49 protein-coding genes and 2 pseudogenes (2 of these 51 only partly in view) are annotated in these 57,671 nt (G+C 69.9%); 28 read left to right on the forward strand and 23 right to left on the reverse strand.

Annotated features, from left to right (window positions below):
• The 4 genes from J5226_RS10695 to galE form a co-directional block, all read left to right on the forward strand.
• Positions 1-84, forward strand: the end of a protein-coding gene (locus J5226_RS10695) for an ATP-binding cassette domain-containing protein (protein WP_215839886.1). Its footprint begins 1,047 nt before the window's first position; 84 of the gene's 1,131 nt are visible here — the last part of the coding sequence; its start codon lies beyond the left edge, outside the window; its stop codon occupies positions 82-84.
• 73 nt (positions 85-157) lie between these two features.
• On the forward strand, positions 158-2,962 hold the full coding sequence (locus J5226_RS10700) for a glycosyltransferase (RefSeq protein ID WP_255323107.1): 2,805 nt from the start codon (positions 158-160) through the stop codon (positions 2,960-2,962).
• A 17-nt stretch (positions 2,963-2,979) separates the two neighbouring features.
• A complete protein-coding gene (locus tag J5226_RS10705) occupies positions 2,980-4,275 on the forward strand; it encodes a polysaccharide pyruvyl transferase family protein (protein ID WP_215839888.1) in 1,296 nt (431 codons plus the stop codon).
• Positions 4,276-5,295 carry a UDP-glucose 4-epimerase GalE gene (gene galE, locus J5226_RS10710; protein ID WP_215839889.1) on the forward strand — a complete coding sequence of 340 codons (1,020 nt, stop codon included), beginning with the start codon at positions 4,276-4,278 and terminating at the stop codon, positions 5,293-5,295.
• Between the two features lie 5 nt (positions 5,296-5,300).
• On the opposite strand, the gene J5226_RS10715 is transcribed toward galE, so the two are convergent.
• The 3 genes from J5226_RS10715 to J5226_RS10725 form a co-directional block, all read right to left on the reverse strand.
• Positions 5,301-5,885, reverse strand: a complete 585-nt coding sequence (locus J5226_RS10715; RefSeq protein WP_215839890.1) for an NUDIX hydrolase — start codon at positions 5,883-5,885, stop codon at positions 5,301-5,303.
• Positions 5,886-6,018: 133 nt separating this feature from the next.
• A complete protein-coding gene (locus J5226_RS10720) occupies positions 6,019-6,957 on the reverse strand; it encodes a 5'-3' exonuclease H3TH domain-containing protein (protein WP_215839891.1) in 939 nt (312 codons plus the stop codon).
• 206 nt (positions 6,958-7,163) lie between these two features.
• Complete coding sequence (locus J5226_RS10725; RefSeq protein ID WP_215839892.1) at positions 7,164-7,745, reverse strand: nitroreductase; 582 nt, start codon at positions 7,743-7,745, stop codon at positions 7,164-7,166.
• A gap of 123 nt (positions 7,746-7,868) precedes the next feature.
• Here J5226_RS10725 and J5226_RS10730 point away from each other — a divergent pair, with 123 nt between their 5' ends.
• Together J5226_RS10730 and J5226_RS10735 are read left to right on the forward strand one after the other, a co-directional pair.
• Positions 7,869-10,163 carry a DUF1631 family protein gene (locus tag J5226_RS10730; protein WP_255323054.1) on the forward strand — a complete coding sequence of 765 codons (2,295 nt, stop codon included), beginning with the start codon at positions 7,869-7,871 and terminating at the stop codon, positions 10,161-10,163.
• A 140-nt stretch (positions 10,164-10,303) separates the two neighbouring features.
• On the forward strand, positions 10,304-11,422 hold the full coding sequence (locus J5226_RS10735) for an NAD(P) transhydrogenase subunit alpha (RefSeq protein ID WP_215839894.1): 1,119 nt from the start codon (positions 10,304-10,306) through the stop codon (positions 11,420-11,422).
• Positions 11,423-12,095: 673 nt separating this feature from the next.
• Here the strand turns inward: J5226_RS10735 and J5226_RS10740 are convergent.
• Genes J5226_RS10740 through J5226_RS10750 form a run of 3 tightly spaced genes read right to left on the reverse strand, consistent with a single transcriptional unit; the run spans position 12,096 to position 13,614 of the window.
• Positions 12,096-12,584: a DUF3106 domain-containing protein gene (locus tag J5226_RS10740; protein ID WP_215839895.1), complete on the reverse strand. Its 489-nt coding sequence runs from the start codon at positions 12,582-12,584 to the stop codon at positions 12,096-12,098.
• Between the two features lie 5 nt (positions 12,585-12,589).
• Positions 12,590-13,066 carry a hypothetical protein gene (locus J5226_RS10745; protein WP_215839896.1) on the reverse strand — a complete coding sequence of 159 codons (477 nt, stop codon included), beginning with the start codon at positions 13,064-13,066 and terminating at the stop codon, positions 12,590-12,592.
• Positions 13,063-13,614, reverse strand: a complete 552-nt coding sequence (locus J5226_RS10750) for an RNA polymerase sigma factor (RefSeq protein WP_215840391.1) — start codon at positions 13,612-13,614, stop codon at positions 13,063-13,065. The genes J5226_RS10745 and J5226_RS10750 overlap by 4 nt, the downstream gene beginning before the upstream one ends.
• Positions 13,615-14,013: 399 nt before the next feature.
• On the opposite strand from J5226_RS10750, the gene J5226_RS10755 reads away from it, so the two are divergent.
• From J5226_RS10755 to J5226_RS10765, 3 genes are all read left to right on the forward strand, one after another.
• Positions 14,014-14,319 (forward strand): NAD(P) transhydrogenase subunit alpha, encoded by a 306-nt coding sequence (locus tag J5226_RS10755; protein ID WP_074863095.1) that lies wholly within the window; start codon positions 14,014-14,016, stop codon positions 14,317-14,319.
• Between the two features lie 131 nt (positions 14,320-14,450).
• The gene (locus J5226_RS10760; RefSeq protein ID WP_215839897.1) at positions 14,451-15,887 is read left to right on the forward strand and encodes an NAD(P)(+) transhydrogenase (Re/Si-specific) subunit beta; all 1,437 of its coding nucleotides are present in this window, start codon (positions 14,451-14,453) and stop codon (positions 15,885-15,887) included.
• 44 nt (positions 15,888-15,931) lie between these two features.
• Positions 15,932-16,411: a hypothetical protein gene (locus J5226_RS10765; RefSeq protein ID WP_215839898.1), complete on the forward strand. Its 480-nt coding sequence runs from the start codon at positions 15,932-15,934 to the stop codon at positions 16,409-16,411.
• Between the two features lie 225 nt (positions 16,412-16,636).
• Here J5226_RS10765 and J5226_RS10770 read toward each other — a convergent pair whose 3' ends face one another.
• The 4 genes from J5226_RS10770 to J5226_RS10785 form a co-directional block, all read right to left on the reverse strand.
• Positions 16,637-17,110, reverse strand: a complete 474-nt coding sequence (locus J5226_RS10770) for a DUF1456 family protein (protein ID WP_215839899.1) — start codon at positions 17,108-17,110, stop codon at positions 16,637-16,639.
• A 242-nt stretch (positions 17,111-17,352) separates the two neighbouring features.
• Entirely contained in the window at positions 17,353-17,955 is a 603-nt protein-coding gene (locus tag J5226_RS10775; RefSeq protein ID WP_215839900.1) for a cytochrome P460 family protein, read from the reverse strand.
• Complete coding sequence (locus J5226_RS10780) at positions 17,955-18,458, reverse strand: hypothetical protein (RefSeq protein WP_215839901.1); 504 nt, start codon at positions 18,456-18,458, stop codon at positions 17,955-17,957. The genes J5226_RS10775 and J5226_RS10780 overlap by 1 nt, the downstream gene beginning before the upstream one ends.
• Positions 18,459-18,602: 144 nt before the next feature.
• The gene (locus J5226_RS10785) at positions 18,603-19,481 is read right to left on the reverse strand and encodes an AraC family transcriptional regulator (protein WP_215839902.1); all 879 of its coding nucleotides are present in this window, start codon (positions 19,479-19,481) and stop codon (positions 18,603-18,605) included.
• A gap of 271 nt (positions 19,482-19,752) precedes the next feature.
• Between J5226_RS10785 and J5226_RS10790 the strand changes: the two genes are divergently transcribed.
• Complete coding sequence (locus J5226_RS10790) at positions 19,753-21,207, forward strand: PLP-dependent aminotransferase family protein (RefSeq protein ID WP_215839903.1); 1,455 nt, start codon at positions 19,753-19,755, stop codon at positions 21,205-21,207.
• Between the two features lie 128 nt (positions 21,208-21,335).
• Here the strand turns inward: J5226_RS10790 and J5226_RS10795 are convergent, their stop codons facing one another.
• The gene (locus J5226_RS10795) at positions 21,336-21,797 is read right to left on the reverse strand and encodes a hypothetical protein (protein WP_215839904.1); all 462 of its coding nucleotides are present in this window, start codon (positions 21,795-21,797) and stop codon (positions 21,336-21,338) included.
• A gap of 101 nt (positions 21,798-21,898) precedes the next feature.
• Between J5226_RS10795 and sufT the strand changes: the two genes are divergently transcribed.
• On the forward strand, positions 21,899-22,450 hold the full coding sequence (sufT, locus tag J5226_RS10800) for a putative Fe-S cluster assembly protein SufT (protein ID WP_215839905.1): 552 nt from the start codon (positions 21,899-21,901) through the stop codon (positions 22,448-22,450).
• Between the two features lie 79 nt (positions 22,451-22,529).
• Here sufT and J5226_RS10805 read toward each other — a convergent pair whose 3' ends face one another.
• The gene (locus J5226_RS10805) at positions 22,530-22,760 is read right to left on the reverse strand and encodes a hypothetical protein (protein WP_215839906.1); all 231 of its coding nucleotides are present in this window, start codon (positions 22,758-22,760) and stop codon (positions 22,530-22,532) included.
• 197 nt (positions 22,761-22,957) lie between these two features.
• On the opposite strand from J5226_RS10805, the gene J5226_RS10810 reads away from it, so the two are divergent.
• The 12 genes and pseudogenes from J5226_RS10810 (at position 22,958) to J5226_RS10860 (ending at position 44,774) form a co-directional block, all read left to right on the forward strand.
• Positions 22,958-24,736 (forward strand): S8 family serine peptidase, encoded by a 1,779-nt coding sequence (locus tag J5226_RS10810; protein WP_215839907.1) that lies wholly within the window; start codon positions 22,958-22,960, stop codon positions 24,734-24,736.
• A 730-nt stretch (positions 24,737-25,466) separates the two neighbouring features.
• The gene (locus tag J5226_RS10815; protein WP_215839908.1) at positions 25,467-27,521 is read left to right on the forward strand and encodes a S8 family serine peptidase; all 2,055 of its coding nucleotides are present in this window, start codon (positions 25,467-25,469) and stop codon (positions 27,519-27,521) included.
• Positions 27,522-27,996: 475 nt separating this feature from the next.
• A complete protein-coding gene (locus J5226_RS10820; protein ID WP_215839909.1) occupies positions 27,997-29,418 on the forward strand; it encodes a S8 family serine peptidase in 1,422 nt (473 codons plus the stop codon).
• Positions 29,419-30,060: 642 nt separating this feature from the next.
• The gene (locus J5226_RS10825) at positions 30,061-30,435 is read left to right on the forward strand and encodes a hypothetical protein (RefSeq protein ID WP_215839910.1); all 375 of its coding nucleotides are present in this window, start codon (positions 30,061-30,063) and stop codon (positions 30,433-30,435) included.
• A gap of 467 nt (positions 30,436-30,902) precedes the next feature.
• Positions 30,903-32,231, forward strand: a pseudogene (locus J5226_RS10830) (M12 family metallo-peptidase); the annotation flags it as partial.
• On the forward strand, positions 32,217-32,846 hold the full coding sequence (locus tag J5226_RS25410; RefSeq protein WP_255323108.1) for a PKD domain-containing protein: 630 nt from the start codon (positions 32,217-32,219) through the stop codon (positions 32,844-32,846). The pseudogene J5226_RS10830 and the gene J5226_RS25410, both read left to right, overlap by 15 nt.
• A 644-nt stretch (positions 32,847-33,490) precedes the next feature.
• The gene (locus J5226_RS10835; protein ID WP_215839912.1) at positions 33,491-35,527 is read left to right on the forward strand and encodes a proprotein convertase P-domain-containing protein; all 2,037 of its coding nucleotides are present in this window, start codon (positions 33,491-33,493) and stop codon (positions 35,525-35,527) included.
• Positions 35,528-35,707: 180 nt separating this feature from the next.
• A complete protein-coding gene (locus J5226_RS10840) occupies positions 35,708-36,070 on the forward strand; it encodes a hypothetical protein (protein ID WP_215839913.1) in 363 nt (120 codons plus the stop codon).
• A 146-nt stretch (positions 36,071-36,216) separates the two neighbouring features.
• Entirely contained in the window at positions 36,217-38,229 is a 2,013-nt protein-coding gene (locus J5226_RS10845; protein ID WP_215839914.1) for a proprotein convertase P-domain-containing protein, read from the forward strand.
• Between the two features lie 526 nt (positions 38,230-38,755).
• Positions 38,756-41,038, forward strand: coding sequence for a M14 family zinc carboxypeptidase (locus tag J5226_RS10850; protein ID WP_215839915.1), 2,283 nt, complete (start codon positions 38,756-38,758; stop codon positions 41,036-41,038).
• 530 nt (positions 41,039-41,568) lie between these two features.
• Positions 41,569-43,239, forward strand: a complete 1,671-nt coding sequence (locus tag J5226_RS10855; protein WP_215839916.1) for a M20/M25/M40 family metallo-hydrolase — start codon at positions 41,569-41,571, stop codon at positions 43,237-43,239.
• Between the two features lie 284 nt (positions 43,240-43,523).
• Entirely contained in the window at positions 43,524-44,774 is a 1,251-nt protein-coding gene (locus tag J5226_RS10860; protein WP_215839917.1) for a M20/M25/M40 family metallo-hydrolase, read from the forward strand.
• A gap of 277 nt (positions 44,775-45,051) precedes the next feature.
• Here the strand turns inward: J5226_RS10860 and J5226_RS10865 are convergent, their stop codons facing one another.
• The 4 genes from J5226_RS10865 to wrbA form a co-directional block, all read right to left on the reverse strand.
• Entirely contained in the window at positions 45,052-45,723 is a 672-nt protein-coding gene (locus J5226_RS10865) for a hypothetical protein (protein ID WP_215839918.1), read from the reverse strand.
• A gap of 435 nt (positions 45,724-46,158) precedes the next feature.
• Positions 46,159-46,644 carry an asparaginase domain-containing protein gene (locus J5226_RS10870; protein ID WP_215839919.1) on the reverse strand — a complete coding sequence of 162 codons (486 nt, stop codon included), beginning with the start codon at positions 46,642-46,644 and terminating at the stop codon, positions 46,159-46,161.
• A gap of 133 nt (positions 46,645-46,777) precedes the next feature.
• Positions 46,778-47,146: a DUF2069 domain-containing protein gene (locus tag J5226_RS10875; RefSeq protein WP_215839920.1), complete on the reverse strand. Its 369-nt coding sequence runs from the start codon at positions 47,144-47,146 to the stop codon at positions 46,778-46,780.
• Positions 47,143-47,736, reverse strand: coding sequence for an NAD(P)H:quinone oxidoreductase (gene wrbA / locus J5226_RS10880; RefSeq protein ID WP_215839921.1), 594 nt, complete (start codon positions 47,734-47,736; stop codon positions 47,143-47,145). The genes J5226_RS10875 and wrbA overlap by 4 nt, the downstream gene beginning before the upstream one ends.
• Before the next feature lie 324 nt (positions 47,737-48,060).
• On the opposite strand from wrbA, the gene J5226_RS10885 reads away from it, so the two are divergent.
• From J5226_RS10885 to J5226_RS10900, 4 genes and pseudogenes are all read left to right on the forward strand, one after another.
• Positions 48,061-49,332 carry a YihY family inner membrane protein gene (locus J5226_RS10885; protein WP_215840392.1) on the forward strand — a complete coding sequence of 424 codons (1,272 nt, stop codon included), beginning with the start codon at positions 48,061-48,063 and terminating at the stop codon, positions 49,330-49,332.
• A pseudogene (locus tag J5226_RS10890) lies at positions 49,329-49,913 on the forward strand (TlpA disulfide reductase family protein); the annotation flags it as partial. The gene J5226_RS10885 and the pseudogene J5226_RS10890, both read left to right, overlap by 4 nt.
• Positions 49,914-50,001: 88 nt before the next feature.
• Positions 50,002-50,271 (forward strand): acylphosphatase, encoded by a 270-nt coding sequence (locus J5226_RS10895; protein ID WP_215839923.1) that lies wholly within the window; start codon positions 50,002-50,004, stop codon positions 50,269-50,271.
• A 359-nt stretch (positions 50,272-50,630) separates the two neighbouring features.
• On the forward strand, positions 50,631-51,722 hold the full coding sequence (locus J5226_RS10900) for an SRPBCC family protein (RefSeq protein WP_215839924.1): 1,092 nt from the start codon (positions 50,631-50,633) through the stop codon (positions 51,720-51,722).
• A gap of 242 nt (positions 51,723-51,964) precedes the next feature.
• Here J5226_RS10900 and J5226_RS10905 read toward each other — a convergent pair whose 3' ends face one another.
• On the reverse strand, positions 51,965-52,774 hold the full coding sequence (locus J5226_RS10905; RefSeq protein ID WP_215839925.1) for a DUF2145 domain-containing protein: 810 nt from the start codon (positions 52,772-52,774) through the stop codon (positions 51,965-51,967).
• 121 nt (positions 52,775-52,895) lie between these two features.
• A complete protein-coding gene (locus J5226_RS10910) occupies positions 52,896-53,300 on the reverse strand; it encodes a hypothetical protein (protein ID WP_215839926.1) in 405 nt (134 codons plus the stop codon).
• Positions 53,301-53,449: 149 nt separating this feature from the next.
• On the opposite strand from J5226_RS10910, the gene J5226_RS10915 reads away from it, so the two are divergent.
• Complete coding sequence (locus tag J5226_RS10915) at positions 53,450-54,190, forward strand: helix-turn-helix transcriptional regulator (protein ID WP_215839927.1); 741 nt, start codon at positions 53,450-53,452, stop codon at positions 54,188-54,190.
• Positions 54,191-54,407: 217 nt separating this feature from the next.
• Here J5226_RS10915 and J5226_RS10920 read toward each other — a convergent pair whose 3' ends face one another.
• The 5 genes in view from J5226_RS10920 to J5226_RS10940 are tightly spaced (at most 56 nt apart) and all read right to left on the reverse strand, a layout consistent with a single transcriptional unit that may run on beyond the window.
• Positions 54,408-54,701, reverse strand: coding sequence for a hypothetical protein (locus tag J5226_RS10920; protein ID WP_215839928.1), 294 nt, complete (start codon positions 54,699-54,701; stop codon positions 54,408-54,410).
• Between the two features lie 19 nt (positions 54,702-54,720).
• On the reverse strand, positions 54,721-55,506 hold the full coding sequence (ppk2, locus tag J5226_RS10925) for a polyphosphate kinase 2 (RefSeq protein ID WP_215839929.1): 786 nt from the start codon (positions 55,504-55,506) through the stop codon (positions 54,721-54,723).
• The gene (locus J5226_RS10930) at positions 55,503-55,898 is read right to left on the reverse strand and encodes a helix-turn-helix transcriptional regulator (protein ID WP_255323055.1); all 396 of its coding nucleotides are present in this window, start codon (positions 55,896-55,898) and stop codon (positions 55,503-55,505) included. Before J5226_RS10930 ends, ppk2 begins: the two co-directional genes overlap by 4 nt.
• A gap of 5 nt (positions 55,899-55,903) precedes the next feature.
• Positions 55,904-56,422, reverse strand: coding sequence for a molybdenum cofactor biosynthesis protein B (moaB, locus tag J5226_RS10935; protein ID WP_215839930.1), 519 nt, complete (start codon positions 56,420-56,422; stop codon positions 55,904-55,906).
• A gap of 56 nt (positions 56,423-56,478) precedes the next feature.
• On the reverse strand, positions 56,479-57,671 hold the 3' portion of the coding sequence (locus J5226_RS10940; protein ID WP_215839931.1) for a tetratricopeptide repeat protein. It continues 532 nt past the right edge of the window; only the last 1,193 of its 1,725 coding nucleotides appear in the window; its start codon lies beyond the right edge, outside the window — the gene reads right to left on this strand; its stop codon occupies positions 56,479-56,481.

Below are 57,671 nucleotides of genomic sequence, written 5' to 3' on the forward strand. Positions count from 1 at the left end.
CTGCACGTGTGCGTGGGCATGACCCGCGAGCGGCTCGGCGCGCCGTTGCGGATGGTCGCGGGCGGCACCGTGGAAGCGGCCTGAGCCGCCTCTGACCGCGTTCGGGCCCGCGCGGCGATGAGATGAGGGGTATATGAAAGGGGAGCGTATGAACGTGATGCAGAGAATCGACCTGCTATCGGAGCGGCCGAGCGTGTGCCTGGTGACCGAGGAGCTTCCCGGCGTCGGCGGCTGCGGGGGGATCGGCGCGGCGTTCTACGAACTGGCTTTGCTGCTGGCGGCGCGCGGCGCGCTGGTGGACGTGCTGTTTTGCCCCACCGCGCCGTTGGCCGCGGCCGAGGCCGAGCGGCTGAGGGCGCGGCTGCGCGAGCGCTCGATCAAGCTCGAACTGCTCGATGTGGAACGCCACGCCGACGGCCCGCCCTCGCACGAGCGGCGCGCCTATGCGGTGTACCGGCAGCTGCTCGCGCAGCGCCGCTACGACTTCGTCCATTTCCACGATTACAAAGGACTCGGGTTCTTCTGCGTCAACGCCAAGAAACAGGGGCTAGCGTTCGCCGCCACCGCCTTGGTGGTGCAGTTGCACGGGCCGACGCGCTGGACCATCGAGGCCAACAAGACCTTCTTCGTGCACGAGGACCAGCTCAAGATCGATCACCTGGAAAAGGTCTCGATCCGCCATGCCGATTACGCGGTGAGCCCGAGCGCCTACCTGGTCGACTGGCTGCGCGGAAACGGCTTCGAGCTGCCGCCGCCGGAGCGCACGCTGGTGCTCAAGAACGTGTGCTCGCAGATCGTGCGCGAGCTGCAGTCCGAGGGCCGCGATTTGCGCGAAGCCGGGCCGGCGACGGATCTGGTGCTGTTCGCCCGGCACGAGGACCGCAAGGGCTTCGCGGTGTTCTGCGACGCGCTGGACCGCGTCGGCGAGCATCTGGCCAAGCGCAATGTCCGGGTCGGGTTCATGGGCAAGTTCGGCGCGGTCGATTCCCAGCCCTCCGGCGCTTATCTGATCGACCGCGCCCAGCGCTGGCCGTTCCACTGCGCGATCCGCACCGGCTTCGACCGCTCCGCGGCGGCGGCGTATCTGAGCGGGCTGGCGTCGCCGCTGGTGGTGGTGCCGTCGCCGTTCGAGAACAGTCCTTACACCGTGCTGGAAGCGGCGGCGCTGGGAATGCCGCTGATTTGCTCGCGCGACGGCGGCGGCCCCGAGTTGCTGGAGCCGGACTATCCGGGCCTGTGCGAAATGGAGGCCGGCGCTTTGGCGGCCAAGATCGTTCAGGCCGTCGACCATGGCCTGGCGCCGGCGCGCGCCGCGCAATCGCTGGGCGCGATCGAGGACGCGTGGCTGGAGTTCCACCGCCAGCGCAGCGCCGCGCCGGTCGCCGCGCCGCGGCGGCGCCGGCCCAAGGTGGCGCTGGCGATCACCCACTTCGAACGGCCGGCCAAGCTCACCGACGCGCTGATCTCGGCGGCGCGCCAGACCTACCCGGACCTGGAAATCCTCGTCGTCGACGACGGTTCCTCCAGCGAAGCCGCGCAGCGAGCGCTGGCGCAGCTGGAGCCGTTTCTCGATCGGCTCGGCGGCCGCTTGATCCGGCGCGAGAACGGTTATCTCGGCGCCGCCCGCAACAGCGCCTTGGCGGCGACCGACGCCGACTACATCTGCTTTCTGGACGACGACGATTACGCCTTCCCGAATCTGATCGAGACCTTGGTCGAAGCCGCCTTGGCCACCGATGCCGATGCGGTGAACTGCCTCAACGTGTTCATGCCCGAGACCAGCCGCTCCGAGCTGATCGCCGGGCTCGGCGGCGCGCAGCCGAAAGTCTGCTACGTCCCGATCGGCGGCCCGTTGTCGGTGGCGACGTTCGAGAATTGCCTGGGCGCGGCGACCGCGCTGCTGAAAACCTCGTCGCTGCGCGCGCTGGGCGGATACACCGAGCTGCGCGGCGTCGGCCACGAGGACTACGAACTGTTCCTGCGCATGGCGCAGGCCGGCCTGCGCCTGGAAGTCGTCGCCGAGCCCCTGTACCTGTACGAGGTGGGGCGGCCGAGCATGCTTTCGCGCACCAGCCTGTCGCGCAATTTCCGCCGTTGTTTCGACGCGTGCGCGCTGCCGCCCGACGGCGAGGCCGCGCGCGATCTGTTGTCGCTGACCCTGGGCAAGAAGGTCGCGGTCGACGCGCACAACCGGTTGTGGTGGCAATACTCGTTGCTGCAGACCGCGGACCTGCGCCATCAGCTGATGAACCCGGCGCTGTCGCGCGAGGAGATGCTCGGATTGCTGGTGCGCTTGGCTTCGGCCGAGGGCGAGCCGCGGTTGGCGCTGGCGTTCGGCGAGGATTTGCGCGCGAGCGCGGGCGCGTCGCGCGAAAAAGGCGAGGACGACTGGGTCGCGCTGCATTCGGTGGTGGCGCCGCCGGCCGCGGCGTCCGGCGCCCCCTACGATCCGGGCTTGGCCGACATCAAGCTCGAGGCCGAGCTCGGGCGCGGCGAGGTCGCGCTGGACAAGCTGATCGCCTTCGTCCATGCCGCCGGCCCGCTCGCGGCGGAGTTCTACCCGGTGGCGTTCGGCGTGCTGCGCCGTTCGGACGTCAAGTTGCATCAGGCCCGCTATCGGCAACTCAGCGCCGCGCTGGCGCGCAAGCGCGTGTCCAGGCACCAGCTGACCGAGGGGCGCGTGCTCATGGCGACCTTGGAATACATGCTCGGGCGCGGTGCGCCGGTGGCGGCGCTGCGCGAGATCGCCGCGGCCGACGAAGCGGCGTACCTGTCGATGCATGCCGACGTCGCCCGCGCGGTGGAGACCGGGACCGTCGCGCGCGGCATCGAGCATTACGCCGCCTTCGGCCTGCGCGAGGGCCGCGGCGGCTTCAACGGCATCGAAAAAATCGCCTCGGTGCTGCGCGATTGCGACGTCGAGATCGAGGTCGAAGACCTCCTCGACGCGGTCCGCGGCTGAGCGCGGCGGGGGATGGCATGAGCACGTATTTTCTTCGCACCGTCGTCGACGCCGGCGCGCCCGACGCGCCCGCTCGCGACCGGCTCGCGAATCTGGTCCACAACACCGGCAACTTGTTCTTCGAGGAGGCGGTGTCCCGCCAGCTCTACGCTTACCGCACGGTGCACGACCTGGAGTTGCTGCCGCCCGACGCGCAGACCCTGGTGCTGTCGATGTCGAACTTCATCAGCCCGGCCACCGATCTGGGCTGGCTGGCGGACTTCATCGAAGCGCGGCGAATTCCGCAGGTGGTGATGATCGGCGCCGGCGCGCAGGCCGAATCGTTCTCGCACCCGGTCGAACTGAGCGAAGGCACGCGGCGCTTCGTCGCGACGCTGTCGCACCGTTGCGAAACCATCGGCGTGCGCGGCTACTTCACCGCCGAAGTGCTGCATCGGGCCGGCATCCGCAACGTGGACGTCATCGGCTGCCCGTCGCTTTTCTTCGCCAACGACCGCGGCTTCCAGGTGAGCAAGCCGGACCTGGGCGGCCGGCGGCCGCGCACCGTCGTGCATTGCACTCCCTACGGCAACTATCGCGACGCCGTCGCCCATTTGCTGAGCTTCGCGGTGCGCGAGTGCGAGGCCTATGTCGCCCAAAGCGAGACCCAATTGCTGTTCGACGCCGAATGCGACGAGCGGCGGCGCTTTTTCTTCCAGTACTACAACGACGGCGATTTCGCCGCGGCCGAACTGGACGCGTGGATGCGCGAGCGGGTGCGCTGGTTCTTCGATCTGGAGTCGTGGCTGGGGTACCTCTCGCGCATGGAGTTCTCTGTCGGCGCGCGCTTCCACGGCAACATGGCGGCGTTGCAAGTGGGCGTGCCCGCGCTCAATCTGGTTTGCGATTCGCGCACGCGCGAGCTGTGCGAGTACCTGAATCTTCCTTTCGCGTTCTTCGACGAGTTCGACGGCCTGCGCGGCGCGGCCGAGCTGTACGAACGCACGGATTTTTCGCTGTTCAACGCCGGCTTCGCGCACAAATACGATCGTTACCGCGCGTTCTTGTCGCGCAACGGCCTGCGCCATCGCATGGGCGGCGGCGCGGCGGACGACGAGGCGCCGGCGCAGCGGATCGCCGCGATCCGCGCCGAATCGGTGGCGGCGCTGGTCCGTTCGCTCGGCGGCGGCGAGCTGGCGCCGGACGCGCTGATGCGCGAACTGCGTCTGCGCTTGCGCCCGGACCGCAGCGAGGAGGAAATGAAGCTCGCCGACCGCGGCGCGTTCGACTTGCGCCGGCCGCGATCCGAGCCGGCGGCCGCGGAGGAGGCCTGAATGGACGGCGCGGTCCTGGTCACCGGCGGGCTCGGCTACATCGGCTCGCACGCCTGCGTGGAGCTGGTCCGGGCCGGGCGCCGGGTCGTGGCGCTCGACAGTCTCGCCAACAGTTCGGCGGCGGTGGCCGAGCGATTGGCCGAGCTGACCGGCCGGCCGCTGAGTTTCGTGCATGGCGACGTGCGCGACATCGGCCTGCTGATCCGGGTGATGCGCGAACACGGCGTGGACAGCGTCCTGCACTTCGCCGGCAGCAAGGCCGTGGGCGAATCGGTGGGGCGCCCGGTGGCCTATTACGACAACAACGTCGGCGGCAGCATGGCGCTGATCGCGGCGATGCACGGCGCCGGCGTGCGCCGGCTGATCTTCTCCTCGTCGGCGACGGTCTACGCGCGGGGCGGGGCGATGCCGTTGGTCGAATCCTCGGCATTGGACGCGGGCAGCCCGTACGGGCGCAGCAAGCTGTTCGTCGAGCAGATGCTGTTCGATTTGCGCGCGTCCGATCCGGCCTGGTCGATCGCGTGCCTGCGCTATTTCAATCCGGTCGGCGCCCATCCCAGCGGCCGCATCGGCGAGAGTCCGCGCGGCGTGCCGAACAATCTGGTTCCGTTCATCGCCCAGGTCGCGTCCGGCCAGCGCGAGCGCTTGCAGGTGTTCGGCGGCGACTACGACACCGCCGACGGCACCGGAGTGCGCGACTACGTGCACGTGCTCGACATCGCCGAGGGGCATGTGCGCGCGTTGGACTATCTGGAGCGGGACGGCGGCGGCTGCGTAGCGGTCAACCTCGGAACCGGCCAGGGCGTGTCGGTGTTGGAAATGCTGCGCGAGTATGAGCGCGCCAGCGGCCGCCCGGTGCCTTACGCCGTGGCTCCGCGCCGCGCCGGCGACGTGGCGCGGTGCTGGGCCGATGCGTCGTTGGCGCAGCGCTTGTTCGATTGGCGGGCGCGGCGTTCGGTCGCGCAGATGTGCGAGGACAGCTGGCGCTGGCAGTGCGCCAACCCGGACGGCTATCGGTAGCGCCTTCAGTCCGCCGCAGCGCCGCCGGCGTTCGACCCATCGGGGTTGCGCTCGATCATCCACAACCCCGCCCACAGCTTGAGGTCGAGCTCGTAGCCTTCGGCCTGCTTGCCCATCAGCCACGCCGGCGCCTCGGCGCGCGGGACTTCGTGGACCAGGATGTCCTCGCCGGCGACGCCGCCGCCGGGGCCGACCCGGTGCAGGGCGGTGGCGCGGACGAAGGCGATGCGCTCGCTGCTCATGCCGGCCGAGGTCGGGCCGGTCAGCAGCACCTCGACCTTGCCCGGCTCCCAGCCGGTTTCCTCGATCAGCTCGCGCGCGGCCGCCGATTCCAGGGTGTCGTGGGCGTGGTCGTCGCCGACCAGACCGGCCGGCATTTCGATGGTGCGGGCGTTGAGCGGCACCCGGAACTGTTCGACGAACAGCACCTTATCGTCGGGCGTGACCGCGACGATGATCACCGCCATGCCCTTGCCGTGGGTGCGCTCGGCGTACTCCCAATGGCCGCGCCGCATCATCCGCAGCCACTGGCCGGTGTAGATGGTTTCCACGGGTTCGTGCTGGGCTGCGTGATCTTGGACTGCGGTCATAGCGTTCCTCGCCGGAGGCCCGCGGCCGCGGCGGCGGGCGATGATGGGGATTCGGTGTCGCGGCGCCGCGCGGATTGCGCCGCGGCGCGCGGGCGGAAGGGCGCGTGGCGTGCTTCCGCGGAAGGCTTCGATGCTACGACGAAACCTGTGACGTGGCGAAGTCCAGGCCCACCGCGGTGTACAGCCGGCGCCGGGTCATCGGGCCGAAGCGCAGGCGGTCGCACAGCGCTTGCAGGGCGGCGGCGTCGGCGCGGCCGCGGCGGTAGTGGTCGCCGTCGTCGGCCAGCGGCGCGTCCAGCGCGATCGTGGTCAGCTGCCGGCACAGCAGCGCCTGGGCGCGGTGTTCGCGCAGCTTGGCCGCGGCGCTGGCGGCGCCGCGCAGGCGCAGGAACGGGACTTCCTCGACCCGCGCCAACAACGCGTCGAGGCTGCCGAAGTGGCCGAGCAGGGCGGCCGCGGTCTTGGCGCCGATGCCGGGCACGCCGGGGATGTTGTCGACCGCGTCGCCGGTCAGGGCCAGATAGTCGGCGATCTGCGCCGCTTCCACGCCGTGGCGCTCGGGCACGCCGGCGGCGGTCCAGCGCAGGCCGCGGGCGAAGTCCCACTGCTCGTCGGCGTTCGCCAACAACTGCGAGAGATCCTTGTCGGCCGACACGATCACCCCGCGGTAGCCCTGCCCGCGCATGCGCATCAGCGCGCTGCCGATCAGATCGTCGGCCTCGTACTGCACGTCGGCCAGCACGCTCAGGCCCAGCGCCGAACACAGCGCCTTGCAATGGCCGAACTGGCGCTTGAGCGCGTCCGGCGCCGGATCGCGGTTGGCCTTGTAGGCCGGGTACAACTCGTTGCGGAAGCACGAATCCAGCGCCTCGTCGAACGCCACCGCGATGTGCTGCGGGCGCTCGCGTTCGATCAGCTCCAGCAGGAAACGGGCGAAGCCGTGCACGGCGTTGCTCGGCCAGCCTTCGGCGTCCTGGAAGTCGTCGGGGATCGAATGCCAGGCGCGGAACACGTACAGGCTGGCGTCGATCAGATAGACCGGCGTTTGCGGGGCGGGCGGGGTCGAGGTCATGCGCTCATTCCAACAGGTGCGGCGTGGTGCGGGTGGGAACCGTACGGGTGCAAACGGTGCGGAGGCCAACGGTGCCGATTCAGACGGTACGAATACAAACAGTGCGAATACAAACGCTGTGGACGCGAACCGCGCCTGGGCAAAGGCCGCGGTTCGGGCCGATGCGGGTCAAGCCGCGCGGCGCGCACGAGGCGTGCGCCGCGCGCTCACGGCGTCCAGGCGCGGGTCAATGCGGCCGAGTCCGGGCGTTCGCGCTCGGGCGCGTCGAGCTTGGCCGTGCCGATATGGATGAAGCCGACGATGCGCTCGTGCGCCTGCACGCCGAGCCAGCGTTCCACTGCTTCGTCGTAGGCCGGCCAGCCGGTCAGCCACACCGCGCCGAAGCCCAGCGCCTGCGCGGCTTGCAGCAGGGCGAAGCAGACGCAGCCGGCGGTCAGGGTGCGCTCGAGCTCGGGGATTTTTTCGTCCGGGCCGAGCTGCGCGATCACCGCGACGATCAGCGGCGCGTGCGAGAAGCGGCCGCGGTCTTTCTCCACCGCGGCCGGGCCGGCGTCGGGGAAGCGCTCGATCCCGCGCGCGGCCAGCCGCTCGCCGAGCGTGTGGCGGGCATCGCCCTGGATCGTGAGGAAACGGAACGGCACGCGCTTGCCGTGATCGGGCACGCGCACGGCCGAAGCCAACATACGCTGGAGGGTGGATTCGTCCGGTCCGGGCGCGGAAAGCTGCTTGGCGGGGATCGAACGGCGTTGGTCGAGGGCGGCCAGCAAGCGGGGGTCGGGGGTAGGCATTTAAGTAATCTGAATGTCGGTCACAAAAATGAACGATGCCACATGAATGGTCGCATCTAGGCACTATCCTGACGCTCGCGGTCGCAATCAGACGCGCCGCATCCACCAGGGGGAACTTGGTACGTGTCCGGTCACTTGCACGGCGTCGTTCAGAACACGCGCGCGGATCCTGCGCGCGTGCTCGAAGAACTCAAACGACAGACGCTCGAGCAACTCGGGGGTCTGCCCGGTTCCCTGTACGCGCCTATCGAAGAAGCCTTGAAGGCCGATTCGCTCAAGGGCGACGGCCGCAACCACCAGTTCGAAGACCAGGCCGCATTGTGGGTCCTGCGTCAGCAACAGGCCAGTCATGTCATGGCCTTCCGCCAACAGATCGCCGTGGGCTTCGACGCGTTCCGCGCGCCCGGCGCGGCGGTCGGCGGGGTCGGCGGTTCGCCGCTGCAACTGGTCGGCGAACAGCAACTGGCGTTCGATCTCGACGGCGAACGCCTGATCGAACTGCTCGAATCGCGCTACCAGCGTCCGCTGGAAATGGTGCGCGCGCGCTTGCAGATGCTGGCCCAGGCGCTGGGGGCGCCGGACGGCGTCAATCCGGTCGGGCCGTATCGGCTGGTGCGCGCGTTCACCTCGGTCTATTGCGACGCCCAGGTCACCGAAAGCCTGCGCATGCGCCTGTTCCGCCAATACGAGCAGGAACTGGCGCGCTTGCTGGGCGATATGTACGCGCGCCTCAACCAAGTGCTGGCCACCGCCGGTTACGGCATGGCCGCCGGCGCGCCGCCGGCCGCCGGTCCCGTGCGCGCGGCGGCCGAAGAGCGCCACGACCGCAACACGCTCGACGGCGTGTTCGACACCGTTCCGCATCGCGAGGCCGCAGCGTCCGTGCCGCACGACTATCAACAAGGACCGTACCCGCATGGACACGGCCCGAGCCTCGGCTCCGGCTACCCGGCGCAGGGGGCGCCGGTGTCTCAGGTGGAAGTGGCCGCGATGGCGGCCGAACTGGCCGAATTGCGCACTCAGCTGCATGCGTGGCGCGAGGGTCTGGTCAAGGGCGGCGGCCTGCCGCCGGGCCACCAGCCGCAGCGCACGATGGCCCAGCGCCGCGAGTTGCGCGTGGACGAGGTGGTCGGCATGGCCTCGCTGCTGCAGCCCGAGCCGCCGGACGCGTTCGCGCGCGCGCTGGCCGTGTCCGGGCGCCTGGGCGAGACCATCCGCGATCAGCTGTACGACGGCGCGCGCCGGCTCGGTTTCAATCCCGACCAGACCTGCTTCAGCCCGGAAGAGGACGACGCGATCGATCTGGTCGCGCTGCTGTTCGACTCGCTGTTCCGCAACCACGCCCTGCAGGACCGCGCCCGCCGCGTCTATGCGCGGCTGGTGATGCCGTACGTCAAGGTCGCGCTGACCGACAACGAAGTGTTCGTCAAGCGCGAACACCCGGCGCGGCGCTTGCTGGATGCGATCACCGAGGCCTGCGAAGGCAACGACGGCGATACGCCGCAGGACCGCGACTTGCTCGAACGCGCTTCGGAGATTTCCCAGCGCGTGGTGTCCGACTACAACGAAGACCTCGCCGTGTTCGAGCTGGCCCACGCCGAGCTCGACGCGATGCTGTCCCAGCACCGCCGCCGGATCGAGCTGCAAGAGCAGCGCGCGGCCAAGGCCACCTACGGCCGCGAGCGCCTCGGCGCGGCGCGCACCCAGGCCGATCAGGCCGTGCGCGAGCGCATCGGCGACGGCAAGCTGACCTCGGCGGTGGCCGATTTCATCGCCACGCCCTGGCGCCATCACTTGGTGCAGGTGCTGTTGCGCGAGAACGAAGACCCCAAGCGCCGCGCCCAGGCGATGGCGCTCGGCGACGCGCTGGTGATGGCCGACAAGCTCGCCGCCGAGAACCGCGGCCGCGAACTGGCCGATCAGCTGCTGGCGCTGCAACCGATCATCATCCAGTGCCTGTCGTCCTCGGGCCTGGACGAAAGCGCCGCCCAGCACGCCATGGCCGGACTGGTGCGCGCGCTGGCCACGCCGGACAAGGAACGCAGCGACCACCCGCAGCCCAGCGCCGCGGAAGTCGAGGAGGACGTGGCTGAGGAGCGCCGCCGTTACCTCGACGACCAAGTCGCGCAAGGCGGCCACGACCCGCTGCTGGCCGAACGCATGCGCCAGCTCGAACCCGGCGACTGGCTGCGCCTGACCAGCCTGCAGGGCGAAACCATCGCGGTGAAGGTCGCCTGGCTGAGCCCGCTGACCTCGCGCCTGCTGCTGGTCAACCGCCGCGGCGTGCGCGCGCTGGTCGCCTCGGCCGAGGAACTGGCGATGCTGGCCTCGCACGGCCGGCTCGTGGTCGGCGCCGAGCGCACGGCGTTCGATGAGGCGATGCGGCAGGTGCGGCGGCATTTGGATCGGGTGATTTGACAGCAGGAGATAGCGGATAGGAGTTAGGAGATAGCTGAAGCGGGCCAAGCTTGGCGTTTCCGCTATCTCCTAACTCCTATCCGCTATCTCCTGCCTCCCCGCATCCGCTACGATCAGCCGAACCGGGCACGGAGCGAAGCATGTCGGGCATCACGATAGGCGTTGCCAGCGAAACCGCTGCCGGCGAGAAGCGCGTAGCGCTGACGCCGGAAACCTGCAAAAAACTAGTCGCCCGCGGCGCGCGCGTGCGCGTCCAGCGTGGCGCCGGACGCGGCGCGAGCTTCACCGACGATGCCTACGTCCAGGCCGGCGCGGAGCTGGCCGACGACGCCGCCGGCGCCACCGCCCAGGCCGACGTGGTGCTGTGCGTGCAAGCGCCCGACGGCGAACGGCTGAACCTGCTGCGCGAAGGCGCGGCCCTGGTCGGCCTGCTGCAGCCGCAGGCCGATGCCGCGCGGGGCGAGGCCATCGTCGCGCGCAAGCTGCTGGCCTTCCCGCTGGAACGCCTGCCGCGCACCACCCGCGCCCAGGCCATGGACGTGCTCAGCTCGCAGGCCGGCATGGCGGGCTACAAGGCGGTGCTGATCGCCGCACAACTGGCGCCGCGTTTCTTCCCGATGCTGACCACCGCCGCCGGCACCATCCGGCCCTCGCGCGTGCTCATCGTCGGCGCCGGCGTCGCCGGTTTGCAGGCGGTGGCGACGGCCAAGCGCCTGGGCGCGCAGGTCGAAGGCTTCGACGTGCGGCCGGAAACGCGCGAGCAGATCGAATCGCTGGGCGGCAAGTTCCTCGACCTCGGCGTCAGCGCCGCGGGCGAGGGCGGCTACGCGCGCCAGCTCACCGACGAGGAGCGCGCCGAACAGCAGCGCCGGCTCGGCGAGCACCTGAAGAACATCGACGTGATCGTTTGCACCGCGGCGGTGCCGGGACGTCCGGCGCCGAAGATCGTCACCGCGGCGATGATCGCCGGGATGAAGCCCGGCAGCGTGCTGGTCGACCTCGCCGCCGAAACCGGCGGCAACTGCGAACTGACCCGTCCGGGCGAGACCGTCGACGCCGAGGGCGTGACCATCGCCGGCCCGCTCAACCTCGCCAGCGCCGGCGCGGTCCACGCCAGCGAGATGTTCGCCCGCAACGTGCTCAACTTCGTCAGCCTGTTCGTCGACGGCGGCGAGCTCAAGTACGACTGGAACGACGAGTTGCTGGCCAAGACGGTGTGGCCGGAGCGCAAGGTCGAGGCGCAGAGCGCGGCGGCGTAAGCGGCGCGGGTTCTTGGCCGAATCGCACGGCGGTCGAAGACGATGTGTGTGTAGGAGCGGCGTGAGCCGCGACCGCGGGGTAGCCGGTCGAGTTGTAAGCGAGGTGTCGCGGTCGCAGCTCGCGCAGCTCCTACAGCCAGATCGCGTAGCAGCCGAAGCCCCCTGTAGGAGCGGCGCGAGCCGCGACCGCGGAGTAGCCGTTCGCGCCGTAAGCGCGATGTCGCGGTCGCAGCTTACGCAGCTCCTACCAGCCAGATCGCGTAGCAGCCGAAGCCCCGTGTAGGAGCGGCGCGAGCCGCGACCGCGGAGTAGCCGTTCGCGCCGTAAGCGAGGTGTCGCGGTCGCAGCTTACGCAGCTCCTACCAGCCAGATCGCGTAGCAGCCGAAGCCCCGTGTAGGAGCGGCGCGAGCCGCGACCGCGGAGTAGCCGTTCGCGCCGCAAGCGTGATGCCGCGGTCGCAGCTTACGCAGCTCCTACCAGCCAGATCGCGCGACAGCCGTAGCGCTCGCGGGTGCGGCGAATTCTCGACCCCACAAAGAAGAACCGCCGAACGCGGAGATCCGAACGCTGCCCAGGTTCCTGCCCCGTAGCGCTGGATCTCCGCGTTCGCGCGGAGGCGAGGGCGGGCGCCGCAGCGCTCGCCGGATGCTCTGGAAAACGACGCGCCGGCGCTCAGTTGCGCGGCGGCGGCGGGCCGAACGGCGGTTCGCCGCGGTCGCGCGGCGGCTTCGGCGGCGGCGGATTGGCTTCGACCCAGGCGCGGCGCTGTTCGGGCGTCATCGTGCGCCACTTCTCCATCAGCGCGCGTTTGCCGTTGTCGTCCAGGCCGCGCATCTTGCCGTAGAGCGCGCGCATCTGGCCGCGCTCTTCCGGGTCCAGCGCTTCCCAGCGCTTCATGCCGTTGCGCGCCTCGCGGCGTTCGTCCGGGGTCATCTGCTGCCAGCGGCGGGCGCGGTCGAGCATGCGCTGGCGCTCGTCGGGCTGGGTGTTCCAGCGGTCGCGCATCGGCGCGATCAATTGCTCGCGCTGGGCTTGACTGAGTTGATCCCAGGCCGGCAGGGCGGCGGCGGAGCCGGCCGGCGGCGGGCCGGCCAGCGCGGGCGCGGCGAGCGCGGCCAGGGCGAGGGCCAACGCGGCGCGATGGAAAACGGAACGGCGCATGGCGGTCACTCCAGGTGGGTGCGCGGCAGGGCGTCGGAATTGGACGCCAGCCACAGGTACAAATCGGGATTTTCGTCGAGCGTGGCGACCGCGGTGTCGGGCTCGTAGCCGGTCTCCACGACCTTCGCCGGCGCGATGGCCGCGCGCGCGGGCGCCGCGGCGACTTCGACCGGCGCGGGCGCGGGGCCGGGCAGCGGCGCGCCGCCGCCGACGAACTGCAAGCCCACCGCCAAGGCCACCGCGGCGACGCCGGAACTGGCCAGCGCCCAGCCGAGGAGGCCGCCGCGGCCCCGCTGGGGCTGCGCGGCGGCCTCGCTGCGGATCGTGCGCAGGCGCTGGCGGACCTGCGGGCTCACGCGCTCGAGCGCCTGCGCGTGCACGTCGCGCAAGGCCGCGTCGAAACGCGCGTCCGCATCGGCCGCCGGGCTTGCGCGGTGCGGCGCCGGGGTGCGGCCTTCGGCGCTGCGCGGGTCGGTGTTCATCGCCATTCCTCCAATTGCCGCTGCAGCGCTTCGCGCGCCCGCGACAGATGCGTCTTCACCGCGCCTTCGCTGCAACCCATCGCCCGCGCGGTCGTGGCGACGTCGAGTTCTTCCAACACCCGCAGCGAGAACGCTTCGCGTTGCCGCCGCGGCAATTTGTGCAGCGCCTGGGCCAAGCGGCCGTAGGCTTCGCGCCCGTCGTGGGCGCGCTGCGGGTCGGGGCCGTCGTCGGCCCAATCGGCCGGCGCGTCGTCCTCGCCGCGCGCCGCCGGCAGCAGCCAGCGCAGGCGGAACGCCCGCCGCCGCTGCACGTCGACGATGCGGCTGCGCAGGATGCTCCAGAACAGCGGCGTCCATTCCTGCGGCGGACGGTCGCGGTAACCGAGCATCTTCATCATCGCGTCCTGCACCGCGTCCAGCGCGTCCTCGCGATGGCGCAGGCCGAGCTCGGCGAAGCGGAACGCGCGCGTGCCCAGGCCGGCGAGGAATTCCTCCAGGCTGGCCGGCAGCCGCGCCGGGGCCGGGTCGGCCTCGGGCAGCGGCGGCAGCGCGTCCTCGGCGCCGGCGTCGCCGTCCTGCGCGTCGCGGGCCTGGCGCGGCGCGGACGGCGCCGCGGGGTCGCCGGCGCCGGCGCGCAGGCGCTCGGGCCGGCGCGCGTCGTAGCGATGCTCCAGCGGGTCGTTCGGCGGCAGCGGGTCGGTGTCGACGCTCACGGCCTCCAGGATACGGGCGGCGGGCGGTTGCAGCACGCGCCGGGCCTCAGCCGCGCGCGGCCGGCGGGTGCCGGGGGCGACGAAGAATGGTGTTCGGCATGCGACCTGTCCCTGCGCCGGAATGTGCGGCGCTTACGCAAACCGGAAACGCCCGCCCATCGGATCGGTTGACAACGGTGGCGCCGCATTCACGGCCGGTTATGATGGCCCGGACAACGCATGGGGACGAAACGGATGAGCGACGGGTTCGTGGCGCTGTACATCTTCATGTTGGCCGCGATCGCCGGCCACGTAATCATTTCGCGGGTGCCGGTGATCCTGCACACCCCGCTGATGTCCGGCTCCAACTTCATCCACGGGATCGTGCTGATCGGCGCGATCATCGTCCTCGGCCACGCCGACACCCTGCTGGAAAAAGCCATCGGCTTCGTCGCGGTGCTGCTCGGCGCGGGCAACGCCGCCGGCGGCTACGTGGTGACCGAACGCATGCTGGAGATGTTCAAGTCCAGCAAGAAGCCCGCCGGCAAGGCGGGCGGCTGAATGCGCCGCTGCTGCGGTACCTCGCGGCGGCCGCGGCCGCCGTCGTCGGCGTGGCCCTGCTCGCCGTTCCTTCCTTTCTTGGCTGGTCGCTGCCTCTCGGGCAGCTGTCGTTCTATGGAGCGCGCGCGCTGATGGACGTCCTTTCGACTGTGGTGAAGCTGAGCTATCTGGTCGCCGCGACCTTGTTCCTGCTGGGCCTGCAACGCATGGCCTCGCCGGTGACCGCGCGCAGCGGCATCCGCTGGGCCGGCGCGGGCATGATCATCGCCACCGTGGCGACGTTCTTCCTGCCGGGCCTGCACAACCTCGGCCTGATCGCGACGGCGGTGTTGCTGGGCACGGCAGCGGCGTGGATCTCGGGCAAGAAGGTCGCCATCACCGATATGCCGCAGATGGTCGCGCTCTACAACGGCATGGGCGGCGGCTCGGCGGCGGCGATCGGCGCGGTCGAACTGCTGCGGCTGTCCGCGCAGATGCCGTCGGACCCGCTGCAGGCGCAGCTCGAACGCGGCATCGTCGCGATGCACGCGCCGACCGTGGCGCTGGTGCTGGCGGTGGTCGGCGCGGCGATCGGCGCGGTGTCGCTGTCGGGTTCGGTGATCGCCTGGGCCAAGCTCGACGGGCGCCTCGACAAGCGCGTGGTGTTCCCCGGCCAGCAAGCGTTCAACGCGCTGGTCGCGCTGGCGGTGGTGGTGCTCGGCATCGCCTCGTTCATGACCCTCAACGTCGGCTTCATCATCGCCTTCTTCGTCGCCGCGTTGGCGTTGGGCGTGCTGATGACCTTGCCGATCGGCGGCGCCGACATGCCGGTGGTGATCTCGCTGTACAACGCCTTCACCGGTCTGGCGGTGGCGTTCGAGGGCTACGTGCTCGGCAACGAAGCGCTGATCATCGCCGGCACCATGGTCGGCGCGGCCGGCATGCTGCTCACGCGCTTGATGGCCAAGGCGATGAACCGGCCGATCAGCGGCGTGCTGTTCTCCAATTTCGGCGGCGGCGGGCAGGCGCAGGAAATCGCCGGCACGCAAAAGCCCATCGAAGCCGGCGACGTCGCCGCGATGATGGCCTTCGCCGAACGCGTGGTGATCGTGCCCGGCTACGGTCTGGCGGTGGCGCAGGCGCAGCACAAGATTTGGGAGCTGACCCAGAAGCTGACCGAACGCGGGGTCAAGGTGAAGTTCGCGATCCACCCGGTGGCCGGGCGCATGCCGGGCCACATGAACGTGCTGCTGGCCGAAGCCGGCGTGCCGTACGACCTGATCGCCGACATGGACGACATCAACCCCGAGTTCGCCAACACCGACGTGTCGCTGGTGATCGGCGCCAACGACGTGGTCAACCCGGTCGCCAAGACCGACCCGGCCTCGCCGATCTACGGCATGCCGATCCTCGACGTGATCAATTCGCGCAACACCATCGTGATCAAGCGCGGCAAGGGCACCGGCTTCGCCGGCATCGAGAACGCGCTGTTCTACGCCGACAACACGCGCATGCTGTACGGCGACGGCGCCGAGATGGCGAGTGCGCTGGTGTCGGAGTTGAAGGCGCTGGACGGCGGCGGGCATTGAACGCCGACGTCCGCCGCGCAGGCGGGCGGAGCGGGGAGCGGGGCATGCGCGAAGCGCGTTTGTCGGCGCTCGGCGAGGAACGGTCGCCGGCCGAGGTCAGGCGCGTCGTGCATGACGTGGTCCGGCGCATCGGCGCGCGCCTGCCGGCGATGCTCGAACCCGGCGTCACACCCAACTTCCATGCGGCGATGATCCAGGAGCCGGCGCGTCGCGGCGCGGTGTCGCCGATCTATCTGCTGCACTCGCGCGACTACGACGCCTGGGCGGTGGCGGTACCGCAACCGCGCTTCGCGCCGGCAGCGGGCGATGCCTTGCCTTCGGGTTGGATGCACCTGCACCAAGCGCGGTTTCTCGACCACGACGGCGTGTTCGCCGCGCTGGCGGAATTGCACGGCATCGAGGCCTGGTCGTCCTACGATCTGGAACAGCCGGTTCCCGCCGGCATCGCGCTGCGCGCGTCCGGCGACATGGCCTATTGGGAACCGCGGCGGCTCGGCGACGTGTTGTTCAACTGGTGGGACTGAGGCGGCGCGGCGGGGCTGTCGCTTGATCGCACGGTGGCCGCTACAACGACGGTTCGGCGGCAGGTCGAACTGGACGGCTCGGATCATCCGCTGCGACTGCGCGCGACGTGGAACGCGTTGGCGAAGCGCGGCCCGGCCAGCGCTCGTCGCTGGCCGGGACCGGAAGCATCGCTCATCCGCTAACGCGCGATGTCCGCGCGAGCGTCGCCGCGGCCGCGCGGCCGCTTACTTTTCGCCGCGAATCCGCAGGGTCAGACCCTTGAGGAAATTGCGCAGCATCTGATCGCCGCAGGCGCGGAAGTTCTTGTGGTCGCTCTGGCGGAACAGCGCGCTCAGTTCCGGCTTGGACACCGGGAAACCGGCGCTGGCGAAGGCCTCGTGCATGTCCAGGTCCTTGAGCTCGAAGGCGACGCGCAGTTTCTTCAGCACCAGATTGTTGGTGACGCGCGTTTCCAGCGGGCGCGGCGGCATGCGTTCGTCGCGGCCGCGGTAGTGGAACACCAGCCCGTCGAGAAAACGCGCGAGCGTCGCATCGTCGCAGGGCGCGTAACCCGCGTCCTCGTCTTTCTTGAGGAAGGCCTGCACCTGGGTTTTTTCCAGCGCGAACGCGGGGTCGGCGAGATGCACGATCTCCACGACCTTGTTGTCGCTGAGATCGAGCATGTAGCGAATGCTGCGCAATACATCGTTGTTGATCATGATCCGTCCTGCCTTTGGAGCCGCGCGGCCGCGCGCTGGAGCGGGGCGGCCGGTGCGTTGCGAATGCCGTCCCGGCGCCCGGCTGAGCCGCCGGACGGGAATCGGGAGAGGTGCGAGCGCGGATTCTCGCACGCCGGGCGCATCCGGCTCGGCGGGACGGTGGGGCGGCAGGCCCGGAGGCGGCGGCCGGGCCTCGCCGGCCAGGGCGGCGCCGTGCCGGCATGGCGCCGGCACGGTCGCGATCAGGCGTCCGGCGCGCCGCTCTCGCCGCGGTTCTGCCATTCGCTGAAGACGTGGCCGTGCTGCGCGCGGCTGGCGTGGCAGGCCGCGCAGCCGTCGCGTTCGGCGGGTTTCAGGCGGTCGTTGCGCTGGCCGGCGGCGAATTCGGCGTAGCCCCAGCCGGCGGTGGCGGCGAAACGGCGACTGTCCTTGACCATCACGTCGATGTGCCGACGCGGCCCTTGCTCGACGAGGCCGTCGCCGCGGTCGCGGGTTTCGAACAGGTCGTAGACCAGCACCGAGCCGTCGGCGTAGCGGCCGTTGCGGTTGCCTTCGAGCGCGGCGGCATTGGCGTAGACGTGGTGCAGGCCGCCGAAGCGCGGGTAGGCGGGATGGCCGGGGTTGATCAGTCCGCTTTTGAGGTGGGTCCAGTGCGGGTAGCCGTCGGGGTAGGGCACGGCGGGCGCGCTGCTTTGCGCGGGCGCCGGCGCGTCGGCGGCGAAGGCGATGCTCGCCGTCAGCGCGACGGCGGCGGCGAGCAGGATCGTCGCCGCGGCGCCGCGGTTTACCGCAGGCTCGCCGGATCGGGCCTCGCGCCCTGCGCGCGGGTCGCGTTCGCGGCCCATCAGTGCAGCCCCGAGCGACCGGAACCGAGCGCGCGATTCACCGCCCACGCGATCGGCCACGCCACGAACACGATGTGCACCAGGATGCTCAGCCCGATCCACACCGGATCCGGCGGCAGGCCCTTCATGCCGGCGCGCGAGAGCGGCACGACGATGAAGTTCATCGCCACGAACAGCCACAGGCCGTACAAGGTCGCCGCCAGCCACGGGCGGCGGCGCATCCACGCCAGCTGGCTCGCGCCGACGGCGTAGGCGACGGCCATCAGCACGGCGATGAAATAGTGCAGGAACAGGCCCAGCGCGGCGGTGCCGGCGCCGCCGGCGAGCGCGGCCTCGCGGCCGATCAGGCCGGAGGCGACGCTGTGCAGCACGCGCGTGGCGGCCACGCCCTTGGTGAGGCCCCAGTAACTGATGGCGTAGCTGATATCGAGCGTGGCGGCGATCAGGCCGCCGAACAGGGTCCACAGCGGCAGGGAGCGGGCGGGGCGGGCGGCGACGGTCATGGCGGACTCGCGGTGGCGGGACGGTGGAGTGGGGCCGAGCGGCTCGGCGGTGCGGTGCGGCGGTGCGGTGAGCGGTGAGCGGTGGCGCAACGAGAGCGGTACGGACGTCCGGCGCGGACGGATGCGCGGCGCGCGCGGCGGCGCTCAGGCCGCGCGGCCGCGCGCCGCCTCGGCGCGCCGCGCCTGGGTGGCGGTGACGCCGAAGGAGTTCTTGAACGCGCGGCAGAACGCGCTTTGGCTTTCGAAGCCCAGCGCCTCGGTGATCTCGCACACCGGCATGCGGGTGTCGCGGACCATGCGCCAGGCGCGGTCCGAGCGCAGCCGCGCGGCGTATTCGGTCGGGGTTTCGTCGAACACTTCGCGGTAGATGCGGATCAGGTGGCAGGGCGAGTAGCTGGCGCTGCGGGCGAGCCGGCCCAGGTCCAGGCGCACGTCGGGATGGCGGCGGATCAGGTGCTGCACGCGCAACAGCCGCAGCAAGGTCTGCTGGCGCCGGCGCAGGGTGCGGCCGCTGCAGCGCGGCAGGCGTTCGAGCAGGTCGCGCTGTTCGTCGCGCAGCACCGAGCCCAGCGTGCGCAGCAAGGTCGGGCCGTTGGCGTCGAGCTCGCGCGGGTGCGCGTCCAGCCGCGCCAGCCGCACCAGCAGGCGGCGCGCGTCGCGCGGCGCGATGCCTTCCCACGGGAACAGGTCGTTGCCCTGCGGCTGCGGTGCATCGTCCAGATGCGGTTTCCACGCCGCCTCGGGCCCGCACAGGCACAGCCACCAACAGGGGCCGCGCGCGCTGCTGCGCAGGCGGGCGTCGCGCCAGACTTGCAGGTGGCCCGGGGCCAGATCCCAGGCGCTGTCGGCGGCTTCCAGCCGCAGCGGGCCGCGCAGCGGCAGCCACAGCGACAGCCAGTTCGGCGGCAGGTCGAGTTGGACGGCGCGGCCGCCGGCGCGGATCAGGTGCAGGCCGGCCCCGACGCCGGGCGCGCCCAGGTCCAGGTGTTCGGCGAAATGAATGCGGTGGTGTTGCACGCTCATGAGGCCCTCGGCGGGGTCGCGGCTTGCGGTTGGCCCCTAAGCTAGCCAGCCGGGGCCGTCATCTGGAGGGCCAATTAGCCGGGGAACGCAGGAGCCAATCCGGCACCCCGCGCTGGCGCCCGCGGCGCCGGCATTGCGCCGGTCTCGCGCCGTCGATGTGCAGGCACCGGCAAACCCGCGCGAACCCCGCCGCGACGCCTCGTCAGCGCCGGATCGGCTTGGCACACTGGCGTTCAGACGGCCCGCGAGGGGGCCAATCGGGAGTCCGCCCATGTACCTGCCGCTGGACGGCCGCGGCCCGCTGCACGGCCAATTGGTTCGCTCGCTCAAGGACGCGGTGCTGGCCGGCCGCTTGCCGGCCGGGATGCGCTTTCCGCCGACCCGTTTGCTGGCCCAGCAACTGGGCCTGTCGCGCAACACCGTGCTGGCCGCCTACGAACAACTGCGTGCGGAAGGCTTCATGCAGGCGCGGGTCGGTTCCGGCAGCTTCGTGGTGCTGCCGGGCGCGCCGGCGCAGCCGGCCAGCGAGCCGCCCTCGCGGCTGCCCGCGCAAAGCGCCTACGCCCAGCGCCTGCGCCGCTATCACGACCACGGCAACATCCCCGGCCGGCGTTTGCCCGGCACCGTGCACAGCTTCCAGTACGGCGTGCCGTTCACCAATCCGCTGCTGACCTCGGCCTGGGCGCGCGCGCTGTCGCACGCGGCCGCCTACACGCCGCCGAACTACCCCACCGCGCAAGGCCTGCCGGCGCTGCGCGCGGCGGTGTGCGATTACCTGTCGCTGCGCCGCGGCGTGCGCGCCGCGCCCGAGGACGTGGTGATCGTCGCCGGCACCCAGCAAGCGATCGCGCTGACCGCGCGGGTGCTGCTCGACGAAGGCGACGAAGCGGCGATCGAAGACCCGCAGTATTTCGCCGTGCGCGAAGCGCTGCAGATCCACGGCGCGCGGCTGCGGCCGGTTCCGGTCGACGCCGAAGGGCTGCGCACCGACCTGCTGCCCGAGCGCCCGCCGCGGCTGATTTGCGTGACGCCCTCGCACCAGTTCCCGACCGGCGCGCTGATGTCGCTGCCGCGCCGGCGCGCGCTGCTGGAGTACGCGCGCCGCCACGAGTGCTGGATCTTCGAGGACGACTACGACGGCGAATTCCGCTTCGACGCGCAGCCGCACGCGGCGCTGTACGGTCTCGACGACGCGCGCCGCACGATCTACGTCGGCACCTTTTCCAAGGTGCTGTTTCCGTCGCTGCGGCTGGGCTACATGGTGGTGCCGCCGGGGCTGCGCGAAGACTTCGTGTCGGCCAAGTGGACCGACGATTTCGGCTCGCCCGGGATCGAGCAGGCCGCGCTGGCGCAGTTCCTCGCCGACGGCGGTTTCGAGCGCCACCTGCGCCGCACCGCCAAGACCTTGCGCCAGCGCCGCGACGCGTTGCTGTCGGCGCTGCGCCGGCTGACCGGCGACGCGCTGGAGATCCAGGACTCGCGTGCCGGCATGCACCTGCTGGTGTGGCTGCGCGGGCGCGGGCCGGCCGAGGGCGAGGCCTTCATCGCCCATGCCCAGGCGCGCGGGCTGGGGCTGTACTCGGTGACGCCGTGCTACATGAGCCCGCCGCAGCGCGCGGGGCTGCTGTTCGGCTACGGCGCGCTGTCGGTGGCGGAGATCGAGGAGGCCGCGCGGCTGTTCGCCGCCTGTTTGCAGGACATCGGTTTCATCGCGGCGGCGGCCTGAGCGCGATCGGCCGAGCGCGCTCTGCGGCGACCGTGCGTGGCGGTCGCGTTCTGCGAGGGGCTCGGGATCGGGCGGCTGCGCGATAGCCGCGCCGCGCGGACGCCGGGCTCAGCGCGAGCGGGGCCGGTTCAGCGCGAGAGCAGCGCGGCCACCGCCAGCGCCAGCGCCATGCACACCAGCTCCACGCCGGAGTTGGCCAGTTGGAACAGGGTCCAGAACAGGTTCGGGCCGAGCTTGGCGGCCGAGGACATCAGGTCCAGCCCGAACGGGCCGCTGAGCTGGCCGGCGACGATGCCCCAATTGGCCAGTCCGATCACCACCGCGGTCGCGACCGTGGCGGCGACCGCGCGCTTCCAGCCCGGACGCCAGCCGCCCAGGCGCAGCATCCAGACGATGTCCAGCGCGCCGACCACCGCCATCCAGCCCAATTGGCGGTTCAGGGCCACCGCGACCAGGGTCCACAGCGCGGCGAAGCCGAACGCGCCCAGCAGCAACAGCAGCCAGGAATACAGGCTCAGGCCGCGGCTCGGGCCGGCGGACGGAGCGGGGCGCGAACCGGCGGCGGGGCGTTCGGAGGGGGCGACGGTCATCGGCGGAACACTGTGGGCGGGGGCAAGCCCTACAGCATAGCCGGCTGTGGCCGGTAGAATGGCCACCTTGCGCCGCCGTCCGGCACCCCCATCTTTCCGGCATGTATTCCCGCAGCAGCGAACCCGTCCGTTTCGAGCGCGATTGCGCCGTCGTCATGGTGCCCCAAGGCGAGCAGGTCACCCTGCCGGCCGGCAGCGTGGGCTATATCACTCAGGCCTTGGGCGGCAGCTATACCGTCTTCGTCGAAGGCAACCTGTTCCGCATCCACGGCCGCGACGCCGACGCCATCGGCAAGGAGCCGCCGGAGCCGCTGGAGCTGCCCGAAGGCGCCGACGACGAAGCCGTCGAGCGGCTGGTGTGGCAGCAGCTGCGCACCTGCTTCGACCCGGAGATCCCGATCAACGTGGTCGAGCTGGGCCTGGTCTACGAGGCCGGGGTCAAGCACCGCGACGACGGCCAGCGCACGGTCGAGGTGCGCATGACGCTCACCGCGCCGGCCTGCGGCATGGGCGACATCCTGGTCGACGACGTGCGCAGCAAGCTGGAAATGATCCCGACCGTGGCCGAGGCCGACGTCGAGCTGGTGTTCGACCCGCCGTGGAACCGCAACATGATGTCCGAAGCGGCGCGGCTCGAAACCGGCATGCTGTAAGCCTGCGGCCGCCGTTCGCGCGGCCGGACCTACGATGTTCCGCCGCGCGGCGTTCGCCGCGCGCGCGTCGTTGCCCTGCTCAGACTTCGCGCGCCGCGACGCCGGCGCGCGCGATGGCTTGCGCGCGCATCCGCCCGCCCGAGCCGGCCGTGCGCAACGCATGCGCGGCGAAGCGCGCCGGGCCGCGCATCGGACCGCGCTCGCGGACGCCTTCCGCCGCCACCGCCGCACACATTCCTGAACGCCCGTCGGCACCCCGGCCGCCGGACGCGTTCGCGCGACCGAAATCCAAATATGCGATCCCGCTCACGGCTAGCGCCCCGCGCAAACGCCCGAACCGGCTTGTTGGCACTTCAAGCGACGCCGTAGCGTGATAGGGCGGACCGCGACGGTACTGAGTCCGTACACAAGCAGCGTGGACGCTGGCGTGTGCAACATGGACGTGGCCGCCCAACCACCACGCGTTGATTCGCCGCCCTGCGGCACTTCGATTTTGGGGGTTCCACCATGTCTCACCGCTCCAACGGCGCGCTGCGCCAGCACGCGCTCGCCGCCGCCACCGTGGCCGCCCTGTCGTGCGTAGCGATGTCGGCCTCCGCGGCCGACCGCGTCAATCTGGCCGCGCTGGCCAATGCCGATTCGCACGACCAGTTCATCGTCAAGTACCGCGACGGCAGCGCCGCGCGCAGCAACGCCGCGAACCTGAGCCGCTCGCTCGACGCCGCCGCTGCCGGCTTCTCCGGCAAGGGCCGCGCGCTGGGCCTCAAGCACCTGCGCCGCATCGGCACCGGCGCCGACGTGGTCCAGGCGGGCCGCAAGCTCGACCGCGCCGAAGCGCAGTCGCTGATGCAGCAGATCAAGCTCGACCCGAACGTGGAATACGTGGAAGAGAACGCGCCGATGACCGCGTTCTTCACCCCGGACGACACCCGCTTCGGCGAACAGTGGGGCTACGGCGCCTCGGGCATCAACACCGCGCAGGCCTGGGACGTGAGCACCGGCACCGGCGTGGTCGTGGCGGTGATCGACACCGGCATCACCAACCACAGCGACCTCAACGCCAACATCCTGCCCGGCTACGACTTCATCAGCGATTCGACCGCCGCGCGCGACAGCAACGGCCGCGATTCGGATCCGGCCGACCAGGGCGACTGGTTCACCGCCGGCGAGTGCGGCGTGACCTACAGCAGCAACTCCAGCTGGCACGGCACCCACGTCGCCGGCACCATCGCCGCGGTGACCAACAACGCCAAGGGCGTGGCCGGCACCGCGTACAACGCCAAGGTCGTGCCGGTGCGCGTGCTCGGCAAGTGCGGCGGCACCCTGGCCGACATCGCCGACGCGATCACCTGGGCCTCGGGCGGCACCGTGTCGGGCATTCCGGCCAATCCGAACCCGGCCGAAGTGATCAACATGTCGCTCGGCGGCAGCGGCGCCTGCGGCTCGACCTATCAGGCGGCGATCGACGGCGCGGTCGGCCGCGGCACCACCGTGGTGGTGGCCGCCGGCAACGGCAACATCAACGCCTCCAACGCGCGTCCGGCCAACTGCAACAACGTGATCGCGGTGGGCGCGGTCGACAGCGCCGGCAAGCGTTCGGTGTGGAGCACCTCGCAGAAGTCGAACTACGGCGCCGTGGTCGACGTGGCCGCGCCGGGCTCGAACATCCTGTCCACGCTCAACGCCGGCACCACCACGCCGGGCGCCGAGAGCTACGCCTCCTACGGCGGCACCTCGATGGCGACGCCGCACGTGGCCGGCGTGGTCGCGCTGCTGCAGGCCAAGGCGACGACGCCGAAGACCCCGGCCGAGATCGAGACCATCCTCAAGACCACCGCGCGCGCGTTCCCGGCGACCCCGGACCAGCCGATCGGCACCGGCATCGTCGACGCCAAGGCGGCGCTGGATTCGCTCGGCGGCGGCAACCCGAACCCGGGCACGCAGACCTACAGCAACGGCACCGACGTCAACATCCCGGACAACAACGCCACCGGCGTGACCAGCTCCATCGTCGTCTCCGGCCGCACCGGCAACGCGCCGAGCAACGCGCAGGTTTCGGTCAACATCGTCCACACCTACCAGGGCGACCTGATCGTCGACCTGATCGCGCCGGACGGTTCGGTCTACAACCTGCACAACCGCAGCGGCGGCGGCACCGACAACATCGTCCAGACCTACACGGTGAACCTGTCGAGCGAAGCCTTGAACGGCACCTGGAAGCTGCGCGCTTCCGACCGCGCGTCGATCGACACCGGCTACATCAACAGCTGGAGCGTCACGTTCTGATCGCGGATGGACGCGGCCAGGACGGCCGCGTTCGCCGATGCACTCGAAAAGCCCCGGCTTCGGCCGGGGCTTTTTTCGTTTCGGCGGTGCCTAGTGATCGCGAGTTCTTTTGTAGGAGCGGCGTGAGCCGCGACCGCGAAACCGCGCTTACGTCGCAACCCGCTTATCGCGGTCGCAGCTTGCGCAGCTCCTACAGTCGGACTTCCAACTACGTCGCGGCTTGCGGGCTCGCCCGGTAGGAGCGGCGTGAGCCGCGACCGCGAAACTTCGCTTGCGTCGTACGCCGATTTGCGCGGTCGCAGCTTACGCAGCTCCTACCGTCGGACTTCCAGTTGCGTCGTAGTTTCGGACTCGCCCTGTAGGAGCGGCGCAAGCCGCGACCGCGAAACCTCGCGCGCGCCGCAAACCGCCTATCGCCGCCGCGGCTGCAAACATGTGCACCGAATGTGCGAAATTCACATGCGAAAATTCTCCGCGAAACCACGCGCGAACCACCGCCAACCCGCATTCTTTCATTACGAATGCGCGGACTGTGATTGACATCGAACCCTGGCGGGCGACTTATGCCGCAAATCCCCTGTCATCGCGCCACCGCAGCCACTAGCGTGTGCCCCCGGACGCGACCCCACGCGCGTTCGCGACGACGTTCCATGCACGGCGGCCCCGCCACGCCCGCGCGCTGGAGCGTTCCCTTTCGCCGCACAGCGGCGCTTACTTCGAGGGGTACACCATGTCGTTCCGTTCCGTCCGCGGCCATCGCCCGCATCTGCTCGCCGCCGCCACCGCGCTCGCGCTCGCCGCGCTCGCCGCTCCCGCGTTCGCCGGCGAGGCCCACCTGGGCGCGCTCAAGGCCGGCGGCAGCTACAGCCGCTTCATCGTCAAGTACAAGAACGACAGCGCCGCCGCCAGCGGCGGCGCCGCGCTGAGCCGTTCGCTCGACACCGCCGCCGCGCGCGTCGCGCTGCCCGCCGCGGCCAAGGGCGCGCGCGTGGGCCTGCATCAGGTACGCCGCATGCTGGTGCCCGGCGCGAGCGTGATCGCCTCCGACCGCGCGCTCGGCCGCGACGAAGCCGAGGCGATGATGCGCCAGATCGCCGCCGATCCGAATGTGCAATACGTGCAGATCGACGGCATCCGTCGCGCCCTGGCGACGCCGAACGATCCCACCTTCAGCAAGCAGTGGCACTACGCCGACAGCGCCGTCGGCATCCGCGCGCCCACCGCCTGGAACACCGCCACCGGCACCGGCGTGGTGGTCGCGGTGGTCGACAGCGGCATCCTGTCGCACACCGACCTCAACGCCAACATCCTGCCCGGCTACGACATGATTTCCTCGACGACGGGCTTCTCCGACGCCGAGTGCCGCGACGCCGGCGCTTCGCCGGGCTGCGGCAAGTCCGACGACGGCGACGGCCGCGACGCGAACCCGAACGATTCGTCGAACATCGTCCACGGCACCCACGTCGCCGGCACCATCGCGGCGGTGACCAACAACGGCGCCGGCGGCGCGGGCGTGGCCTACAACGCCAAGGTCGTGCCGGTGCGCGCGCTCGGCAACCAAGGCTTCGGTTCGGACTCGGACATCGCCGACGCCGTGGTCTGGGCCTCCGGCGGCACCATCGCCGGCGTGCCGGCCAACGCCAATCCGGCCGAGGTCATCAACCTCTCGCTCGGCGGCCCGGCGCCGTGCACCGACACGCCGGCGTGGCAGTCGGCGATCGACACTGCGATCGCCAACGGCTCGACCGTCGTGGTCGCCGCGGGCAACAGCAACATCGACGTCGCCGGCTTCACGCCCGCCAGCTGCAACGGCGTGATCCGCGTCGCCGCCAGCAACAAGAGCGGCGCGCGCGCCTCGTACTCGAACTACGGCGCCACCATCCACGTCACCGCGCCGGGCGGCGAGAACGGCATCTTCGGGCCGAGCTCGACCGAGGGCGTGATCTCGACCGTCGCCAGCAACGGCTACGGCCCGATGGCCGGCACCTCGATGGCCTCGCCGCACGTGGCCGGCATCGTCGCGCTGATCCAGTCCGCCGCGCCGAGCCCGCGCACGCCGGCGCAGGTGCTGCAGATCCTGCAGAGCACCGCGCGGCCGATCGCCGCGAGCCAGTGCTCGGGCGGCTGCGGTTCGGGTCTGGTCGACGCCGCCGCCGCGGTGGCCGCGGCCGGCGGCACGCCGGGCAATCAGGCGCCGGTAGCGAACTTCGCCTCGTCGGTGAGCGGGTTGACGGTGAGCTTCACCGACAGCTCGACCGACAGCGACGGCTCGATCGCCTCGCGCAGCTGGGATTTCGGCGACGGCACCACCTCGACCGCGACCAGCCCGAGCAAGACCTACACCGCGGCCGGCACCTACACGGTCAAGCTGACGGTCACCGACAACGGCGGCTTGAGCAACACCAAGACCTCGACCGTCACCGTCGGCAGCAGCGGCGCGCAGACCTACACCAACGCCACCGACGTCAACATCCCGGACAACAACGCCACCGGCGTGACCAGCTCCATCGTCGTCTCGGGCCGCAGCGGCAACGCGCCGAGCACGACCCAGGTCGCGGTCGATATCGTCCACACCTACCAGGGCGATTTGATCGTCGATCTGATCGCGCCGGACGGCAGCGTCTACAACCTGCACAACCGCACCGGCAGCAGCACCGACAACATCAAGAAGACCTACACGGTGAACTTGTCGAGCGAAGCGCTCAACGGTACCTGGAAGCTGCGCGCGGCGGATCGCGCGTCGGTGGACACCGGCTACATCAACAGCTGGAGCATCACGTTCTGATCGCGCTGGCGCGGCCCACGCGGCCGCGCCGTCCGATGCGCGACGAGCCCCGGCTTCGGCCGGGGCTCTTTTAGCGGCGCCGCATGTGCGTGTCGCGGCCGTGGGCTTGCCCGGCGCAAGCGGCGCGAGCCGCGACTGCGGCACTAGGTTTTCGACCGCAGCGCGGTGTCGCGGTCGTGGCTCGTTCCGTTTCTGCAGCGGACTTGGCTCGGGCGTCCTGCGGGAACGCGAGGAACGCCTCATCGCTTTCAGACTCGTCCGATTGTTTTCCCGATGTGGCGTGGCTCACATTTCAATCGAAGTTGCCGTCTTGCATCGGTCCGCGAGGCCCGCATCCGGCACCGATGATCGAACGCTACGCGCAGCCGGCGTTCGCCCGTCGAACCCAGCCCGCCTCCATCCGCCGCGCGCGCACCGAACCGGCGCGGCGTTCCGCCAAAACGGGCCACGCCCGAACCCCAGGGGACGAACGACGATGCGACATTCCACGCGCAATACCACCCGCAAGACGCTGCTGGCCGCCGCCACCGCGCTTGCGCTGACCGCGGCCGCCGCGCCGGCCTTCGCCGGCCGAGCGTATCCGGCCGGCCTCGGCGCCGACGGCAACCGCCAGTTCATCGTCAAATACCGCAAGGGCAGCGCGCCTTCGCGCGATGCCGCGGCGATGGCGTCCTCGCTCAAGGCCGCCGCCGCGCGCGCGGGCGTGGCCGGCGCCGACGGCAAGCCGGCCCTGCGCGTGCTGCGCCAAATGGCGGTGCCGGGGATGCGCGTGATCGTCGCGCCGGCTTCGCTCAAGCGCGACGCCGCCGCTTCGCTGATGCGCCAGATCGCCGCCGATCCCAACGTCGAATTCGTCCAGCCCGACGGCGGCGGCAAGACCCAGCTCGTGCCGAACGATCCTAAGTTCTCGCAGCAGTGGCATTACGCCGACAACGCGGTCGGCATCCGCGCGCCGAGCGCATGGAACCTGACCTCCGGCGCCGGCGTGGTGGTGGCGGTGGTCGACAGCGGCATCCTGTCGCATCCCGACCTCAACGCCAACGTGCTGCCCGGCTACGATTTCATCAGCTCGGCGAGCGGGCGCGACGCGACCGAGTGTGCCATCGACGGCCTGTCGGCCGGCTGCGGCAAGCCGCAGGACGGCGACGGCCGCGATCCGGACCCCACCGACAACGGCCCCAGCGGCACGGGCGCCCACGGCACCCACGTCGCCGGCACCATCGCGGCGGTGACCAACAACGGCGTCGGCGTGGCCGGCGTCGCTTACGGCGCCAAGATCGTGCCGGTGCGCGCGGCCGGCGTGGACGGCTACAACGCCCACTCCGATTCCATCGACGCCATCGTCTGGGCCTCGGGCGGGCACGTGGCCGGCGTGCCGGACAACCCGAATCCGGCGGAAGTCATCAACGTCTCGATGGGCAGCACCTATGCCTGCACGCCGGCCTGGCAGGCGGGCATCGACGCGGCGGTGGCCAACGGCGCGATCGTCGTGGTGGCCGCCGGCAACGGCAACAACGACGTCTCGGAGAACGTCCCGGCCGGGTGCAACAACGTCGTCGCCGTGGCCGCCACCGACAAGAACGGCGCGAAGTCGTCGTTCTCGGCCTGGGGCGCGAAGATCGACGTGGCCGCGCCGGGCGGCGACGGCTTCTTCAATCAGGTGCTGTCCACGGTCGCCAACAACGGCTACGGCTCGCTGTCGGGCACCTCGATGGCCTCGCCGCACGTGGCCGGCGTCGCCGCGCTGGTGCGCTCGGTGGCGCCGTCGAAGACGCCGGCGCAGGTCGAGGCGATCCTCAAGAGCACGGCGCGGCCGATTTCGGCGAGCAAGTGTTCCAAGGGCTGCGGGGCGGGGCTGGTGGACGCGGCCGCGGCGGTGACGGCGGCGGCGAAGTAAGCCCGCCGGTCCGGCGTGCGGTCGCCGTATCGCGAACGGTGTGGGCGCCGGCTCCGCGGCGCCAGCGCGTCTTGATCCGCGTTCGCCGGCGATGTACGCAACGAACCCCGGCTTCGGCCGGGGTTCGTTTTTTTGCGGTTGCGCGTAAACGCTCTGGCTGCGGCGCGGCGCGGCCAGAGCGAGCGCGGCATTGCACGGTGCGGCGCAAACGCAAACCCCTTGATCGAGCCGACGCGTGAGGCGAGCGGACAGCGCCGCGCCCCGGCGGCGCCTACGACCGCCGCGATCCGCCCGGATCGCGCGCCGCACCTGAATCCGCTTGCCGCAAGCCGCCCGCCGCAAGCCGCGCGATCCGTATGGGAGACTGGCCGCGGCGCTTTCAGCCGCGATTGGGCCGTCGCGCCGTTACATCGACCCCACCGCGCCCCGTCGCGCGTTGCAGATCATTCCCCGCCAGGAGTCGCCCGCATGTCGCCTTCGTCCCGCCGCCTAGTTCTTCCGGTCGCCGCCGTTTCCTTGTGTCTGGCGGTCGGCGCCTGCATGGCCGCCGGCAACGCCGCCTCCGACGGCGCCGCGCCGCCCGCCTCGAAGGCCGCCTCCCGCGCGGTCGCCGATACTTCGCCCGCACCGGAGCCCCAGCCCATGCCGTCCGACCGCGCCTCCGCCGATCCCAGCAAGCCCAAGGCCCATGTCGGCGAACCCGTCGGCAACGGTCCGTTCGGCCAGTTCATCGTCAAGTACCGCGACGACTCGCAGCCGCTCAAGCAGCAAGGCGCGGTGCAGCCGCGCCTGGACCGCACCGCGGCGCAGTTCGGCAAGAGCGGGGTCAAGCTGACCTGGAAGCACCGCATGGGCATCAACGCCGACGTGTTCAGCGTCAGCCCCGCGCTCAGCCGCGGCGAAGCGGTGACCTTGATGAACGCGTTCGCCGCCGATCCCGATGTGCAGTTCATCGAACCCGACAACCACATCTCGCTCGGGCCGATCATCCGTCAGCCGGAAGTGGTGGATAAGTAAGCGCGGGCTTCGCGATCCGCCGCGGGCGAAAGAGCGGATCGGAAGACGAACCGATTCGGACGCCCTCGCCGACGCGGACGGCGACATCGGCGGACGCGCGACTCGCGAACCGGCGAATCCGAAAACGCGGAACCCGACATCGACACGCACACCCGAAACCCCGGCCCGCGCCGGGGTTTTTTCTTGCGTCCGTATCGCTCGCTGAGACACAAAAAACCACCGATAAACGGCAATTTTACGATGCATGACAGGCATCACGAAGACCGGCGCCGCAAGCGCTTGCGAAGCATTGCCGCTGCCCCGCCGATGCCGTTAGCGTCGTAGTGCGGACGGACCGACGATCCGATCCGCGCACGACCGGACGCGCACGCGCTGCAGGCCACGCGAGCGTGCGACGCACCGGCATCCATGCCGCTACACCTTCCTTTCGGCCGCGTCGCGGCCTTCGACCTCGGGGGTTGAACAATATGCGTACCACCTCACGCCTGCGCGCGCGCAACGCCGCGCGTGCCGCCGTTCTGTTGTCCGGATTCGCCATCTTGCCGGCGTTCGCCGCGCAACCGCTGTTCGTCGGCGACGCGCCCGCCGCGCGCGCCAACCTCGCCGGCGCGCAGATCGCCGGCGCGCAAGCCGCCGCCGCGAGCGAAGCGCAGCGCCTGGCCTCGGCCAAAGCCACCGCCTCGCTGCAGCTCAAGCGCGCCGACGCCAAGCTCGTGTCCAAGGCCACGCGCGAGATCGAACTGCGCCTGGGCTCGCACCTCGTCAACGCCGTGCTCGACAACGCGCGTGACACCAACGACGGCGCCACCGTGTGGCTCGGCCATCTCAAGGAAAACGCCAAGAAGGCGGGCCACGACGCGCGCGAAGTGCGCCGCGACGAGCGCAACTCGGTCGCGCTGGTGCGCCGCGGCGACGGCGTCACCGGCAACGTGCGCGTGGACGGCAAGCTCTACCGCATCCGTCCGCTCGCCGACGGCACCCACGCCGTGGTCGAAGTCGACGAGACCCGCATGCCGCCGGATCACCCGGCCGGCTATCGCGATTCGGACCTGCCGCAGATCGACATGCGCGCCGCGACCCGCGCCGCGCTCGCCGCGGTCGGCCCGGCCGCGGTCGATCCGGGCGCGACCGCGACCATCCGCGTCCAGGTCGTCGCCACCAATCAGGCGATCACCGCGTACGGCGGCGACATGCGCGCGCTGGTCGATCTCGCCATCGCCGAAAGCAATCAGGGCTACGCCAACTCCAACGTCGGCATCCAGCTGGAACTGGCCAACTACCGCACCGTCGAATACACCTCGGCCGGCGACGGCCACTTCACCGACGAAGAGCGCTTCGCCGATCCCAACGACGGCTACATGGACGACATCCACGCCAGCCGCGACGCCAACGCCGCCGACGTGAGCGTGCTGATCATCGACGACGCCGGCAACTGCGGCCTGGCCCATTCGATCGGTTCGACCGCCGACACCGCGTTCGCGACCGTGCATTACGACTGCGCCACCGGCTACTACAGCTTCGCCCACGAAATCGGCCACCTGCTGTCGGCGCGCCACGATCCCGCCGCCGATCCGACCAACACGCCCTACGCCTACGGCCACGGCTACCGCTACGAGCCGGCCACCGGCAGCAAGTGGCGCACGATCATGGCCTACAACTGCAGCGCCGGTTGCCCGCGCCTGAACTACTGGTCGAACCCGGACGTGACCTACAACGGCGTGGCCATGGGCACGGCCGACCGCAACCACAACCAGCGCGTGCTGGTGCAGACCAAGGCCGCGGTGGCCGCGTTCCGCGCCGCGCCGGGCGGCAACGTCGCGCCGACGGCGAACTTCACCTCCAGCGCGAGCGGGCTGACGGTGAGCTTCACCGACAGCTCGACCGACAGCGACGGCTCGATCGCCTCGCGCAGCTGGGATTTCGGCGACGGCACCACCTCGACCGCCGTCAATCCGAGCAAGACCTACAGCGCGGCCGGCACCTACACGGTCAAGCTGACGGTCACCGACAACGGCGGCCTGAGCAACACCAAGACCTCGACCGTCACCGTCAACGCCAGCGGCGTGCAGACCTACACCAACGCCGCCGACGTCAACATCCCGGACAACAACGCCACCGGCGTCAGCAGCTCGATCAGCGTCAGCGGCCGCAGCGGCAACGCGCCGAGCAACGCCCAGATCGCGGTCAAGATCGTCCACACCTACCAGGGCGACCTGATCGTCGATCTGATCGCGCCGGACGGCAGCGTCTACAACCTGCACAACCGCACCGGCGGCAGCGCCGACAACATCAACCAGACCTACACCAAGAACCTGTCGAGCGAAGCGCTCAACGGTACCTGGAAGCTGCGCGTCGCCGACCGCGCTGCGGCCGATACCGGCTACATCGACAGCTGGAGCGTCACGTTCTGAAGCGGCGCGTTCCGGCGCTTCGGGTCGTGAAGCGCCGGAGCTCGAAGCGCCGCTGGGCGAAGCATCGCGTTCGCATGCATCCGGTTTCGATGCATGGCGTTTTCGGAGCCGCGGCCGAAGTCCCGCACGCGTGCCGCGCACGCGGCGCGCGGGGCAGGGCGGACGCCGGCGCTCCGCGGCCGCAAGGCCGGCACCACCGTCCGGCGGCCGACGCCGCCGGGCTTGTGCGCTGAGGGGAGCGCAACGTCACCGCGTCGCCCGGGTTCGCGCCCGGACGGCGCAACGCGTCGATGCAAGGCGGCCCGGACGCGGACCGCCGCGGGCGCGGTCGTGCCCGGTTCCGCCTCGGACCGGCGCGCCGCACCGCCGCGACGCGGGTGACGGGCTGTGTTCCACCGCGCTGGAATCCGTCTCATCGGCTCTGTCGCTCCTGAAGTCCGCGCCGTCGAAATCCGTTTCGGACGAAGTCCGTCGCGTCGAAGTCCGCGTATCGAAATCCGCTCATCGAAATTCGCCGCATCGAAAACCGCCGTATCGAAATCCGCCGTATCGAAAACCCGCCGCATCGACTCGTTCATCGCCGTGCCCATCGCGTCGCCTCCCCGGCGCCGCCTTCGCCGCATTCCTCTTTGATGGAGACCGATATGAAACGTATTTGCCTCAGCCTCGGCCTGCTCGCGCTGTCCGTCGGCAGCGCGCTGGCCGCGCCCGCCGCGCGTCCGGCCGCGTTCGACCACGCGCGTCTGGCCCGCGTCGACCGCATCGCCCTGCGCACCATGCCGGCGGTGGACGTGACCAAGCTGCGCGCCGAAGACGCCAAGCGCGAACAGCGCCGCGAGATCCCGCGCTTCGCCACCGCGCTGGCGGTGGACATCGACACGCTCAAGGACGGCGTGTGGGAAGACCTCGACGCCGATACCGCGATCTGGCGCACCCGCATCGAATCCAAGAGCGCGCTGTCGCTGAACTTCCATTTCGACCAATTCAAGCTGCCCGCCGGCGCGCGCATGCTGATCTATCCGGCCGACCAAGGCCCGGCCTCGGCCGCCGGCCGCGTGCGCAGCTTCAGCAGCGCCGACAACAACGCCTTCGGCGAACTGTGGACGCCGGTGGTGGTGGGCGACGAGGCGGTGATCGAAGTGGTGGTGCCCAAGGCCAAGCTCGGCGAGCTGAAGCTGCATCTGGCCAAGGTCAACCACGACTATGTCGGCTTCGGCAAGCTGGTGCGCCGCGCGCAACTGGAAGCCGGTCCGATGGCGACCTCCGGCAGCTGCGAGATCGATGTGGCCTGCCCGGAAGGCAACGGCTACCGCGACATCATCCGCGCGGTCGGCGCGTACTCGAAGCAGGGCACCATGTGGTGCACCGGTTCGCTGGTCAACAACACCGCGAACGACAAGAAGATGTACTTCCTCACCGCCAACCATTGCGGCATGACCACCGCGACGGTCAACAACTCGATGGTGGTGTACTGGAACTACCAGAATTCGACCTGCCGCACGCCGGGTTCGGCCGCCAGCGGAAGCGATGGCGACGGCTCGCTGTCGCAGTCGCAGACCGGCGCCACGCTGCGCGCGACCAACGCCGCGTCCGACTTCACCTTGCTCGAACTCAGCACCGCCGCCAATCCGGCCTATAACCTGTACTGGGCCGGTTGGGACCGCCGCGATCAGGACTATCCGAACTCCATCGCCATCCACCATCCCAACGTCGCCGACAAGCGCATCAGCTTCTCCGACAGCGCGTCGCGCAAGACCGGCTACGGCGGCGCCGACTACAACCCGCCGACGGTGCCCGACGGCACCCACCTGTTCGTGAAGTGGGGCGTCAACCGCGGCGTGACCGAGCCGGGTTCCTCGGGCTCGCCGCTGTACAGCCCGGACAAGCGCGTGATCGGCCAGCTGCACGGCGGCCCGTCGAGCTGCACCGTGCCGCAGGAACAGAAGGCCGATTACTACGGCCGCGTGTTCACCTCGTGGACCGGCGGCGGCACTGCGGCCACGCGCCTGAGCGATTGGCTCGACGCGTCGGGCAGCGGCGCGCAGTTCGTCGACGGCTTGGATTCGGCCGGCGCGCCGGGCAATCAGGCGCCGGTGGCGAACTTCGCCTCGTCGGTGAGCGGGTTGACGGTGAGCTTCACCGACTCTTCGACCGACAGCGACGGTTCGATCGCCTCGCGCAGCTGGGATTTCGGCGACGGCACCACCTCGACCGCGACCAGCCCGAGCAAGACCTACAGCGCGGCCGGCACCTACACGGTCAAGCTGACGGTCACCGACAACGGCGGCTTGAGCAACACCAAGACCTCGACCGTCACCGTCGGCAGCAGCGGCGCGCAGACCTACACCAACGCCGCCGACGTCAACATCCCGGACAACAACGCCACCGGCGTGACCAGCTCCATCGTCGTCTCGGGCCGCACCGGCAACGCGCCGAGCACGACCCAGGTCGCGGTCGACATCGTTCACACCTACCAGGGCGATTTGATCGTCGATCTGATCGCGCCGGACGGCAGCGTCTACAACCTGCACAACCGCACCGGCTCGAGCACCGACAACATCAAGAAGACCTACACGGTGAATCTGTCGAGCGAAGCCTTGAACGGTACCTGGAAGCTGCGCGCGGCGGATCGCGCGTCGGTGGACACCGGCTACATCAACAGCTGGAGCATCACCTTCTGATTCGCGCCGCGTCGCGATGAAGAACGAAAACCCCGGCTTCGGCCGGGGTTTTTCGTTAGGGGGCTCGGGTTCGCCGTCTCGCCGCCGCGCGGGAACACGGGGGCTAACGGCTATTCACGCCCGCGCCCGCGCGACCGACCGCGCGTTCGTTTTTTTCAACGACGCGCGACGACGGAATTTTTGTCTGATTTTTTGCGATCCGAAACAAACGCGCGCGGCGTCGGTGCTGGCCGCGAGCGCGATCCGGCGCCTCAGCACGGCCGGTTCCGCGCACCCCACCTCGAAGTTCCTGTTCGTCGTGCGCTGCAACCCATTCTGAATTCGCGCGCGTTCTCAATTTCGATTTCCCGTCGTCGCCACCGATTTCATCAGCAACAAATCTTCGCCGTATGCGTGACGCGATGCACGGATGCGATGTGGAACCGGCGGATTTGCGTCTTGTTGTGCGCGACCGCGCTGCCTCACAGTCGCGCCGTGGCCAAGGCGAGCAACGCCTTCGCCGCGCGCAGCGGCAACAGCATCGGCTGCGTCGAAGTGCTCTAACGCACGCTCGGGGGAAGCATGCGGCAGTCCCTGCCTCACTCGCTGGAGCATCCAGTTCCCACCGCCTGATCCGACGTCAATCGCCATCCAGCACCGGCCACGCCGGGCGTCGCGGTCACGCCTCACATCACGGACGGAGACACGCAATGAAACGCATTTGTGGTTCCCTGATGTTGCTCGGTTTGTCGATCAGCGCCGCGCTCGCAGCGCCGGCCTCGCGCCCCGCGGCGTTCGATCACGCCAATCTTTCCAGCCTCGACAAGATCGCCGTGAGCACCATGCCGGCGGTCGACGTGGCCAAGCTGCAGGCCGAAGACCGCCTGCGCGACAAGCGCGGCGACATTCCGCGCTTCGCCCAACCCTTGAGCGTCAACATGACGCCGCAGAACTCCGGCGTGTGGGAAACCCTCGACGCCGACACCTTGGTCTGGCGCCAGCGCGTGCGCTCGAACAAGGCGCTGTCGCTGAACTTCGGCTTCACCCAGTACCACATGCCGGCCGGCGGCCGCCTGTTGATCTATCCGGCCACGCAGATGCCGGCCGGCGACCGCAACCTGATCCGCCAGTACGACGAGCGCGACAACAACGCCCAAGGGCAGTTGTGGACCGCGATCGTGCCGGGCGAGGAAGCGGTGATCGAAGTGGTGGTGCCGAAGGCTTCGGCGCACGAGCTGAAGCTGCATCTGGCCAAGGTCAACCACGACTACGTCGGCTTCGGCCCGCTGGCGCGCCGTCTGGCCGCGCAGAGCGGCGAGAAGGGCACCTCGGGTTCGTGCAACGTCGACGTGGTGTGCCCGGACGGCGACGGCCGCCGCGACATCATCCGCTCGGTCGCGGCCTATTCGAAGAACGGCTCGCTGGCCTGCACCGGTTCGCTGGTGAACAACACCGCGAACAACAAGAAGATGTACTTCCTGACCGCCAACCACTGCGGCATGACCACGGCCTCGACCGCGGCGTCGATCGTGGTGTATTGGAACTATCAGAACTCGACCTGCCGCGCGCCGAACACCCCGGCCAGCGGCGCCAACGGCGACGGCTCGATGAGCCAGAACCAGTCGGGTTCGACGGTCAAGGCGACCTACGCCGACTCCGATTTCACCCTGCTGGAACTCAACACCGCGGCGAATCCGGCGTTCAACCTGTACTGGGCCGGCTGGGACCGCCGCGACCAGAACTACAACGGCGCGATCGCGATCCATCACCCGAACGTCGCCGAGAAGCGCATCAGCCTGTCCACCAGCGCGACCTCGTTCGTGGCTTGGGGCGGCGGCGCCGGCACCACCCACCTCAACGTGCAGTGGCAGCCGAGCGGCGGCGTGACCGAGCCGGGTTCCTCGGGTTCGCCGCTGTATAGCCCGGAGAAGCGCGTGATCGGCCAGCTGCACGGCGGCCCGTCGAGCTGCTCGGCCACCGGCACCAATCGCAGCGACCAGTACGGCCGCGTGTTCACCTCGTGGACCGGCGGCGGCACCGCGGCGACGCGCTTGAGCGACTGGCTCGACGCCGGCAACACCGGCGCGCAGTTCATCGACGGCCTGGATTCGGGCGGCGGCACGCCGAACACTCCGCCGACGGCGAACTTCACCTCGACCACCAGCGGCCTGACCGCGACCTTCACCGACACTTCCAGCGACAGCGACGGCACCATCGCCTCGCGCAGCTGGAACTTCGGCGACGGCACCACCTCGACCGCGACCAACCCGAGCAAGACCTACAGCGCGGCGGGCACCTACACCGTCACCCTGACGGTCACCGACAACGGCGGCGCCACCAACACCAAGACCGGTTCGGTCACCGTGTCCGGCGGCCCCGGCGCGCAGACCTACACCAACGACACCGATGTGGCCATCACCGACAACGCGACGGTGGAAAGCCCGATCGTGGTGTCCGGCCGCAGCGGCAACGGTCTGCCGTCGACCCAGATCCAGGTGACGATCTACCACACCTACCGCAGCGATCTGAAGGTCGATCTGGTCGCGCCGGACGGCACGGTCTACAACATCCACAACCGCACCGGCGGCAGCGCCGACAACATCATCGGCACCTACACCAAGGACCTGTCGAGCGAACCGCTCAACGGCACCTGGAAGCTGCGCGTGAACGACAACGCCAACGCCGACACCGGCCGCATCGACAAGTGGAGCATCACGTTCTGATGCCGACGGTTTGACCCCGCACCACGCCGCGGCCTTCGGGCCGCGGCTTTTTTCAGGTCTGCGATATTCCGTATCCCCCTGTAGGAGCGGCGTAAGCCGCGACCAACCGCAGCGATGTACGCAAGCGCCTCTTCCCGAAGACCAAAAAATCGTTGACAGCGGCGCCCAGGGGTTCCGGGCTTCGGAAAATTTCGTGGCATTACGTCAGCGACGTACGTAAGCCTCGCTTCCCGAAAACCAGAAAATCGGCGACGGGGCGGTCAGGGGTTCCGGGCTTCGGAGAATTACGTGGCATGACGTCGCTTCGGTTGGTCGCGGCTTACGCCGCTCCTACCGGGAGCCAACGCAACACCGTCGCGAACTGTGCGCCACTTCGCACAGCTGCGAACTGCTGTCCGCTTCACGAAAGCACACGAATTAAGCGCCGCGCGGCGCTTGTCAGCGCCGGCCGCGCATCCACAGCATGACTCCCGGCACGCGCTCCGCGCGTGACTGCCCACCGCAACGGTTCTTGGAGAGTCTCCCAATGCGCTTCCAAACTGCCGCGTTGCCGCTGTTGCTGGCGCTGTCCGCCAGCGCCGCGGCCGCCGACGATCAGCCCGTGTTCGTCACCGCGAAATACGAAAACCCCAAGCAGCTGCAACGCATCGCCTCGCGCTTCCAGCATTTGATCGTCGACCGTCAGGCCAAGACGGTGAAGGTCGAGGCCATGCCCGAGGATCTGGCCGCGCTGCGCGCCGCCGGCTTCCAGTACGAAGTCGATCAAGCCTCCACCGCGCAGATGCAGCGCCTGCAAAGCGCGCTGAAGTCCTCGCTCGACGGCGCCAAGAGCATTCCCGGCTACACCTGCTTCCGCACGGTCGAAGAGACCTATCAGACGATGGACCAGTTGGCCGCGAGCAAGCCGCAGCTGGCCAGCGTGCGCGTGATCGGTCCGAGCTGGCAGAAGACCCAGAACTCGGCCACCGGCTACGACATGCGGGTGTTCAAGCTGACCAACTCGGCCACCGACGCCGCGCTGCCGAACAAGCCGACCCTGGTGTTGTTCGGTTCGATCCACGCGCGCGAGTACGCGCCGGCCGAGCTGGTGACGCGCTTCGCCGAGGGGCTGGTCAACGGCTACGGCACCGACGCCGAAGCGACCTGGCTGCTCGACAACTTCGCCTTCCAACTGGTGCTCAACGCCAATCCCGACGGGCGCAAGAAGGCCGAGGCCGGTTCGTCCTGGCGCAAGAACGTCAACAACAGCAACGGCGGCAGCTGCAGCGCCAGCAGCTACGGCACCGACCTCAACCGCAACTTCCCGTACCACTGGAACAGCGTGTCCGGCGGTTCCAGCGGCAATCAGTGCGCCGAGACCTATCGCGGGCCGACTCCGTCGTCGGACCCGGAAACCCAGAACCTGATGCGTCTGGTCGCCGGCACCCGCGGCAGCAACGGCGTCTATACCGGCGGCGTGTTCCCCGACCGCCGTCCCGACGACGTCAACACGCCCACGCCGGCCGATTACCAAGGCGTGTTCATCGACATCCACAGCAACGCCGCACAGGTGCTGTGGTCGTGGGGCGACACCAGCAACCCGGCGCCGAACCGCGACGCGCTGCAGACGTTGGGCCGGCGCATGGCCTACTTCAGCGGCTACCGCCCGCAGCAGTCCGACGAGCTCTACGCCACCGACGGCACCACCGACGACACCATGTACGGTCTGCTCGGCGTGCCGAGCTACACCATCGAACTCGGCGGCAGCTTCTTCGAGAGCTGCAGCAGCTTCACCGGCACCACCTTGCCGAACAATCTGCGCACGCTGCGCTATCTGGCGCGCACGCTGTGGGCGCCGCTGCAGTTGCCGAGCGGGCCGGACACGACCTCGGTGAGCCTGTCGTCTTCGTCGGTGCCGGCCGGTACGCCGGTCACCGTCACCGCCAACGTCAACGACGGCCAGTTCAACCAGAGCAACGGCAGCGAGGCGGTGCAGAACATCGCCTCGGCGCGCGCTTACATCGACACGCCGCCGTGGGCGAGCGGGGCGGTGGCGATCGCGCTGAGCGCGAGCGACGGCGGCTTCAACAGCAGCAACGAGAACGTCACCGGTTCGATCTCCACCAGCGGTCTGGCCGCGGGCGCGCACACCGTCTACGTGCAGGGCACCGACGCTTCGGGCAAGCCGGGCACGCCGAACGCGGCGCGCTTCACCGTGACCGGCGGCGGGCCGGGCAACACCCCGCCGGTGGCGAACTTCACCGCGACCACCAGCGGCTTGACCGCGAGCTTCACCGACACCTCCAGCGACAGCGACGGCACCATCGCTTCGCGCAGCTGGAACTTCGGCGACGGCACCGCGTCCACCGCGACCAACCCTAGCAAGACCTACAGCGCGGCCGGCACCTACAACGTCGCATTGACCGTGACCGACAACAGCGGCGACACCAACACCAAGACCACGGCGGTGACGGTGAGCAGCGGCGGCGCGCAGACCTACAGCAACGACGCGGACGTGGCGATCACCGACAACGCCACCGTGGAAAGCCCGATCGTGGTGTCCGGCCGCAGCGGCAACGGTTCGGCCAGCACGCCGGTGCAGGTGACGATCTACCACACCTACAAGAGCGATCTGAAAGTCGATCTGGTCGCGCCGGACGGCACCGTCTACAACATCCACAACCGCACCGGCGGCAGCGCCGACAACGTCATCGGCACCTTCAACAAGGATCTGTCGAGCGAGCCGCTCAACGGGACCTGGAAGCTGCGGGTGAACGACAACGCCAACGGCGATACCGGGCGGATCGATACGTGGAGCATCACGTTCTGATCGATGCCGCGACGATGATTCGATAGACGAGCCCCGGCTTCGGCCGGGGCTTCTTTTTTCGCGGCTCGCGCCCGCCGCTTCCGGCGCGAAGTCCGTGCGATGTCGGATCGCAGCGTGTCCAAACGCGGGCGCCTTCGCTCGCGCCGCCTCGGCTCGGGTACGAGGAACACATGAAGCGCACGCTGTTTCCATTCGCGAAACCCTGAAAATATAGGGATTTCGCAGCCGGTTCGCGGCCGATCCGCGCTCCGTTCGCCAGCGCATCGCGCAGCGTAAGCGTTTACTGCGCGTTTGCATGATCCAAGTCACGAACGCGAATGTGCGTTCGCTTCGCTTGTCGCTTGTCCCTCGCGTCAGGCGCGCTTAGCGTCGAATCCCGGGCGCATCGGATCGTTCTCCCCCGTACGGCTCGACCGCGCTTTCACGCGCAGCAAGTCCCGCGGCGCGCCACGCGCGCCGCTTCCGTCCACCGCGTCCGCGCGCCGATGCCGGAGCATCCGCCGCCGACGCCCGATCCAGGAGCGCTTTCCGTGAATCCGCAATCCGCTTCCTCGCACGCCCGGTCCCGTTCCCGCCGCATCGCCGCTTCCGCGCTGACGCTGGCGCTCGCCGCCGCGTTCGCGCCGGCCTACGCGCAGCATCAGGCGCACACGCACGAACTCGCCGCCGGCGAGGATCCGTTCAAGCCGGTCTACATCGTCACTTCGCGTCAGACCTTCGACGCGGGCGTGCAGACCCTGGCCAAGAATTCCACCGGCCTGAGCAACGCCGTCGGCAAGCCGCTGGTGATCGCCGAACTCAAGACCCATCAGCTCACCGACCTGATCCGCCACGTCCACGAAAAAGAGAAGCGCTGCGGCGGCTATTTCGCCTTCGACAGCCGCCAGGAAGCCGAGGCCTTCGTCAAGGCCGACCGCAGCCGCGAAGCCATCGATACCAAGTTCGCGACCTACACCATCGACAACCAAACCACGGTCAATCCGTGGCTGAGTCAGGTCAGCGAAGCGAACATCCGCGGCACCATCAGTCATCTGTCGACGCAGTATCCGAACCGCTACTACTCCTCCACCCACGGCCGCACCTCGGCGACCTGGATCAAGGACACGTGGCTGGCGCTCGGCAACGGCCGTAGCGACGTCAGCGCCGAGTTGTTCACCGGGTGCAGCACCTGTTCGACCCAACCGTCGGCGATCCTCACCATCCAAGGCAGCGAGCTGCCGAACGAAGTGGTGGTGCTCGGCGCGCACTTGGACTCGATCTCCAGCAGCGGCAGCGGCGATGCGATGAACGCGCCGGGCGCCGACGACGACGCCTCGGGCATCGCCACGCTGACCGAAGTGCTGCGGGTGGCCTTGGCCAGCGGCTACAAGCCCAAGCGCACGATTAAGTTCATGGGTTACGCCGCCGAGGAAGTGGGCCTGCGCGGCTCCAAGGCCATCGCCACCGATTTCCAGAACCGCGGCGTCAACGTGGTCGGCGTGCTGCAGCTTGACATGACCAACTACCGCAGCGGCGGCGCCAATCCGGTGCGTCTGGTCACCGACTACTCGAACTCGTCGCTGCAGCAGTTCCTGCGCGATCTGCACGCGACCTATCTGGGCGGCACGCTGGGCAGCTACACCTGCGGCTACGGTTGCTCGGACCACGCGTCGTGGACCTCGGCCGGTTTCCCGGCGGCGATCTACTTCGAGAGCGGCACCTCCAGCGGCGGCTACTCGCCGTACATCCACTCGCCGTCGGACACGCTGGCGAACATGGGCAACTCGGCGAGCAACAGCGTGCCGTTCGCCAAGCTCGGTTTGGCCTTCCTCGGCGAACTCGGCAAGACCGCCGGCAGCGGCCCCGGGCCGGGCCCGGGCACTCAGACCTACAGCAACGACACCGACGTGGCGATCAGCGACAACGCCACGGTGGACAGCCCGATCACGGTGTCGGGCCGCACCGGCAACGCGCCGAGCAACGCGCAGGTGTCGGTGAGCATCGTCCACACCTACCGCGGCGATCTGAAGGTCGATCTGGTCGCGCCGGACGGTTCGCTCTACAACATCAGCAACCGCGCCGGCGGCAGCGCCGACGACCTCAACGGCACCTTCACCTTCAACCTCTCCAGCGAAGCGCTCAACGGCACCTGGAAGCTGCGGGTCAACGACAACGGCCCGGGCGACGTCGGCCGCATCGACAAGTGGAGCATCACCTTCTGATGCCCGGGTAACCCTTTCCGCCTTGGCGAAAACGTTCGCGCCCCGGCTTCGGCCGGGGCTTTTTTTTTGCGCGGCGATTTGGGACGCGTCTGATTCGCGGCGAAGTACGACCGGCATCACGCGGTCGCGCGCTGTGCGCGCTGCGCACCGCGGAGCCCGGCGAGCGGGGACGCGTAGCGTGGGTTCGAGGCCGGACGCCGCGTTGGCGCGGGCCGCAACCGTCGCGGCGCCGCGCCGCATACCGCTCGCCCCGCGCCTCGGGGCACCGTTTCGTGGAGGTCGCCGTGTTCCGTTTCGCCCAGGGTGTGTTGTTCTTCGTCTTCTTCGCCGCGTCCGCGTCCGCCGCCGGTCCGGCTCGCGGCGGCGAGCGCAAGCCGGTGTTCGTGGTCGCCTCGCGCGCGACCCAGCAAGCCGCGCTGGCCGACGCGGCCGGCCGCGTCAGCGCGCTCGCCGGCCTCGGCGCGGGCGGACGCGAACTGGCGATTTCCGAAGTGCCCGCCGAGCGGCTCGCCGATCTGGCTCGGCACGTGCACGAGAACGAAAAGCGCTGCGGCGGATTCTTCGCCTTCGACACCCGCGAACAGGCCGAAGCCTTCGTGCGTGACGATCTGAGCGCATTGGCGGTCGGCGCGCAGGCGGCGAGCTACACCGTGGACAATCAGGCGACGGTGACGCCGTGGTTGGGGCAAGTGCGCGAGGCCGACCTACGCGCGACCATCCGCAGCTTGTCGGGCAACTGGACCACGCGCCACGCCGCCAGCGCCGGCGGACGCGCCGCGTCGGACTGGATCCGCAGCGCGTGGGCGACGCTGGCCGGCAACCGCGCCGACATTTCCATCGAACAGACCGCCTGCGCCAACTGCGGGCAGCAGCCCTCGGTGGTGCTGACTTGGCGCGGCAACGAACTGGCGCAGGAGGTGGTGGTGCTCGGCGCGCACATGGATTCGATCGTCGCCGGCAGCGGCGGCGCCACCGCCGCCGCGCCCGGCGCGGACGACGACGCTTCCGGCGTGGCGACGCTGACCGAAGTGCTGCGGGTGGCCTTGGCCAGCGGATACAAGCCGCGGCGCACGGTCAAGTTCATCGCTTACGCGGCGGAGGAAATCGGCTTGCGAGGGTCCAACGCCATCGCCGCCGGGCACCGCGACCAGGGGGCGAACGTGGTCGGCGTGCTGCAGTTGGACATGACCAACTACCGCACGTTCGGCGGGCCGGATCTGCGCTTGATCAGCGACAACTCCAACGCCGGTTTGCAGCAGTTCGTGCGCGAGTTGTATTCGTCGTATCTGGGCGGCGGCGCGTTGGCCGAGTACACGTGCGGCTATGGCTGCTCCGATCACGCCTCGTGGACCGCGGCCGGCTATCCGGCGGCGATGGTGTTCGAAGGCGGTAGCGCCGACGGCAAGTACTCGCCGTACATCCATAGCCGCAACGACACGCTCGCCAACATGGGCAACTCCGCGGCCAACAGCGTGCCGTTCGCCAAGCTGGGTCTGGCGTTCCTGGGCGAGCTGGGCAAGACCTCGGCGCAGTGAGCCGGGCGCGGCGCTCCCGCTCGGGAGCGTCGCGACTGCGGCGAAGGGCATCGGAATCGGAACGCTCCGCGCGCGGCAGGCCGCGGTCAGAGCGCTTTCGATCCCGAGGTTTTGGTTCGATGCCCGGCTCGCGATCCCGCGAGGCGGGCCGCATCGCCGGTGCTTTGCCGCCGGCGGCATCGCGCGCCGGTGGAGGAGCGGCTTCGTTGCGGGGCGTCCACCCGCGGCCGGCGCGACGCAAACGCCGGCGCCGGCCTTTCCGGCTCGGCCGCCGCGCTCAGCGCGTGCAGCTTTCCTCGTGCGCCAACGCATCTTTGGTCGCGATGCGCCAGTTGGTGACGTTGCCCAACGCGTCGGTCTCGAAAGTCAGCTGGGTGTTCTTGCCGTCGGGCGCGGGCACTTCGAGGAAGGCGGCGCCCTCGAAGGTCGGGTTCGGCACTTGCTTGACCTTGCCGGCGTAGGCCTTGTTGATCTCGTCGATGCTCATGCCGACGTGGCCGCCACCCGGCGCCTGCGCCTTGGGATCGTAGACGTCGATGCCGGCGAGGCCGTTCTTGCCCATCAGGAAGCCGTATTGATGGGTGATCGCGCCGCGCACCGGGTAGAGCAGGTAGCAGTTCGCGTCGGGGCGCTGGCTGTTGTTGTCCTTCATCTCGCCGCCCCAGGCGCCGCGCACGCCGGCGGCGTCGGCGCCGAAGCGCGCGGTGACCGGGCCGCCGGGTTCGGCGCCGCCGCTGAAGCCGTCGTAGCCGATCGCGTCGCTGCGCACCGGGCGCGCCGGCGGTTCCAGCGGATTGCTCGCGGCCGCCGCGGCGCCGGCGGCGGGCGCCTTGCCGGTGTCGGCGGAGGCGGCGGCGCTCTGCGCGGCGGGGTCGGCGGGTTTCTGGCAGCCCGCCAGGACGAGCAACGCCAACGCGGAAGCCGCCAGGGCCGGAACGGATCGACGCATCTTGGATCACCGCTGCAATGGGACGAAGCGCCGATCCTAATCGATCGCGCGGCGCCGCAAAGGCGTTTTGCGCATTGGCTGTGGATCGAAAACCGGACCGCGTTAGCGAACCCGGTCACGCGGCGAGCGGGGCGGGGCGCACGTCGCGGCGGTGGGCGAGGGCGAGCGCGGCGGCCGGCGAGCGCGGCGACGCGGACTCGCGCGGGCGCCGCACGGCCCGTGTTCGCGCCGGTGCCGCACGACGCGCGTTCGCGCCGGCCCTGGCCGCGACGAGCGCGAGGTCGGAGTGCGGGCGCCGGCTCGCGGGAACGTGGCCGCGTGCGGCGGCGGCTGCGGCGGACGACGACGCACGCACCGTCCGCGCAAACGAAAAAGCCCGATCCGCGCGGGACCGGGCCGGTTCGATGTTGCGCCGCGGCGAACCCGCCGCGTGGGTCAGATCGCCTCGAAGCGATTGGCCTCGACGTTCTTGCGCACCTTGGCCGGATCCCAGATCCGCCCGTTCATGGCGATGTACACGCCCGGCGGCAGCGACTGCACCGCGCCGACCGCGGTGCCGATGTTGAACTCGGCGTCCGAGCCGCGGAACCGCGCCGGGTTCAGCGCGCCGGTGAGGACGATGGTCTTGTCGGCGATGGTCGCCAGCACCTTGGCGGTCTCGACCATGCTGTCGGTGCCGTGGGTGACCAGCACGTGGCTGGCGTCCTGCGCGGCGATCGCGGCGCGGATCAGCTCGCGGTCGGCCTGGGTGATGTGCAGCGAATCCTTGCGGATGATCGGAATGACGGTGTAGCGGAAGCCCACGCCGAGCTCTTCGAGGATGTGGCCGATCTGCGGTTCGCCGATCTGGTAGTCCGACTTGTCGTCGAAGTAGATCTTGTCGATCGTGCCGCCGGTGGTGACGATGCAGAGCTTGTCCATCTCGGGTGGTTCGCGTGGTCGGAGGGGAGCCGGCGATTATAGGGCCGCGGGCGGGGCTTCACGTCCGCGGGGTTCGGCGCGGCGCGCAGCGGGACGGATGAACGCGTCGCTGCGCCGGCCGCGATCCTGCCGGTCAGCCCCGCTTGCGGCCCAGCCGCGCCTTCAGCCCGGCCAGATTGGCCGAGAAGATCACCGTCAGCGCCAGGATCAGTTCGATCCAGGCGTACAGGCGCTCGCCCGGCGACGACCACGCCAGCATGACCCCGTGGCAGAACCACAGCAGCGCCAGCACCCCGGCCCAATACGCGGCCAGCCGGTTGCGTAAGGCGACGCCGACCGCCAGCAGCGCCGGCGGCAGCACGAACACGCCGAGCCCGGCGATCCAGTGCTGGCCCGGCAGCAGGTACCAGACCGCGAACAGGACGGCCAGCGCGATCAGGCTGCCCAGCAGCACCCGCTGCGGGCGCGGCGCGGCGGCGCGTTCGGGCGCGGCCCCGCTCAACGGCTCACCTTCGCCGTCAACGCCGCGACCCGGCGGCCGAGCGCGCGCGCCAGCGCCGCTTCGTCGTCGCTGAGGGTCGGGTCGTCCTGGGCGCCGGCGACGTGGCTGGCGCCGTATGGCGTGCCGCCGCCGCGGGTGTGGCTCAGCGCCGGCTCGGTGTAGGGAATGCCGAGGATCACGCAGCCGTGGTGCAGCAGCGGGACCATCATGCTCAGCAGGGTCGATTCCTGGCCGCCGTGCTGGGTCGCGGTGGAGGTGAACACCGCCGCCGGCTTGCCGACCAGGGCGCCGCTGGCCCACTGCGCGCCGAGGCCGTCGAGCCAGTGCTTGACCGGCGCGGCCATGTTGCCGAAGCGGGTGGGGCTGCCGAGGATCAGGCCGGCGCATTCGTCCAGGTCGCGCGCTTCCACGTAGGGCGCGCCGTCCTCGGGCACCGGCGGCGCCGCGGTCTGGGTCACCGCGGCCACCGGCGGCACCGTGCGCAGGCGCGCGCCGACGCCTTCGACCTCGCCGATGCCGCGCGCGATCTGGCGGGCGAGGCGGGCGACGGAGCCGCCGCGGCTGTAGTAGAGCACCAACACTTCGGTCATCGGATTCTCCTGTGCGCGGGGAAGGATAGAGGAATGCGGCGCGGGCAGCCCTCACCCCAACCCCAGCCCCGGCCCGAACGCATGGCGTTCGGGCGTTCGGTGCTGCGCGAGCCAATGGCTCGCAAGCGCGGCCCCTTACCCCGCGAGCGGGACAGGGGCTCAAGCAGCGCGAAAGGTCTTTGCGCTTCTCGCGAGCGGGAGACGGACCAAGACGAAGACGTACCCCGCCGTTCCTTCTCCCGCTTGCGGGAGAAGGTGCCCGAAGGGGCGGACGAGGCCCGCCCATGCATGCCCCCTAACGCCCCATCGGTTACCCTGCGCCCGATGGAGCCATTGGATTCGATCTACCGCTGGAGCGACCGCGTGCGCGACCGCGCGCGCGTGGGCACGTTCTTCCGCTTCCTCGCCCGCCGCTTCTTCGACGACAACCTGTTCCAGGCCGCCGGCGCGCTGTCCTACACCACGGTGTTCGCGCTGGTGCCGCTGTCGATGGTGGTGTTCGGCGTGCTCTCGGCGTTCCCGATGTTCGGCGAATGGAGCGACCGGCTCAGCGACTACATCTTCTCCAACTTCGTGCCGTCCGCGGCGCGTTCGGTGGAGGCCTACCTCAAGCAGTTCTCGGCCAACGCCGGCCAGCTCACCGCCGCCGGCGTGATCGCGCTGGTGGTGTCGCTGCTGATCACCCTCAACGGCGTGGAATCGGCGTTCAACCGGATCTGGCGCGTACACTCCGCGCGCCCGCGCATCGGCCGCTTCCTGATCTACTGGACCGTGCTGACCCTCGGCGCGCTGCTGGCCGCGGCCAGTCTGGCGATCTCGGCGCGGTTCTTCTCGATGGAAGTCTTCGCCACCCAGCCCGGCCGCTGGCTCGAAAGCCTGCTGCTGCGCGGCGCGCCGATGGCGCTGGAATGGCTGGCGTTCGCGGCGATTTATGTGGTGGTGCCGCACCGCACGGTCAAATGGCGCCACGCCGTGGCCGGCGCGTTCCTGGCGATGGTGCTGTTCGAGATCATCAAGGGCGGCATCGGCCTTTACCTCGGCAGCTTCGGTTCGTATTCCAAGATCTACGGCACCCTGGCGTTCGTGCCGATCTTCCTGCTGTGGATCTATCTGAGCTGGATCGCGGTGCTGCTGGGCGCCTCGCTGGCGTCCTCGATCGCCGCGTTCCGCTATCAGCCCGTGGCGATGCGCCTGCCGCTGGGCTTCGAGATGTACGGCCTGCTGCGCCTGCTGGCCCGCTTCGCCGAAGCGCGCAAGCGCGGGTCGGGGCTGCACATCGACGACATCCAACAACTCGAGCCGATGCTGACCGATTCGCTGGTCCAGCAGATGCTCGAACAGCTCGGCGAGATCAGCGTGGTGCGCCGCGCCGAGAGCGGCGAATGGCTGCTCTCGCGCGATCTCGACGAACTCTCGCTGGGCGAACTGTACGAAGCCTGCAACCTGCGCATTCCCATCGCCGAGGCGATGCTGCCCTGCCGCGACGACTCGCTCGGCCAGTCGGCGGTGGCGGCGATGGACGAACTGCGCGTACCGCTGCGCGCGCTGATGAAGCGGCGCGTGTCCAGCATCCATGCCGAAGAGGAAGCCCCATGACGTTGCGTTCCGCCCCCATTCGCGCGCTGCCGTTGTCCGCGCTCGCGCTCGCCGCGGCGTTGTCGCTGGCCGCGTGCCAGAAGCAGCCCGCCGCGCCCGACAGCGCGACGGCCCCGCCGGCGGCGATGCCGCCCGCCGCGACCGCGCCGGCCGGCGACAAGACGCCCGAACCCGCCCCGCCGGCCGCCGCCAACGACGTTCCCGAACTGCGCATCGCCACCCTCGACGGCAAGACTTACGACTTGGCCGAGCACCGCGGCAAGTGGGTGGTGGTGAACTTCTGGGCCACCTGGTGCGCGCCGTGCATCAAGGAAATGCCGGAGCTGTCGGCGCTGGACGCGATGCGCGAGCACATCGAGGTGATCGGTCTGGCCTACGAGGAAATCGACAAGGCCGACATGCAGGCCTTCCTCAAGAAGCATCCGGTGTCCTATCCCATCGCCGTGGTCGACGTGACCGATCCGCCCAAGTCCTTCGACACGCCCAAGGGCTTGCCGATGACGTATCTGATCGGGCCGGACGGCAAGGTCGCGGAGAAATTCCTCGGCCCGGTCGACGCGAAGAAGCTAGAGGACGCCATCGCCAAGGCGGGCGGGCCGAAGCCGGGCGAGAAGGCGGACAGCAAAGGCGCAGCGGGCAACGGCGGCGCCAGCGGCGGCAACACCTGACATGAGCGCGGCGCGCTTCTACGTCTCCGGCAAGGTGCAGGGCGTGTGGTTCCGCGCGAGCACTCGCGAGCAAGCCGTGGGCCTGGAGTTGCGGGGGTACGCCAACAACCTGCGCGACGGCCGGGTCGAAGTGCTGGCGGCCGGCGACGCGGCGGCGATCGAGCGCCTCGCGCAATGGCTGCGGCACGGCCCGCCGAACGCGCGGGTCGACCGGCTCGAACGCGAGCCGGCCGGCGAAGACGAGGCCGGGGACGGCTTCGTCTGCGGCTGAGCGGGCGCGCCGGCGGTTATGTAGGAGCGGCGCGAGCCGCGACCGCGACAACGCAACCATGCCGAAACTCGCGCGGCCGTTGCGTTGTCGCGGTCGCGGCTCGCGCCGTTCCTACAGAAAACGGCGGCGGTGAGATTGCGGCTTCGAGGAGGAGCGCTTTCGTGCGTCGCTTCGGTTGATCGCGGCTCGCGCCGCTCCTACAGAAAGCGGCGGCTGCGGGATTGCGGCTTCGAGGAGGAGCGCTTTCGTGCGTCGCTTCGGTTGCCTAGGGCCGCCCCTAGCTCGGGCCAGCCCCGATTGGCGCGCGCCCGGCGCGGGAGTGCAATGCAGGGGTCCCCCGCGGAAAAGGAGTTCTCCCCGTGCTGCCGATCGACGCCTACCGCCCCGCCAACTATCCCCTCTGCCCGCCGACGCCGCCGCCGGCCGACCCGCGCGCGCCGGGGCTCAACCCGGTCAAGGCCGATGCCGGCCCGAACCAGTTCGAAATCGGCGTGCAAGGCCCGGATCCCGACCTCGCCGTCGGCGGCACCCACGACCAGCAGGAACACCAGCGCGACGCGCTGCTGGCGCTGGCCACGCGCGGCTTCGCCAGCTACCTGACCGGGCACACGCCGGGCACGCCGCGCTATCCCAGCGACGGCGACGTCAGCAACATCCTGCGCGACCTGCAGCCGAACCCGCCGATCGGCGAGGTCGGCCGCGAAGTGACCCGCGCCGTGTACCAGAGCGACATTCCCAACGCCACGCCGCAGGAAGCCTACGACCACTTCGTGCAGAACCCCGATCAGGTCTTCGGCGCCGGCGGCATGGAAATCCGCCCGCCGGCCCAGCGCCTGGAAGACGGCGGCCGCTACATGCTCGAAACCGGCGGCCCGCCGCCGACCTGGCTGCCGGTGGAGATCCGCCTCGACGACAGCGCCCACGCCATCACCATCAACACCCTCGACGGCCACGTGCTGCGCGGCACCCAGACCTTCACCTTCACCGAGAACTGCAACGGCGGCACCACCCTGACCCAGGACGCCAGCTTCCAGGCCAGCACGCCGCTGGTCGGCGACATCCAAGAGCTGGCCTCGGTCTCCGGCGGCCAGCACAACGCGTGGCAGAACGCCCACCGCGAGATCTACGGCCAGTTCAACGGCGACCCGGACTACACCGGCATCGGCACCTCGGCGGTGAGCCCGGACCTGATCAAGGGTTGGGGCCAGATGCTGCTCACCATCGCCTCCGACCCGGGCAACTTCACCGACGTGCTGATCGACAGCGGCGGCGAACTGGCCAACGAGACCATCGACCATTGGGGCGGCTGGGCCGGCGACGTCATGGACTGGGCCGGCATCCCCGGCGGCGGCGTGGTGCGCGACGTCACCGACACCATCGGCGACGGGATCAGCGCCGGCGCCGACAAGGCCGGCGACTTCATCGAGGGCGTCGTCGACTTCGTGTTCTGAGTCCGTGCCCGCCGTTCGCGGCGATCCGACCAACAGATCGCCGCGAAAACCGGTCGCCACCTGTAGGAGCGGCGCGAGCCGCGACCAACCGAAGCGACGTACGCAAGCGCCGCTTGCCGAAGACCAGAAAATCGGTGACAGCGGCGGCCAGTGGTGCCGGGCTTCGGAAAGTTTCGTGGCATGACGTCGCTTCGGTTGGTCGCGGCTCGCGCCGCTCCTACACAAAGCGAAGGCCCCACGAACTACAACGCGCCGAGCGTTTCCATCGCGCGCCCGTTGCGCCACTCCCGCTGCGTCTGCACGTGCCCGCTGCGGTCGAGGTACTCGACGATCGAACGCACCGTCACCACCGGATAATCGCCGCCGAGCCGCGTACCGACCGGGTGATCGGTGAACGCGACATTGGCGCTGAACAAACCGCCGAGCACGCGCTTGGAATAGGGGATATGCACGCGGTCGGCGCGGAAGCCGTCGCGTTGCGCGGCGGCGAACGCGGCGGCGCGGTCCGGCGCCGGCGTTTGCGCCAGCGCCGCGCCGACGGTTTCCAGCACCCACGCGGTCGAGTTCTGATACTCGGCGCTGCCCGGCCGCGCGATCAGGTTGTAATGCGGCTGATGCAGCGCGCCTTGCGGCAGCGCGCGCAGCCGCTCGGCCAGGCGCCGCGCCAGTTCGGGTTCGAGCCAGACGATGCGCGCGTCCTGGTTGACCAGATCGTCGGCGAAGAAATTGACCAAGCCCTGGCTGTAGAGATGGGAACGGTCGCTGCCGCATTCGTTGAGCAGATGCACCGCGGTCCAGCGTCCGGCCGGATGATCGCGCACGACGAAGCCGACATGGCTGTAGACCAAACCCTGCGCCGACAGATCGGTGCCCACCCGCGCCACCAGCGCCAGCGGCGCGTCGCGCTGGTCGAGCGCGTCGGCCACGATCAGCGCGGTTTGCGCGGCGTCGGCGAGTTTGCGCGGGGCCAGCGGTTCGCTGCCGCATCCGGTGCCCGCACGTCCTTGTGCGGGCCATATCGCCAGCGTCGCCGCCAGCATCGCCGTCGCCATCAGCGTCCTGCCGTGCGCGAACGATGCGGCGGCCTTCGTTGCCCGGCCGCGTCCTTGCGCCGGTTCCCGCTCCCTGCCCAACGCTCCTTCCTGCGCCTTGCCCGTCGTGGCCACGCTCATCTCAGCTCAGCCGCCGGCTGTGCAGATGCTTGCGCGCGCGTTCGTCGGGCACGAAACAAAACACGTGGCCGGCGGCGTCGCTGATCAACCAACCGGCGCCGACCGCGGCGACGACCACCGAAGCGCCGACCGCCAATCCCAATTTGCTTGCCTGTTCGGCCGACAGCGTGACCACCAGCGAGGTGCCCACCGCGGCGGCGGACAGCGTCACCGCGACGGCCCGACCGCTGGCCTCGACCGCGACGACGGAAAATTTCGCGCCTTGCGACAGCGCGTGAGCGGCGGCCGCCGGCACCTCGACCGAAGCGTCCAGGCTGGCCGCCGACTGCCGGCTGGCGGCGTCGGATTGCACCGCCGCGCTGGCCGGCCTCCCTGCCGGCAGCGCGATGACGGCGACTGAGGCCATCGCAAGGGGGAGCAGGCGTTCGGCAATCCTTGGCATTCGTGCCACCTCGTTTCGACCTGCGGCCTAACTTCCGGGGCCGCGGCGGGGCTGGCAACGAGCATCGGCAAGGTCGCTCGGATTTCCATCGCCGGTAGCGTATTTTGCTACCCATGGCCCTCTCCATCGAACTCGTCGACGCCCTCAAGCGCTTTTTGCGCGCGCAGGACCTCACTTACCGCGACCTCGCCGCCCGGCTCAAGCTCAGCGAGGCGGCGGTCAAGCGCATGTTCTCGCGGCGGGCGATGAGCCTGGCGCGGCTGGAGGAGATCTGCGACGTCCTCGACATCGGCCTGGCCGAACTCAGCGCCGAAGCCGGCCGCGGCCGCGCGCCGATGGCCACGCTCAGCGAGGCGCAGGAGCAGGCGCTGGTCGACGAACCCGAACTGCTGCTGGCGCTGTTTCTGACCTTGAACCGCTGGAAACAGGTCGACATGCAGGCCCACTTCAATTTCTCCGACGCGCGCTGGACCCAGCTGCTGGTGCGGCTGGACCGGCTCGGCATCATCGAGTTGATGCCCGGCAACCGCGGCCGCCCGCTGACCGCGCGCAACTTCCGTTGGCGCGCCGACGGGCCGATGGAGCGCTACTTCCGCTTGAACCTGTTGCACGACTACTTCGCCGACCCGTTCGACGGCGAGCAGGACGTGTTGCTCCTGCTCAGCGGCGCGCTGAGCCCCGCCGGCATCCGTCAGCTCAAGCAGCGGCTGGGCGAAGTGGCGCGCGAGTTCGACGCGCTGCTGGCGCGCGACGCGGCCTTGAGCGCGCAGGAGCGGGTCGGCGTGAGCCTGGTGCTGGCGCAGAAGCCGTGGCTGTTGCAGCTGTTCCACCCGTATCGGCGTTCGCAGGCCTGAGGTGTGCGGTGCGTAGGAGCGGCGTAAGCCGCGATCAACCGAAGCGACGCCCGAAAGCGATTCCCCCCGAAGCCCAAAGCCCACCCGCTTTTTGTAGGAGCGGCGCGAGCCGCGACCGCGACAACGCAACTACGCCGGAGCGTTCGTCGCAGTTGCGTTGTCGCGGTCGCGGCTCGCGCCGCTCCTACAGGTAGCACCCGATTTTCGAAGTGAACCGTCAGTCGAACTCGGCGCTAGGCGGAACCGCCTTACGCGCGAACATCGCCTCGGGAACTTCAACGAACTCCATCCGATACGGCCCACCGAGCTCCTCGGGCTTGAGCTGCGGAAACTGCCGATAGAGCGGCGCGGTCACGCTCAGCAATTCGCCGGTGACCCGGCCGATGTCCTCGCACAAGGCGCGGAATTCGTCGTGCGGCAGCTGCGCCTGCAGTTGCAGCAGATGCCGGTCGAGGGTGGCGTTCATGCTTGCCAACAACAGGCTGGTGCGCTCGGCCTGTTCGCGGTCCATATCGCCTCCGGTGATGGTGTCAGCCCTTGCCGCCCGATTTTCCGCCGATGGGTTTCAACGCGCCGAATTTTTCCTTCGCCGGCTTGCTCTTGAGCGGCGGGAAGTCGAGCTTCGCCGGCGCGACATCGGTGTCGGGCAAGCGCGACAGCAAGTCGCGGATCAAGCTCAGCCGGCCCTGGCGCTGGTCGTTGAAATCCACCAGCGTCCACGGCGCGTGCTTGGTGTGGGTGGCGTCGAGCATCGCTTCGCGGGCGCGGGTGTAGTCGTCGTAGTGGGCGCGCGCCTGCAAGTCGATCGGCGAGAGCTTCCAGCGCTTGAGCGGGTCTTGCAAACGCTCGGCGAAACGCTCTTCCTGCTTGTCCTGATCGCAGCACAGCCAGTACTTGAACAGCACGATGCCGTCGTCGACCAACAGCTTCTCGAACACCGGCGCCTGCTTGAGGAAGGCCTTGACCTGCTCGGGCTTGGCGAAGCCCATGACCTGCTCGACGCCGGCGCGGTTGTACCAGCTGCGGTCGAACAGGACGATTTCGCCGGCCGCCGGCAGATGCGGCACGTAGCGCTGGAAATACCACTGTCCGGCCTCGCGTTCGCTCGGCTTGGACAGGGCGACGATGTGGCATTGGCGCGGGTTGAGGTTCTCGGAGATCGAGCCGATCGCGCCGCCCTTGCCGGCGGTGTCGCGGCCTTCGAAGATCACCATCACCCGCTTGCCGCTGTGCTGCAGCCAGCGCGCCATCGCCGCCAGCTCCAGTTGCAGCGGTTCCAGTTGCGCTTCGTATTCCTTGCGCTTGAGCTTGCTCATCGGGCGGCCTTCTTGCGGGCGGAAGCCTTCTTCGCCGGCGCCTTGCGCGCGGCGCGCGCGGGCGCCGCGCGGCGGGTGCCGGCCATGCTCGCGGCGACTTCGAGCAGCGCGCCTTGCTGGCGGGTGTCGAGCGCGCGGTAGGCGGCGAGCAGGTCGTGTTCGCCCTGGGTGCGGGCCGGGTCGAGCGTGCTGGCGAGTTCGGCCAGCAGCGCGCCGGCGGGCACGCCGAAGGCGCGCGCCAGCGCGTCGAGCTGATCGCGGCCGGGCAGCTTCTCGCCGCGCAGCCAGGCGCTGACGGTGTTGGCGCCGGCGCGCGGGATCGCGGTGGCCAGGTCGGTCACGCTCAGGCCGCTGGCCTTGGCCAGCAGGCGCAACGTGGTGTCCAGCGACATGCGCATCACTCCTTGAGGCGGGGACGCAAAGTGGCGAGGTTGCACGGCCGGGTGCGCGCGTCGAGCTGCGCGCCGACGATCTTTTCCCAGGCGGTGCGGCAGGCCGAGGTCGAGCCCGGCAGGCAGAACAGGAAGGTGGCGTTGGCCAGTCCGGCGAAGGCGCGCGACTGCAAGGTCGAGGTGCCGATCTCGTCGTAGCTGATCGCGCGGAACAGTTCGCCGAAGCCCGGCATTTCCTTGTCCAGCAGCGGCAACAGCGCCTCGGGCGTGGAGTCGCGGCCGGTGAAGCCGGTGCCGCCGGTGACCAGGATGCCGTCGACGCCGTCGTCGGCGATCCACTGCGACACCGCGGCGCGCAATTTGTAGCGGTCGTCGGGCAGCAGCTTGCGTTCGACCAAGCGGTGGCCGGCGTCGGTCAGCGACTGGATCAGGTAATCGCCGGAAGTATCGTTGGCGAGGGTGCGGCTGTCGGAAACGGTCAGCACGCACAGATTCAGGGGGATGAAATCGCGGTCGGCGGTCATGCCGCCGAGACTAGCGCAAACCGCGCCGGGCGGGGGTTAGGAAAAAGCGAAGGCGCTCACCGCGCCGGCCCCTGCAGCGGCGCCGGCGCCTCGCCCTTGCGCTGGCGCCGCGCCATCGCCAGGGTCATCGCGGCGAAGTCGACCGCGAAGCCGTCCATGTCGAACGCGCCGCTGTCGCCGCGGCGCGCCGCCAGTTCCGCGCGCAACGCCGCCAGCGCGGCGCGGTCGTTGCCCAGCGCGACCGCGCGGGCGACGAAGGCGGCATCGTCGGCGACGTTCATATGCGCCAGGCCGAGATGATGGTTGAGGCTGCCGGCCACGCGCGCGGCGAAGGTCGCGCCGGGCGTGGTGAGCACCGGGCAGCCGGCCCACAGCGCGTCGGAGGCGGTGGTGTGGGCGTTGTAGGGATGGGTGTCGAGGAACAGATCGGCGTGGCGCAGCCGCGCCAGATAATCGGCGTGCGGCTGCTTGCGCATGAACACCAGCCGCGCCGGGTCGATGCCGCGCTGGGCGGCGGCCTCGCGCAGCCGCGCATCGGCGTTGCCCGGCCCCGACAGCAGCCACAGCACGCTGCCGGGCACTCCGCGCAATACCTCCAGCGCGCGCGTCAGGCTGCGCGGGTTGAGCTTGTAGCTGTTGTTGAAGCAGCAGAACACCACGTCCTCGGCGGGCAGGCCGCAGGCGACGCGGTCGGGCGGTTCGCCCGGCACGCGGGTGGTGTCGGAGGGTTGGAAGCAGCGCGGCAGCCAGGCCACGGTTTCGCTGAAATCCTGCGCCATCGCTTCGGGCAGGACGAAGCGGTCGGCCAGCACGTAATGGATCCACGGCGCGGCGCTGGTGCCGGGATAGGCGAGCCAGTTCACCTGCACCGGCGCGGGCCGCATCGCCAGCACTTCCGGCGCGCCGCCTCCGCCCCAGCCGCGCAGGTCGAACAACACGTCGATGCCGGCGCGGCGGATCGCGTCGGCGACCTGCGCGTGCGGCTGTTGCGCGACATCGTGCAACTGCGTCGCCGCTTCGCGCAGGCGCCGGCGGATGGCGCTGCCGTCGTCGCGGTTGAGCGCGAACAGATGCGTCTCCAAGCCGCCGCGGCGTTTGAGCGCTTCGAACAGCGCGACCGTGAGCAAGCCGGTGGGATGGTTGCCGAAGCCGTTGGACAAAAAGCCGGCGCGCACCGGCGCCTGCGCGTCCTTGGCCGGCGCCGGCGACAGCGTGCGCACGGCCCGGGCGATGCTCGACGCGCGCAGGC

The organism is Lysobacter sp. K5869 (assembly GCF_018847975.1).
Classification (GTDB): Bacteria; Pseudomonadota; Gammaproteobacteria; order Xanthomonadales; family Xanthomonadaceae; genus Lysobacter.

Coding starts and splice junctions, on each gene's coding strand:
- moaB (WP_215839930.1), bottom strand. CDS start 56,422: ATGACCGCCGACCGCGATTTCATCCCCCTGAATCTGTGCGTGCTGACC.
- ppk2 (WP_215839929.1), bottom strand. CDS start 55,506: ATGAGCAAGCTCAAGCGCAAGGAATACGAAGCGCAACTGGAACCGCTG.
- J5226_RS10720 (WP_215839891.1), bottom strand. CDS start 6,957: ATGACCTCGACCCCGCCCGCCCCGCAAACGCCGGTCTATCTGATCGAC.
- J5226_RS10835 (WP_215839912.1), top strand. CDS start 33,491: ATGAAACGTATTTGCCTCAGCCTCGGCCTGCTCGCGCTGTCCGTCGGC.
- J5226_RS10845 (WP_215839914.1), top strand. CDS start 36,217: ATGAAACGCATTTGTGGTTCCCTGATGTTGCTCGGTTTGTCGATCAGC.
- J5226_RS10795 (WP_215839904.1), bottom strand. CDS start 21,797: ATGACCGTCGCCCCCTCCGAACGCCCCGCCGCCGGTTCGCGCCCCGCT.
- J5226_RS10770 (WP_215839899.1), bottom strand. CDS start 17,110: ATGATCAACAACGATGTATTGCGCAGCATTCGCTACATGCTCGATCTC.
- J5226_RS10775 (WP_215839900.1), bottom strand. CDS start 17,955: ATGGGCCGCGAACGCGACCCGCGCGCAGGGCGCGAGGCCCGATCCGGC.
- J5226_RS10865 (WP_215839918.1), bottom strand. CDS start 45,723: ATGCGTCGATCCGTTCCGGCCCTGGCGGCTTCCGCGTTGGCGTTGCTC.
- J5226_RS10745 (WP_215839896.1), bottom strand. CDS start 13,066: ATGAACACCGACCCGCGCAGCGCCGAAGGCCGCACCCCGGCGCCGCAC.
- J5226_RS10850 (WP_215839915.1), top strand. CDS start 38,756: ATGCGCTTCCAAACTGCCGCGTTGCCGCTGTTGCTGGCGCTGTCCGCC.
- J5226_RS10725 (WP_215839892.1), bottom strand. CDS start 7,745: ATGCCTACCCCCGACCCCCGCTTGCTGGCCGCCCTCGACCAACGCCGT.
- J5226_RS10820 (WP_215839909.1), top strand. CDS start 27,997: ATGCGACATTCCACGCGCAATACCACCCGCAAGACGCTGCTGGCCGCC.
- J5226_RS10705 (WP_215839888.1), top strand. CDS start 2,980: ATGAGCACGTATTTTCTTCGCACCGTCGTCGACGCCGGCGCGCCCGAC.
- J5226_RS10760 (WP_215839897.1), top strand. CDS start 14,451: ATGGACGTCCTTTCGACTGTGGTGAAGCTGAGCTATCTGGTCGCCGCG.
- J5226_RS10780 (WP_215839901.1), bottom strand. CDS start 18,458: ATGACCGTCGCCGCCCGCCCCGCCCGCTCCCTGCCGCTGTGGACCCTG.
- J5226_RS10810 (WP_215839907.1), top strand. CDS start 22,958: ATGTCTCACCGCTCCAACGGCGCGCTGCGCCAGCACGCGCTCGCCGCC.
- J5226_RS10915 (WP_215839927.1), top strand. CDS start 53,450: ATGGCCCTCTCCATCGAACTCGTCGACGCCCTCAAGCGCTTTTTGCGC.
- J5226_RS10920 (WP_215839928.1), bottom strand. CDS start 54,701: ATGGACCGCGAACAGGCCGAGCGCACCAGCCTGTTGTTGGCAAGCATG.
- J5226_RS10715 (WP_215839890.1), bottom strand. CDS start 5,885: ATGACCGCAGTCCAAGATCACGCAGCCCAGCACGAACCCGTGGAAACC.
- J5226_RS10870 (WP_215839919.1), bottom strand. CDS start 46,644: ATGGACAAGCTCTGCATCGTCACCACCGGCGGCACGATCGACAAGATC.
- galE (WP_215839889.1), top strand. CDS start 4,276: ATGGACGGCGCGGTCCTGGTCACCGGCGGGCTCGGCTACATCGGCTCG.
- J5226_RS10755 (WP_074863095.1), top strand. CDS start 14,014: ATGAGCGACGGGTTCGTGGCGCTGTACATCTTCATGTTGGCCGCGATC.
- J5226_RS10910 (WP_215839926.1), bottom strand. CDS start 53,300: ATGGCCTCAGTCGCCGTCATCGCGCTGCCGGCAGGGAGGCCGGCCAGC.
- J5226_RS10825 (WP_215839910.1), top strand. CDS start 30,061: ATGCCGTCCGACCGCGCCTCCGCCGATCCCAGCAAGCCCAAGGCCCAT.
- wrbA (WP_215839921.1), bottom strand. CDS start 47,736: ATGACCGAAGTGTTGGTGCTCTACTACAGCCGCGGCGGCTCCGTCGCC.
- J5226_RS10740 (WP_215839895.1), bottom strand. CDS start 12,584: ATGCGCCGTTCCGTTTTCCATCGCGCCGCGTTGGCCCTCGCCCTGGCC.
- J5226_RS10735 (WP_215839894.1), top strand. CDS start 10,304: ATGTCGGGCATCACGATAGGCGTTGCCAGCGAAACCGCTGCCGGCGAG.
- J5226_RS10785 (WP_215839902.1), bottom strand. CDS start 19,481: ATGAGCGTGCAACACCACCGCATTCATTTCGCCGAACACCTGGACCTG.
- J5226_RS10895 (WP_215839923.1), top strand. CDS start 50,002: ATGAGCGCGGCGCGCTTCTACGTCTCCGGCAAGGTGCAGGGCGTGTGG.
- J5226_RS10885 (WP_215840392.1), top strand. CDS start 48,061: ATGGAGCCATTGGATTCGATCTACCGCTGGAGCGACCGCGTGCGCGAC.
- sufT (WP_215839905.1), top strand. CDS start 21,899: ATGTATTCCCGCAGCAGCGAACCCGTCCGTTTCGAGCGCGATTGCGCC.
- J5226_RS10905 (WP_215839925.1), bottom strand. CDS start 52,774: ATGGCGACGGCGATGCTGGCGGCGACGCTGGCGATATGGCCCGCACAA.
- J5226_RS10815 (WP_215839908.1), top strand. CDS start 25,467: ATGTCGTTCCGTTCCGTCCGCGGCCATCGCCCGCATCTGCTCGCCGCC.
- J5226_RS10700 (WP_255323107.1), top strand. CDS start 158: ATGCAGAGAATCGACCTGCTATCGGAGCGGCCGAGCGTGTGCCTGGTG.
- J5226_RS10790 (WP_215839903.1), top strand. CDS start 19,753: ATGTACCTGCCGCTGGACGGCCGCGGCCCGCTGCACGGCCAATTGGTT.
- J5226_RS10765 (WP_215839898.1), top strand. CDS start 15,932: ATGCGCGAAGCGCGTTTGTCGGCGCTCGGCGAGGAACGGTCGCCGGCC.
- J5226_RS10930 (WP_255323055.1), bottom strand. CDS start 55,898: ATGTCGCTGGACACCACGTTGCGCCTGCTGGCCAAGGCCAGCGGCCTG.